Origin of the sequence: Catellatospora sp. NPDC049609, from assembly GCF_040675365.1 — a bacterium.
Classification (GTDB): Bacteria; Actinomycetota; Actinomycetes; order Mycobacteriales; family Micromonosporaceae; genus Catellatospora.
On sequence record NZ_JBFAOU010000011.1, the window covers coordinates 1 to 56863 of the forward strand.

Annotated in this window: 52 protein-coding genes and 2 tRNA genes (1 of these 54 cut by a window edge); 38 read left to right on the plus strand and 16 right to left on the minus strand. The window is 72.7% G+C overall.

Annotated features, from left to right (window positions below; genetic code table 11):
* Positions 1 to 98: 98 nt before the first annotated feature.
* Positions 99 to 1448, minus strand: coding sequence for a pectate lyase (locus tag AB0J67_RS05175; protein WP_363476426.1), 1350 nt, complete (start codon positions 1446 to 1448; stop codon positions 99 to 101).
* A gap of 265 nt (positions 1449 to 1713) precedes the next feature.
* On the opposite strand from AB0J67_RS05175, the gene AB0J67_RS05180 reads away from it, so the two are divergent.
* Entirely contained in the window at positions 1714 to 2682 is a 969-nt protein-coding gene (locus AB0J67_RS05180) for a 2-dehydropantoate 2-reductase (protein WP_363476427.1), read from the plus strand.
* A 97-nt stretch (positions 2683 to 2779) separates the two neighbouring features.
* On the opposite strand, the gene AB0J67_RS05185 is transcribed toward AB0J67_RS05180, so the two are convergent.
* Positions 2780 to 3559 (minus strand): Hsp70 family protein, encoded by a 780-nt coding sequence (locus AB0J67_RS05185; protein ID WP_363476429.1) that lies wholly within the window; start codon positions 3557 to 3559, stop codon positions 2780 to 2782.
* 118 nt (positions 3560 to 3677) lie between these two features.
* On the opposite strand from AB0J67_RS05185, the gene AB0J67_RS05190 reads away from it, so the two are divergent.
* From AB0J67_RS05190 to AB0J67_RS05230, 9 genes are all read left to right on the plus strand, one after another.
* Complete coding sequence (locus AB0J67_RS05190) at positions 3678 to 5168, plus strand: fused MFS/spermidine synthase (protein ID WP_363476571.1); 1491 nt, start codon at positions 3678 to 3680, stop codon at positions 5166 to 5168.
* Between the two features lie 22 nt (positions 5169 to 5190).
* A complete protein-coding gene (locus AB0J67_RS05195; RefSeq protein ID WP_363476431.1) occupies positions 5191 to 5793 on the plus strand; it encodes a DUF4240 domain-containing protein in 603 nt (200 codons plus the stop codon).
* Between the two features lie 43 nt (positions 5794 to 5836).
* Positions 5837 to 6955 (plus strand): hypothetical protein, encoded by a 1119-nt coding sequence (locus AB0J67_RS05200; protein ID WP_363476433.1) that lies wholly within the window; start codon positions 5837 to 5839, stop codon positions 6953 to 6955.
* Positions 6956 to 7023: 68 nt separating this feature from the next.
* Positions 7024 to 9294 carry a glycosyl hydrolase family 18 protein gene (locus AB0J67_RS05205; RefSeq protein WP_363476435.1) on the plus strand — a complete coding sequence of 757 codons (2271 nt, stop codon included), beginning with the start codon at positions 7024 to 7026 and terminating at the stop codon, positions 9292 to 9294.
* A gap of 54 nt (positions 9295 to 9348) precedes the next feature.
* Positions 9349 to 9421, plus strand: a tRNA-Ala gene (locus AB0J67_RS05210).
* A 9-nt stretch (positions 9422 to 9430) separates the two neighbouring features.
* Positions 9431 to 9503: transfer RNA gene (locus AB0J67_RS05215), tRNA-Arg, on the plus strand.
* A 129-nt stretch (positions 9504 to 9632) separates the two neighbouring features.
* Positions 9633 to 11645, plus strand: coding sequence for a PASTA domain-containing protein (locus AB0J67_RS05220; RefSeq protein WP_363476437.1), 2013 nt, complete (start codon positions 9633 to 9635; stop codon positions 11643 to 11645).
* Positions 11646 to 11788: 143 nt separating this feature from the next.
* Positions 11789 to 13309 carry an alkaline phosphatase D family protein gene (locus AB0J67_RS05225; RefSeq protein ID WP_363476439.1) on the plus strand — a complete coding sequence of 507 codons (1521 nt, stop codon included), beginning with the start codon at positions 11789 to 11791 and terminating at the stop codon, positions 13307 to 13309.
* Between the two features lie 7 nt (positions 13310 to 13316).
* Positions 13317 to 14639 (plus strand): hypothetical protein, encoded by a 1323-nt coding sequence (locus AB0J67_RS05230; protein WP_363476441.1) that lies wholly within the window; start codon positions 13317 to 13319, stop codon positions 14637 to 14639.
* Between the two features lie 69 nt (positions 14640 to 14708).
* On the opposite strand, the gene AB0J67_RS05235 is transcribed toward AB0J67_RS05230, so the two are convergent.
* On the minus strand, positions 14709 to 15512 hold the full coding sequence (locus tag AB0J67_RS05235; RefSeq protein ID WP_363476443.1) for a phosphotransferase: 804 nt from the start codon (positions 15510 to 15512) through the stop codon (positions 14709 to 14711).
* A 256-nt stretch (positions 15513 to 15768) separates the two neighbouring features.
* Here AB0J67_RS05235 and AB0J67_RS05240 point away from each other — a divergent pair, with 256 nt between their 5' ends.
* From AB0J67_RS05240 to AB0J67_RS05250, 3 genes are read left to right on the plus strand one after another with little or no spacing between them, the layout of a single operon-like run.
* Positions 15769 to 16677 carry an ABC transporter ATP-binding protein gene (locus tag AB0J67_RS05240; protein WP_363476445.1) on the plus strand — a complete coding sequence of 303 codons (909 nt, stop codon included), beginning with the start codon at positions 15769 to 15771 and terminating at the stop codon, positions 16675 to 16677.
* The gene (locus AB0J67_RS05245; protein WP_363476447.1) at positions 16674 to 18302 is read left to right on the plus strand and encodes an anibiotic ABC transporter; all 1629 of its coding nucleotides are present in this window, start codon (positions 16674 to 16676) and stop codon (positions 18300 to 18302) included. The genes AB0J67_RS05240 and AB0J67_RS05245 overlap by 4 nt, the downstream gene beginning before the upstream one ends.
* A 35-nt stretch (positions 18303 to 18337) precedes the next feature.
* Entirely contained in the window at positions 18338 to 18814 is a 477-nt protein-coding gene (locus AB0J67_RS05250; protein WP_363476449.1) for a MarR family transcriptional regulator, read from the plus strand.
* A gap of 4 nt (positions 18815 to 18818) precedes the next feature.
* Here the strand turns inward: AB0J67_RS05250 and AB0J67_RS05255 are convergent, their stop codons facing one another.
* On the minus strand, positions 18819 to 21695 hold the full coding sequence (locus AB0J67_RS05255; RefSeq protein WP_363476451.1) for a beta-L-arabinofuranosidase domain-containing protein: 2877 nt from the start codon (positions 21693 to 21695) through the stop codon (positions 18819 to 18821).
* A 168-nt stretch (positions 21696 to 21863) separates the two neighbouring features.
* On the opposite strand from AB0J67_RS05255, the gene AB0J67_RS05260 reads away from it, so the two are divergent.
* Together AB0J67_RS05260 and AB0J67_RS05265 are read left to right on the plus strand one after the other, a co-directional pair.
* Positions 21864 to 22196: a helix-turn-helix transcriptional regulator gene (locus AB0J67_RS05260; RefSeq protein ID WP_363476453.1), complete on the plus strand. Its 333-nt coding sequence runs from the start codon at positions 21864 to 21866 to the stop codon at positions 22194 to 22196.
* Complete coding sequence (locus AB0J67_RS05265; RefSeq protein ID WP_363476455.1) at positions 22193 to 23026, plus strand: hypothetical protein; 834 nt, start codon at positions 22193 to 22195, stop codon at positions 23024 to 23026. Before AB0J67_RS05260 ends, AB0J67_RS05265 begins: the two co-directional genes overlap by 4 nt.
* Before the next feature lie 29 nt (positions 23027 to 23055).
* On the opposite strand, the gene AB0J67_RS05270 is transcribed toward AB0J67_RS05265, so the two are convergent.
* Complete coding sequence (locus tag AB0J67_RS05270; protein ID WP_363476457.1) at positions 23056 to 23664, minus strand: methyltransferase domain-containing protein; 609 nt, start codon at positions 23662 to 23664, stop codon at positions 23056 to 23058.
* Between the two features lie 162 nt (positions 23665 to 23826).
* On the opposite strand from AB0J67_RS05270, the gene AB0J67_RS05275 reads away from it, so the two are divergent.
* From AB0J67_RS05275 to AB0J67_RS05305, 7 genes are all read left to right on the plus strand, one after another.
* Positions 23827 to 24567, plus strand: a complete 741-nt coding sequence (locus AB0J67_RS05275) for a hypothetical protein (protein ID WP_363476459.1) — start codon at positions 23827 to 23829, stop codon at positions 24565 to 24567.
* A 39-nt stretch (positions 24568 to 24606) separates the two neighbouring features.
* Complete coding sequence (locus AB0J67_RS05280) at positions 24607 to 25065, plus strand: hypothetical protein (RefSeq protein ID WP_363476461.1); 459 nt, start codon at positions 24607 to 24609, stop codon at positions 25063 to 25065.
* Positions 25066 to 25189: 124 nt separating this feature from the next.
* The gene (locus AB0J67_RS05285; protein WP_363476463.1) at positions 25190 to 25876 is read left to right on the plus strand and encodes a response regulator transcription factor; all 687 of its coding nucleotides are present in this window, start codon (positions 25190 to 25192) and stop codon (positions 25874 to 25876) included.
* Between the two features lie 46 nt (positions 25877 to 25922).
* Entirely contained in the window at positions 25923 to 27563 is a 1641-nt protein-coding gene (locus AB0J67_RS05290; RefSeq protein ID WP_363476465.1) for a HAMP domain-containing sensor histidine kinase, read from the plus strand.
* A gap of 66 nt (positions 27564 to 27629) precedes the next feature.
* Complete coding sequence (locus tag AB0J67_RS05295) at positions 27630 to 28481, plus strand: DUF3152 domain-containing protein (RefSeq protein ID WP_363476467.1); 852 nt, start codon at positions 27630 to 27632, stop codon at positions 28479 to 28481.
* 194 nt (positions 28482 to 28675) lie between these two features.
* Entirely contained in the window at positions 28676 to 29545 is an 870-nt protein-coding gene (locus AB0J67_RS05300) for an AraC family transcriptional regulator (RefSeq protein WP_363476469.1), read from the plus strand.
* A gap of 81 nt (positions 29546 to 29626) precedes the next feature.
* Positions 29627 to 30481: an alpha/beta hydrolase gene (locus AB0J67_RS05305; protein ID WP_363476471.1), complete on the plus strand. Its 855-nt coding sequence runs from the start codon at positions 29627 to 29629 to the stop codon at positions 30479 to 30481.
* Between the two features lie 263 nt (positions 30482 to 30744).
* Here the strand turns inward: AB0J67_RS05305 and AB0J67_RS05310 are convergent, their stop codons facing one another.
* The 3 genes from AB0J67_RS05310 to AB0J67_RS05320 all read right to left on the minus strand — a co-directional run bounded on the left by AB0J67_RS05310 (position 30745) and on the right by AB0J67_RS05320 (position 34532).
* A complete protein-coding gene (locus tag AB0J67_RS05310; protein ID WP_363476473.1) occupies positions 30745 to 31959 on the minus strand; it encodes a hypothetical protein in 1215 nt (404 codons plus the stop codon).
* Complete coding sequence (locus AB0J67_RS05315) at positions 31946 to 32464, minus strand: sigma-70 family RNA polymerase sigma factor (protein WP_363476475.1); 519 nt, start codon at positions 32462 to 32464, stop codon at positions 31946 to 31948. Before AB0J67_RS05315 ends, AB0J67_RS05310 begins: the two co-directional genes overlap by 14 nt.
* Positions 32465 to 32585: 121 nt before the next feature.
* Positions 32586 to 34532 (minus strand): hypothetical protein, encoded by a 1947-nt coding sequence (locus AB0J67_RS05320; protein ID WP_363476477.1) that lies wholly within the window; start codon positions 34530 to 34532, stop codon positions 32586 to 32588.
* A 184-nt stretch (positions 34533 to 34716) separates the two neighbouring features.
* Here AB0J67_RS05320 and AB0J67_RS05325 point away from each other — a divergent pair, with 184 nt between their 5' ends.
* On the plus strand, positions 34717 to 35661 hold the full coding sequence (locus AB0J67_RS05325) for a phosphotransferase (RefSeq protein ID WP_363476479.1): 945 nt from the start codon (positions 34717 to 34719) through the stop codon (positions 35659 to 35661).
* 70 nt (positions 35662 to 35731) lie between these two features.
* On the opposite strand, the gene AB0J67_RS05330 is transcribed toward AB0J67_RS05325, so the two are convergent.
* Positions 35732 to 36439, minus strand: a complete 708-nt coding sequence (locus AB0J67_RS05330; protein WP_363476481.1) for a hypothetical protein — start codon at positions 36437 to 36439, stop codon at positions 35732 to 35734.
* Positions 36440 to 36488: 49 nt separating this feature from the next.
* A complete protein-coding gene (locus tag AB0J67_RS05335) occupies positions 36489 to 37403 on the minus strand; it encodes a LysR family transcriptional regulator (RefSeq protein WP_363476483.1) in 915 nt (304 codons plus the stop codon).
* 223 nt (positions 37404 to 37626) lie between these two features.
* Here AB0J67_RS05335 and AB0J67_RS05340 point away from each other — a divergent pair, with 223 nt between their 5' ends.
* From AB0J67_RS05340 to AB0J67_RS05355, 4 genes are all read left to right on the plus strand, one after another.
* Positions 37627 to 37980: a DUF1801 domain-containing protein gene (locus AB0J67_RS05340; protein ID WP_363476485.1), complete on the plus strand. Its 354-nt coding sequence runs from the start codon at positions 37627 to 37629 to the stop codon at positions 37978 to 37980.
* 5 nt (positions 37981 to 37985) lie between these two features.
* The gene (locus AB0J67_RS05345) at positions 37986 to 38372 is read left to right on the plus strand and encodes a VOC family protein (protein WP_363476573.1); all 387 of its coding nucleotides are present in this window, start codon (positions 37986 to 37988) and stop codon (positions 38370 to 38372) included.
* A gap of 97 nt (positions 38373 to 38469) precedes the next feature.
* Positions 38470 to 38703, plus strand: a complete 234-nt coding sequence (locus AB0J67_RS05350) for a hypothetical protein (protein WP_363476487.1) — start codon at positions 38470 to 38472, stop codon at positions 38701 to 38703.
* 113 nt (positions 38704 to 38816) lie between these two features.
* Positions 38817 to 39371: a hypothetical protein gene (locus AB0J67_RS05355; RefSeq protein WP_363476489.1), complete on the plus strand. Its 555-nt coding sequence runs from the start codon at positions 38817 to 38819 to the stop codon at positions 39369 to 39371.
* Between the two features lie 36 nt (positions 39372 to 39407).
* Here AB0J67_RS05355 and AB0J67_RS05360 read toward each other — a convergent pair whose 3' ends face one another.
* Both AB0J67_RS05360 and AB0J67_RS05365 read right to left on the minus strand, forming a co-directional pair.
* Complete coding sequence (locus tag AB0J67_RS05360; RefSeq protein WP_363476491.1) at positions 39408 to 39938, minus strand: DUF2510 domain-containing protein; 531 nt, start codon at positions 39936 to 39938, stop codon at positions 39408 to 39410.
* Between the two features lie 251 nt (positions 39939 to 40189).
* The gene (locus AB0J67_RS05365; protein ID WP_363476493.1) at positions 40190 to 40378 is read right to left on the minus strand and encodes a hypothetical protein; all 189 of its coding nucleotides are present in this window, start codon (positions 40376 to 40378) and stop codon (positions 40190 to 40192) included.
* A gap of 154 nt (positions 40379 to 40532) precedes the next feature.
* Here AB0J67_RS05365 and AB0J67_RS05370 point away from each other — a divergent pair, with 154 nt between their 5' ends.
* The gene (locus AB0J67_RS05370; protein ID WP_363476495.1) at positions 40533 to 40988 is read left to right on the plus strand and encodes a GNAT family N-acetyltransferase; all 456 of its coding nucleotides are present in this window, start codon (positions 40533 to 40535) and stop codon (positions 40986 to 40988) included.
* A 22-nt stretch (positions 40989 to 41010) separates the two neighbouring features.
* Here the strand turns inward: AB0J67_RS05370 and AB0J67_RS05375 are convergent, their stop codons facing one another.
* Both AB0J67_RS05375 and AB0J67_RS05380 read right to left on the minus strand, forming a co-directional pair.
* The gene (locus AB0J67_RS05375) at positions 41011 to 41997 is read right to left on the minus strand and encodes an NAD(P)-dependent alcohol dehydrogenase (RefSeq protein WP_363476497.1); all 987 of its coding nucleotides are present in this window, start codon (positions 41995 to 41997) and stop codon (positions 41011 to 41013) included.
* Between the two features lie 501 nt (positions 41998 to 42498).
* On the minus strand, positions 42499 to 42795 hold the full coding sequence (locus tag AB0J67_RS05380) for a hypothetical protein (protein WP_363476499.1): 297 nt from the start codon (positions 42793 to 42795) through the stop codon (positions 42499 to 42501).
* A 357-nt stretch (positions 42796 to 43152) separates the two neighbouring features.
* On the opposite strand from AB0J67_RS05380, the gene AB0J67_RS05385 reads away from it, so the two are divergent.
* Both AB0J67_RS05385 and AB0J67_RS05390 read left to right on the plus strand, forming a co-directional pair.
* Positions 43153 to 43449, plus strand: a complete 297-nt coding sequence (locus AB0J67_RS05385; protein WP_363476501.1) for a hypothetical protein — start codon at positions 43153 to 43155, stop codon at positions 43447 to 43449.
* Between the two features lie 198 nt (positions 43450 to 43647).
* Positions 43648 to 44370, plus strand: a complete 723-nt coding sequence (locus AB0J67_RS05390; RefSeq protein ID WP_363476503.1) for a hypothetical protein — start codon at positions 43648 to 43650, stop codon at positions 44368 to 44370.
* Positions 44371 to 44423: 53 nt separating this feature from the next.
* Here AB0J67_RS05390 and AB0J67_RS05395 read toward each other — a convergent pair whose 3' ends face one another.
* Positions 44424 to 45119: a TetR/AcrR family transcriptional regulator C-terminal domain-containing protein gene (locus AB0J67_RS05395; protein WP_363476505.1), complete on the minus strand. Its 696-nt coding sequence runs from the start codon at positions 45117 to 45119 to the stop codon at positions 44424 to 44426.
* Positions 45120 to 45344: 225 nt separating this feature from the next.
* On the opposite strand from AB0J67_RS05395, the gene AB0J67_RS05400 reads away from it, so the two are divergent.
* The 3 genes from AB0J67_RS05400 (at position 45345) to AB0J67_RS05410 (ending at position 46690) form a co-directional block, all read left to right on the plus strand.
* Positions 45345 to 46010 (plus strand): hypothetical protein, encoded by a 666-nt coding sequence (locus AB0J67_RS05400; protein ID WP_363476507.1) that lies wholly within the window; start codon positions 45345 to 45347, stop codon positions 46008 to 46010.
* 35 nt (positions 46011 to 46045) lie between these two features.
* Positions 46046 to 46471 (plus strand): MmcQ/YjbR family DNA-binding protein, encoded by a 426-nt coding sequence (locus AB0J67_RS05405; RefSeq protein ID WP_363476509.1) that lies wholly within the window; start codon positions 46046 to 46048, stop codon positions 46469 to 46471.
* An 84-nt stretch (positions 46472 to 46555) separates the two neighbouring features.
* The gene (locus tag AB0J67_RS05410) at positions 46556 to 46690 is read left to right on the plus strand and encodes a hypothetical protein (protein WP_363476511.1); all 135 of its coding nucleotides are present in this window, start codon (positions 46556 to 46558) and stop codon (positions 46688 to 46690) included.
* Between the two features lie 21 nt (positions 46691 to 46711).
* On the opposite strand, the gene AB0J67_RS05415 is transcribed toward AB0J67_RS05410, so the two are convergent.
* Positions 46712 to 47923, minus strand: coding sequence for an MFS transporter (locus AB0J67_RS05415; protein WP_363476513.1), 1212 nt, complete (start codon positions 47921 to 47923; stop codon positions 46712 to 46714).
* 59 nt (positions 47924 to 47982) lie between these two features.
* Here AB0J67_RS05415 and AB0J67_RS05420 point away from each other — a divergent pair, with 59 nt between their 5' ends.
* From AB0J67_RS05420 to AB0J67_RS05440, 5 genes are all read left to right on the plus strand, one after another.
* Complete coding sequence (locus tag AB0J67_RS05420; protein WP_363476515.1) at positions 47983 to 48975, plus strand: helix-turn-helix domain-containing protein; 993 nt, start codon at positions 47983 to 47985, stop codon at positions 48973 to 48975.
* Positions 48976 to 49072: 97 nt separating this feature from the next.
* Positions 49073 to 49444 (plus strand): hypothetical protein, encoded by a 372-nt coding sequence (locus AB0J67_RS05425; protein ID WP_363476516.1) that lies wholly within the window; start codon positions 49073 to 49075, stop codon positions 49442 to 49444.
* Positions 49445 to 49580: 136 nt separating this feature from the next.
* Positions 49581 to 50042, plus strand: coding sequence for a ribosomal protein L7/L12 (locus AB0J67_RS05430; protein WP_363476518.1), 462 nt, complete (start codon positions 49581 to 49583; stop codon positions 50040 to 50042).
* Positions 50043 to 50309: 267 nt separating this feature from the next.
* Positions 50310 to 50801, plus strand: coding sequence for a hypothetical protein (locus AB0J67_RS05435; RefSeq protein ID WP_363476520.1), 492 nt, complete (start codon positions 50310 to 50312; stop codon positions 50799 to 50801).
* 222 nt (positions 50802 to 51023) lie between these two features.
* On the plus strand, positions 51024 to 56863 hold the 5' portion of the coding sequence (locus AB0J67_RS05440; RefSeq protein ID WP_363476522.1) for a LamG-like jellyroll fold domain-containing protein. Its footprint extends 6262 nt past the window's final position; only the first 5840 of its 12102 coding nucleotides appear in the window; it begins with the start codon at positions 51024 to 51026; its stop codon lies off the right edge, out of view.

Consider the following 56863-nt stretch of genomic DNA (forward strand, 5'->3'; position numbering starts at 1 on the left):
GGGCGGGATCGGAAAGACGCAGCTCGCGTTGGAAGTGGCCCACCGGGGCCCGCCGCTGGTGTGGCGGGGAACGGAGCTTCGGTCCTGCGGCCGGCGGCCTACTGGTACGTGATGTCGCTCGGGGAGTAGAAGCAGTTCACCCCGTCGGCGCCGCTGCCGACGTGCGTCGGCTCGCTGCCCTTGGGCACCCCGTGGTACTTGTCGCAGATGGTCATGCTGGAGTCGTTGACGACCGTGATCCGGGTGAACCGGGCCGTGTCACCCCAGTTGACGTTGATGCCCGCGATCGAGTCGCCGTCGGTCACCCGCACGTTGTCGACGACCACGTGCCGCTGGTACGACGAGCTGCAGTTGCCGCACGCGCGGTAGAGCTTGCCGAAGTCCTCGGCGTAGAACCCGCTGATGTGGACCGTGCCCGGACCGTTGTGCTGGAAGATCTTGTCCGAGGCGTGGCGGGCGCCGCCACCGATGACGTGGTAGTTGGTGCCGCCGAGGAACGTCGCCGCGTCCTCGCCCACGTCCTCCCACCAGACGTTCTCGATGGTGCAGTTGCCGGTGCAGTGGATGCCGTCACCGGCGGGCGCGCCCAGGATCACGTTCTTGATGGTCGCGCCGGGCGCGAGCTCGAAGACCGGGTCCTGGCTCTCGCCCTGGCCGCCGTCGCCGATGCAGCAGTAGCGCTTCATGCCGCCGTCGAAGACGCCGCTGACCGGGATGGTGCCGTTGTTGACCGGGGCGCTGCCCGACGGCGTGGGCCAGCCGGCCGGCGGGTTGGTCGAGGCCGACGGCGACGGTGTCGCCGAGCGGGAGGGCGAGGCCGACGGGCGCGGGCTGGCCGAGGTCGACGCCGACGGCGCCGGGGTGGTCGGGGTCGGCGTGCCGCCCGTCACCACCGCGATGTCGTCGAAGGACGCGCCGCTGTACGCCGTCTGCAGGCCGATGCGGCCGTTGCCGATCGCCGAGCTGGTCGCGCTCGCGATCACGGTGCCGTCGACCAGGCCGCGGATGGTGCTGCCCGAGGTCTGGATGCCGAGGGTGTACCAGGTGCCGGTGGCCACCGCGCGGGTGACCGAGCCGAGCACCGTGACGGTGCTGCCGTTTACCGCCTGCAGCTGCACGGAGTTGCCGGGGCGCAGCGCGAGCCGGTAGTAGACGGTGGCGCCGGTGGAGCGGGCCAGCAGCCCGACGTGGCCGCCGGAGCCGAGGCTCAGCGGCTTGACCCGGGCGGTGACGGTGTAGTCGGTCCAGCTGGTGGATCCGGCGAACTGCCGCGCGTTGTCGGTGGCCGTGTTGGTCTGCGTCAGCACGCGGCTGCCGTCGGTGGCGACCGACCAGGTGCCGCCGGACTTGGACCAGCCGTCGGCGGCGCCGTCCTCGAAGTTGTCGCTGAAGACGGTGGCCGCGAACGCGTTCTGGCTCAGCGCGACCGCGCCGGCCGACAGGGCCACGACCAGGCCCGCGATGAGAGGCCACGATCGTGGCCGGGGGAGGGTGCGGATGCCCACAGGGTGCCTCCGGGATGTGGGATGGACCGTGCCGTTGGGCGACGGCACGGGCTGAGCGGTCGTCCGTGTAGGGCGGGCGGACGACCTGCGGTTCTGCATTGGAAAGCGCTTCCCCGAGTGCTGACCGTAGACCCCCGCGCGAGCGCCGTCAACCGCCGGTTTCGATGCGACGGCGGTGGATGCCCGCTCCGGCGGGTACGGTGGCGCGATGCGCTTCATCGTCCACGGCGCGGGCGCGGTCGGCGGCGTGCTCGGCGCGTACCTGCACCTGTCCGGCCGCCCCGTCGTCCTGATCGCCCGCGGCGCGCACCTGGCCGCCATCCGCGAGCACGGCCTGACCCTGGAGTCCCCGGCCGGCGCGCGGACGCTGGACGTCGCCGCCGTGGCCGGCCCCGCCGACGTCGACTGGCGCGACGGCGACGTCGTGCTGCTCGCCGTCAAGAGCCAGGACACCCAGGCCGCCCTGCGCGACCTGGCCGCGTCCGCGCCGCCCGGCACGCCGGTGGTCAGCCTGCAGAACGGCGTCGACAACGAGCGCGCGGCGCTGCGCATGTTCGAGCACGTCTACGGCGTCTGCGTCATGTCGCCCACGACGCACCTGACCCCGGGTGTGGTCCGGGCCGACTGCCATCCCGTCCCCGGACTGCTCGACATCGGCCGCTACCCGTCCGGCGTGGACGACGTCGCCGAGCAGGTCGCCGCCGCGTTCGTGGACGCGGGCTACCACAGCGTGCCGCGCCCCGACATCATGCGCTGGAAGTACGGCAAGCTGCTGCGCAACGTCAGCAACGCCGTCGACGCGGTGTGCGGGCGAGCCGAGGGCACCAAGGAGATCTTCCAGCGGATACGCCTCGAGGCGGAGGCGGTGCTGGACGCTGCCGGGATCGCGTACACCCCCGGCGACGAGGACGACGAGCGGCGGGCCGACATCCTCAAGGTCGTCACCGACGGCTCGCGTGGCGGCGGATCGTCCTGGCAGAGCCTGCAGCGGGGCACCGGGCACATCGAGGCCGACCACCTCAGCGGCGAGATCGTCCTGCTGGCACGGCTGCACGACGTGCCCGCGCCGTACAACGAGAACGCCCGGCGGTGGGCCAACCGGTTCGCGCGTGAGGGCCGCCGGCCCGCGACCCTCGCTCCCGGGGAGTGGCTGGGCACCCTGCCGCGCTGGCGGTGAGCGCCGCCCGGCTGTCCGTCCATCCGGGAACCGGCACTGCGGCGGCGAACGCTCCGCGCGTGGGCGTTCAATGGCCACAGCCCGCCCGGGTGCGCCGTCACCACCCGCCCGCTGCGCCGCCCGGCAGCAGCGTCACCGGCACGTCCCGCCCGTCGGCGTCGTGGGCCAGCAGCGTGAACCGCCCGCGCTCGTCGACCCGGAACGTCACCGACACCTGCGGCACGCCGCGCGGCGCGGGCGCGAGCAGCAGCTCGTACGCGCCGATCCGCTGGTTCTCGGCGACCACGCCGCCGGTGCCCTGGAAAACGGTGACCTTGATGCTCGGCTGCCCGTCGTCGGCCGTGGTGAACACCTCCGTCCGCTCGCACGGCACCGCGGTGCCGCCCGGCAGGACCGGAACGAACAGTCCACCCCGGACCTCGATGCCCACCGCGTGCGCGGTCTGCCCGCCGCGCACCGGCACCCACGCCGCGACCTGCGCCCTCGGGGGAGGTTCGTCGCGTACGCCGATGGCCGCCCGCAGCCGCGCCGCCAGCTCGGGGTCAGGCAGCCCATCGGCGGCGACCGGCACGTACCCGTCCACGCCTGCGAAGGGCTCGCCGCGCAGCAGCACGGCCACCACCGGGCGGCCCAGCTCCCGCGCCCGGTCCAGCTCGCGTGCCACCCACGGTGACCGCTGCGCCTCGGGCGTCATCACCAGCAGCACCGCCGCGCACGAGTCGAGCCGCTGCCGGGTGAAGTACTCCCACCGGCTGTCCGACAGCGGCTGCAGGTCGTAGACGGTGTAGATCCCGGCCGCGGCCAGGTGCCCGGCGAGCCGGCTGACCTGGACGGCGTCGTGCTCGCGGCTGAAGCTGAGGTAGACCGGACCGCTCATGGCTGCATGGTATCGATCGCCGGCCCGCGCCCCGCCGCGTCTGATCGGCTGGTGGCGGGCCGAGCGCCGTATCATCGCGACGGTGACCGCAACCGAACCCCGCCCGGCGCCGGGCCGGCTGTCCGACCGGCTCGCCCTGGTGCTCACCTTCGCCGCCAGCGGCGCCGTGCTGGTGCTGGAGACGGTGTCGCTGCGCCTGGTCGCGCCGTATCTCGGGCTCAGCCTCCAGGTGACCAGCGCCGTGATCGGCATGTCGCTGGGGGCGATCGCGTACGGCGCGTGGCTGGGCGGCTGGCACGCCGACCGCCGCGATCCGCGCCGGGTGCTGGGGCCGCTGCTGGTGGCGGCCGGGGTCGCGGTGGCGGTGACCCTGCCGCTGGTGCGGTGGCTGGGGGAGGTGCTGCGCGGCACCTCGCCTTCCATGATCATGGCGTTGACCGCGGCGACGGTGTTCGTGCCGATCCTGCTGCTGTCCGCGGTGCCGCCGATGGTGGTGAAACTGCAGCTCGGCGATCTGGACCGGACCGGCCGGGTGGTCGGACGGCTGTCCGGGGTGGGCACCCTCGGTGCGGTCACCGCGACCCTGCTCACCGGGTTCCTGCTGGTGGCCGCGCTGCCGACCAGCGTGATCATGATCGGCCTGGCGGCGCTGCTGGGGCTGTCCGGGCTCGCCCTGCACGCGCGCCTGCGCCGTGACCGCGAGCAGCCGCCGGCGGCGAGCGCGCGGACCCGTTCGGTGGCGGCGCTGCTGCTGGTCGCCGGCATCGGCCTGTCGGTGGCGGCGCCCGACCCGTGCGACGTGGAGACGGCGTACCACTGCGCCCGGATCGGCGTCGACCCGCAGCGGTCCACCGGGCGGGTGCTGTACCTCAACGCGGCCGAGCACTCGTACGTTGACCTCGCCGATCCGGCCCACCTGCAGTACGGATACACCCAGTGGTTCGGCGCGGCGGCGGACGCGGTCGCCGAGCGCGGTGCGGCAGTGGACGCGGTGCACCTGGGCGGCGGCGGTTTCACCATGCCGCGCTACCTCGCCGCGACCCGGCCCGGCAGCCGCAGCACCGTGTTCGAGATCGACGGCGGGCTGGTGGAGCTCGCGCAGCGCGAGCTGGGCCTGCGGCCGGGGCCGGACCTGCGGGCGGTGGTCGGCGACGCCCGCCGGCTGCTGGCCGGGCAGGGCGACGGCTCGGCCGACCTGGTGGTCGGGGACGCGTTCGGCGACCTGGCCGTGCCGTGGCACCTGACCACTCGCGAGATGATGGCGCAGGTACGGCGGGTGACCCGCGAGGGCGGGATCTACGTGCAGAACGTGATCGACGGGCCGCCGCTGACGTTCATCCGCGCCGAGCTGGCCACCGTGGCGTCGGTGTTCCCGCACGTGGCACTGGTTGCGCCCGAGGCCGCCGTGGCCGGCCGCGAGGGCGACAACTTCGTCATCGTCGCCTCCGCCCGCCCGCTGCCCCTGCAGGCGCTGGGCGGGCACCTGCTGCGCCTGCACGACGCGCCGGTGCTGCTGTCCGGTGACCGCCTGCGCGCGTTCATCGGCGACGCCGCGGTGCTCACCGACGACTTCGCCCCGGTCGACCAGATGCTGGTGCGCGTGCGCTGAGCCCGCCGGTACCGTGACCGCCGTGGACGAGGCCGGGTTCTGGGACGTCATCGAGGACGCGTACGCCGCGCTCGAATGCGGTTACTACGACGAGGAGTCACCCGCCGACGCGGTGGCGCTGGCGTGGACGGCCGGACTGGCCGGCCTGCCGCCCGAGGAGATCGTCGACTTCGGAGTCCACCTGGAGCGGATGCTCGAGCGGGCCTGGCGGCCCGCGGTGTGGGCGGCCGCGTGGCTGCTCGCGGGCGGCACCGACGACGACCGGCACGCGTTCATCGACGACGGCGACCGGTTCACCGACTTCCGCGCCGCCCTGGTCGCTCTGGGCCGTACGTCGTTCGAGACGGTCCTGGCCGACCCTGACGCGCTGGCCGGGCTGCCCGACCTGGCGGCCGTGGACAGCGGGGACTGGTCCCTGTTCATGCGGCTGCCAACGGTGCCCGCCGACGCGTGGGCGCAGACCGGCGGCGACCGCGACGCCTTCGCCCGCGCCGTCGCCGAACGGCTGGGCGCCCGCCCGCGCCGCGGCAATCCGCCGCCGGACGGCCCGTGGCAGTCGGCCGTGGACGGTCTGCCCGAAGGCCTGCCGCGCCTGGCCGAGCGGTTCCCGGACGGGGCGGTCTGACCGGTGCCCCCCACGGGTGGCGGCGATCGCGTACACCTGTGTGATGCCAGTCGTCGAAACCCCCGCCCGCCGCCCGGGCCCGCTGCGCGACCTCGGCCTGACCGCGGCCCTGTTCGCCGTCGCGATGGCACTGGTGGCCGCCGGTGCGCTGACGTTCGTGCACCCGGACGCGTTCCTCGCCGTCGCGCTGGGCGGGTGGCTGCTCGCGGTGCTCGCGTTCGTCGCCTGGCTCAGCCATCGGCGCTCGACCGCCTGGATGTTCGTGTTCGGACTGGTCTCCTTCTTCGTCATGCTCACCCCCGCGTTCGTGGTGCAGGAGATGGTGCTCGGCGTGCGCGGCGAGCCCGTGCGGGCGACGGTCGTCGCGGTGGAGCAGCCCGCGGGCGACGGCGACGGCCTGGTCTACACCCTGGCCGGGCCGTCCGGCGAGCGGCTGCCGGGGCTGCTGGAGGCGCACGACGGGTTCACCGTCGGGTCGGTCGTCGACGTGGTCGCCGACCCGCGGGGGCTGGTGCGTCCGCAGCTGGCCGCCGAGGTCGTGGACGGCACGGTGGCCGGGGGCGTCTGCACGCTGCTGCTGTTCCACGGGGTGCTGCTGCTGTTCGCCTGGTTCGTCATCCGGGAGAAGCACCGCGCCGCACCGGAAGCGGCCCCGGCGGACGCGGCCGCGGGCACGCCGGTCCCGGCCGCGCCGTCCGAGCGCGCGGACGACGGCGAGTTGGTGCCGTCGGCGCAGTGGGCGTTCCTGACGCTGCCGATCGGGCGGGCGTTCTTCGTGCTGGTGCTGGCGGCCGGCGCGGTGTTCGTGCTGATCCCGGGCGTGGGCCACACGTACGCGAAGTTCTGGGGCGTGCCGGGGCGGGTCGCCGTCGCCTCGTGCGACGAGCATTTCAGCGCCGACGCGGCGGGGTTCACCTGTCACGGCGCGTTCAGCGCCGACGACGGCACGGTCATCGACCGGGTCACCCTGGCGCCCGACCTGCCCGCGCGGCCGACGGCGCCGGTCCCGGCGCGGGTGGCGGGCGCGTCGTCGACGGAGGCGCTGACCGACGCGTACGACGCGTGGGCGACCCAGCTGTTCGGCGGGCTGGCGATGGCCGGAATCGCCCTGTTCGCTCTGGTCACGATCCTGCGGCAGCGGCGAATTAATCGCGACATGTAAATGAATTGTTGACGCGTGGACCCGGCCCGGCTCAGTATTAGGAAAGTTTCCTAATAACGGGAGGGCACATGCGCAAGATCCGCTCACTTGCCGCGAGCCTCGCCATCGGCCTTCTCGGCGCAGTCGCGGTGCCCACCGCGGCCGCCGCCGCGCCAGGGCTCACCGCGACGTTCACGAGCACGAACAACGGCTCGTGGTTCATGGACAAGCTGATCGTCGCCAACCCCACCGGGTCGGCGGTCACCGGCTGGACCCTGGAGTTCGACCTGCCCGCCGGGGTCACCATGGGCAACTTCTACAACGGCGTCGCGACGCAGTCCGGCACGCACGTCACCGTCGTCAACGCGCACTACAACGGCACCGTCGCGGCCGGTGCGAACACCGAGCCGTACAGCCCCTGGTTCATCGCGTACGGGTCGGGCGCGGCGCCGCTGAACTGCCGGATCAACGGCAACAAGTGCGACGGCAGCGCCGACCGCGCCCCGGGCACGCCCACCGGCCTGGCCGTCACCGGCCGCACCACCCGCACCGTGTCGCTGTCGTGGACCGCCTCGGTCCCGACCGACTTCCCGATCGCCGGCTACGACGTGCTGTCCGGCGGCACCGTCGTGGCGACCGCCACCACCGCGAGCGCCGTCGTCACCGGCCTGACCCCGAACACCGGCTACACCTTCGCCGTGCGTGCCCGCGACACCCGGGGCAACCTGTCCGCCGCGAGCGCCACCGTGGCGGCCACCACGTCGAACCCCGCCGACGACACCACCGCGCCCACCGTGCCGGGCAACCTGCGCGCCACCGCCCGATCCGCGACCTCGGTGACGCTGGCCTGGAACGCGGCCACCGACGCCAACGGCATCGCCGGGTACGACGTCTACACCGGCGCCACCCTGCGCGCCAGCGTCACCGGCCTGTCCGCCGTGGTCGGCGGGCTGTCGCCGATGACCGCGTACACGTTCACGGTCAGGGCCCGCGACACCTACGACAACGTCTCCGCCGCGAGCAACGCCGTCACGGTCACCACCGACGACGTCGTCGGCGCGGGCAACCACGCCAAGGTCGGCTACTTCGTCCAGTGGGGCATCTACGGCCGGCAGTACTTCGTGCGCAACCTCGACACCAGCGGCGCGGCGGCGAAGCTGACCCATCTCAACTACGCCTTCGCCAACATCGACCCGGTCAACCTGACCTGCCTGCAGGGCGTCACCCGCGGCACCACCGCCAACCCGCAGGACCCCGACCAGGGCACCGGGGCGGGCGACGCCGACGCCGACTACGGGCGGCCGTTCGCCGCCGCGCAGTCGGTCGACGGGGTCGCCGACACCGGCTGGGAGCCGCTGCGCGGCAACTTCAACCAGCTGCGCAAGCTCAAGGCCAAGCACCCGCACCTGAAGATCCTGATCTCCATCGGCGGGTGGACCTACTCCAAGTTCTTCTCCGACGCGGCCGCCACCCCCGCCTCGCGGGAGAAGTTCGTGCGCTCCTGCATCGACATCTACATCAAGGGCAACCTGCCCGCGTACAACGGGGCCGGCGGGGCGGGCGCGGCCGCGGGCATCTTCGACGGCATCGACCTCGACTGGGAGTGGCCCGGCTCCGAAGGCCACCCCGGCAACCATGTCAGCCCGGCCGACAAGGCCAACAACACCGCGCTGACCGCCGAGTTCCGCCGCCAGCTCGACGCGCTCACCGTCACCACCGGCAAGCGCTACCTGATCACCGTGTTCACCCCGGCCGACCCGGCCAAGATCGCCGCCGGGTGGGACATCGGTCCGGGCGGGGTGTTCGCGTACCTGGACTTCGCCAACGTGCAGGGCTACGACTTCCACGGTTCGGGCTCGGACAACTCCTGGGAGCCGAACCGCACCGGCCACCAGGCCAACCTGTACCGCGACGCGCAGGACCCGTACCCGTTCGAGTTCAGCGTGAACAAGGCGGTCCAGACGTACCTCGACGCCGGGGTGCACCCGCGCCGGCTCACCATCGGGGTCGCCTTCTACGGACGCGGCTGGCAGGGCGTGGCCGCGGGCGGGGTCAACGGCGAGTGGCAGACCGCCGCCGGCGCGGCGCCCGGCCAGTTCGCCGAGGAGGCGGGCACCCGCGGCTACGCCAACCTGCTGTCCAGCGTGCCCGGCTGCACCGTGCAGCACGACGTCCAGTCGGTGTCCAGCTACTGCTACACCGGACCCGGCGGGCAGTGGTGGAGCTTCGACGACACCTGGTCCATCGGCCAGAAGACCGCCTGGCTCAAGCAGAAAGGCCTGCTCGGCGGCATGATCTGGGAGATGTCGGGCGACACCGCCACCGGCACCCTGATGTCGGCTCTGCACGCCGGGCTCTGACCGGTCCCCGCAGCCGCGTGGCACGGTCCCGCTCGCCTACACTGCCGGGCGAGCGGGGCCGTAGCGCAGAAGTCGACGCGCCCATTCTGCAAATGGGATGACGCCGGTGCGAATCCGGCCGGTCCCGCTCACCCGCGGGACCGTAGCGCAGCAGTCGTCGCGCCCCATTGCGCATGGGGAGGACGCCGGTGCGAATCCGGCCGGTCCCACCGCCGGCCGCGTCCGGCGATGCCACCTGCGCAGACCGGACGCGGTGGGGCGGAACGCCCCCGAGAGGTGAGATCATCTCGCCACCGGCGTGGTCTGCCGGGCCGTCCGCTGCCCTAGACTGCGCTGCCATGGACACTCAGGTCGGCGATCCGCTCCTCGGCTCCCTCGTCGATGGGCGTTACCACGTACGCGAGCGCGTGGCCCGGGACGGCATGGCGACGACCTACGTCGCGGTCGACGAGCGCCTGCGCCGCACCGTCACGCTGAAGGTGCTGCAGCCCGAGCACCCGGGCCAGCCGTTCCACCTGGGCCGTTTCGCCGACGAGGTGACCGGGCTGGCCCGGCTCACCCACCCGAACGCCACCGTCTGGTACGGCCAGGGCATGCACGACGGCCTGCCCTACCTGGTCCTGGAGCACGTACGCGGCCGCACGCTGCGCGAGGTGCTGGCCCAGCGCGGCCGCCTCGCCCCGCTGGAGGCGCTGGCGGTGGCCGAGCAGCTGCTGTCGGCGCTGGCCGCCGCGCACCGCACCGGCCTGGTGCACCGCGACGTCCGCCCGGAGAACATCCTGGTCGCCGAGCCGCCGGGCGGCGGCCACGACCTGCTCGACGCCGTGATCAAGGTCGCCGACCTGGGCCTGGTCCGGGCGATCGAGGCCGGTGGCGGGCAGCCCGCGGTGACCGCCGCGTACGTCAGCCCGGAGCAGGTGGCCGAGGGCCGCAGCGACCAGCGCGGCGACGTGTACAGCGCCGGGATCGTCCTGTTCGAGATGCTCACCGGCCGCGTGCCGTACGAGGGCCCGCGCCCGGCCGAGGTCGCCTGGCAGCACGTCCAGCAGGACGTGCCCCCGCCGTCGCGGCTCGTGCCCGGCCTGCCGCCGGTGCTCGACGACCTGGTGGCGTCGGCGACCCGCCGCAACCCCGGCGCCCGCTTCATGGACGCCGGCGCGCTGCTGCAGGCGGTGCAGGCCGCCCGGGAGACGATCACCGTCAGTGCCGCCCGGATGGGCCCGCCCCCGCAGCACACGCAGGCGTTCGCGGCGCAGCCGCTGGCGCAGGAGACGATGATCGTCGACCAGGTCGTCCCGGCCGCGCGCCCGTCCTGGGCCCGGCTGCCGGGAGCCGAGCAGGAGCGCGCCGACACCCGCACCCGGCGCCAGGCCGCTGCCACCGGCGGCGTCGGCGCGCTGCTCGACCAGGCACGCGGGCACTACGAGCGGCTCATGGCCGACCCGCGCGGGCGCCGGGCGCTGATCGCCGGCGCCGCCGTGCTCACGCTGCTCGTGCTGGTCAGCGGCTGGTGGTTGTTCTCCGGCCGGTACGAGTCCACCCCGCAGGTGATGAACCTGCCCAAGGACCAGGCCGTGACCGCGCTGCGCGCCGCCGGGCTGGAGGTCGCCTTCGCCGAGCCGCAGTACCGCGCCGAGGTGCCCAAGGACGTGGTGCTGCTGCAGGACCCGCTGCCCGGCGAGGACATCGCGGGCGGCGGCACCGTCACGCTGACGCTGTCGCTCGGCCCGGAGAGCCGCCAGGTGCCCGACGTCACCGGCAAGACCTGGGACCTCGCCGTCGCCGACCTGGCGGCCGAGCCGCTGCGGCTCAAGGCGGTCAAGGCCGGCTCGCGCTACGACGACCTGATCCCGAAGGACACCGTGCTGGAGACCGACCCGAAGGCCGGCACGGAGGTCGAGCCGGGCACCCAGGTCAAGGTCATCCTCAGCAAGGGCCGGGCGCCGCTGACCGTGCCGTTCGTCGAGGGCAAGCCGCTGCACGAGGCCCGCTCGGAGCTGGAGCGCATGGGCCTGCGGGTGTCGGTGGAGTACGTCGACTCCGACAAGCCGTACGAGATCGTGGTCAAGCAGGACCCCGCCAACGGCACCGGCGTCGAGCGCAACGCCACGGTCAAACTCCAGGTCAGCAAGAACCAGAGCCTGCCCAGCGGCACGGCCATGCCCGAGCTGCGCGGCTGGAACTGCGGCGACGCGGAGAACCACCTCACCGCGATGGGCCTGCGCGTCGAGCTGCGGGGCATCAGGGGCGGCGACAAGAACGCCTACCGGGTGGAGCGACAGTACCCGGCCCCGAACACCCCCCTCCAGCCGAACCAGAGGGTCATCCTCCGCTGCGAACAACGTCGCTGACCACGCGAGGAAGGGCACCTTCTTATCGTTCTACGTTGTAGAAGGTGCCCTTCCTAACCGCTTGACGGGCTGTCGCCGCATCGACGGTCGGCATTCACATGGACACCGGACGGCGTTCATCGTGATCTATGAGTCTGCCCGGCATGAGATCTCTCGGCCGGCGCACCTTCATCGTCGGCGGACTTGCCGCAGCAACCACCGTGGCCTGGGGGCAGAGCGCCCGGGCCGCCTCGTTTCCGTTCCGGCTCGGCGTCGCCTCGGGCGACCCCGACGCCGGCAGCGTCGTGCTCTGGACCCGCCTGGCCCCCTCGCCGCTGAACGCGGACGGGCAGGGCGGCATGTCCAACACCGACGTCACCGTCGAATGGCAGGTCGCCAAGACCAGCACGTTCGCCACGCTCGCCGCGTCCGGGTCGGTCACCGCCCGCTACGCCGACGCGCACACCGTCCACGTGGTGGCCGGCGGCCTGGCCGCCGACACCGACTACTTCTACCGCTTCCGCGCGCAGGGCCACATCTCGCCGGTGGGGCGTACGCGCACCGCCCCGGCGCCGGGCACGGCCGGGCGCGACCTGGTGATGGCGTTCGCGTCGTGCGCCCACTACGAGTCCGGCTACTACACGGCCTACCGGCGCATGGCAGAGGAGAACCCGGGCCTCATCCTGCACCTGGGCGACTACCTCTACGAGGACGCGGCCACCACCGGGTCGGTCCGGCTGCACGTCGGCTCCGAGATCGTGTCGCTGGCCGACTACCGCGTGCGCCACGCGCTCTACAAGACCGACCCCGACCTGCAGGCCGCGCACGCGGCGGCACCGTGGCTGGTGGTGCCCGACGACCACGAGGTCGAGAACAACTACGCCAACATGGTGCGCAACGACAGCAGCCCGGTGCTGACCGCCGCGCAGTGGACCGCACGGCGCACCGCGGCATACCGGGCGTACTACGAGAACATGCCGCTGCGGCCGAGCTCAGCGCCCAGCGGCAACAGCATCCCGCTGTACCGGCGGGTGCAGTGGGGGAGCCTGGCCACCTTCCACCTGCTCGACACTCGGCAGTTCCGCGACGACCAGGCCTGCGGCGACGGCTGGAAGGTGTGCGCCGACGCCGACCTGGCAAGCCGGAGCCTCACCGGCGCGGCGCAGGAGTCGTGGCTGCTCAACGGGCTGGCCCAGCGCGGCGCGACCTGGGATCTGCTGGGCCAGCAGGTGTTCTGGGCCCGGCAGCTCGACGGCGCCGGGGCGGCGAACATGGACGCCTGGGACGGCTACCGCGCCTCGCGGGCCCGGATCCAGCAGGGCTGGCTCGACCGCGGGGTGCGCAACCCGGTGGTGCTGACCGGCGACGTGCACCGGGCCTGGGCCAACGAGATCAAGGCCGACTACGCGAACCCGTCCTCGGCGACGATCGGCACCGAGCTGGTCTGCACCTCGATCTCGTCCGACGGCAACGGCAGCGGGTCCACCAGCATCCCGTACGCGGCCAACAACCCGCACCTGAAGTTCTACTCCGACCGGCGCGGATACGTGCGCACCACCATCACACCGACCCAGCTACGCGCCGACTTCCGGACCGTGTCCAGCGTGACCGAGCACGGCGCCGCCGCCACCACCGTCCGCTCGTTCGTCATCGCCGACGGGCAGCCCGGACTCATCCAGGTTTAGGAGAACCATGAAGCAGCGTTTCTGGCCGGCCGCCGTCGTGCTGGCCGGGTCGGTGGCGGCGACCCTGGTGACGCCGGGTGCGGCCGCCGCCGCTCCGGCGGGCATGACGTTCGCCGCTGCCAACAGCGTCGCCACCGGCGACCAGGACGGGGCGGCGATCGCCGTGAACCGCAACGGCTACGTCGCCGTGGTCTGGGAGGACGACCGGGACAGCACCGCACCGGGTGACGACGTCCACTCGGAGGTGTTCATCCGCCTCTGGAAGGACGGCGTGGCGCTCTACGAGAAGAAGCTGTCCGCGGCCGGCACCAGCGGCACGAGCTGGAAGCACGTCACTCCTGACGTCGGGCTCGACGACAGGGGCGACGCGGTCGTGGTGTGGGCCGACGACCCGGACGGCAACGGCTACTACAACGTGCCCTACCGGGTGCTCGGCCCGACGGGCACGGTGCTGGCGTCCGGGCAGGCCAACGCGGACGCGGCCGGGCAGCAGATCCTGCCCCGCGTCGCGGTCGACCCCGACGGCGCACCGAACAACCCGAGCGCGGTGGCGTTCAGCGTGGTCTGGGAGGACATCCAGGGCACGGGCCCGGCCACCGTCAAGGCGGCCGGGTTCACCAACGTCACCACCAAGGCGTACGAGGTCACGGCCGGCCAGAGCACCGGGGCGCACCACCGCCCGGACGTGGCCGTGCCCGCCTCGGGCGACGCGGTCGTGGTCTGGGACGAGGACGCCGACGCCAACGGCTTCTCCAACGTCGGCCTGGTGCGCCTGGCCAAGGCCAACGGCGCGGTGAACCTGTCGCGCCGCACGGCGAACTCGCTGGGCGACGGGCAGCAGGTGCGCGCCGCCGTCGCCGCCAACTACAACGGCGACTTCGTCGCGGCGTGGGAGTCCGACCACACCGGGACGGCGGGGGTGTGGTCGCGGTCGTACGCGGCCGACGGCACGCCCCGCCACGTCGAGGTGCAGGCGTCGGCCGAGGCGGGGGCGGCGGGTGCGAGCGTCGGCCTCGACGACCAGGCCAACGCCGTGGTCGGGTGGACCACCCCGGCCAACGGCCTGGACGTGTGGGCGCGCGGCGTCAACCCGGACGGCAGCACCGCCGGGCGCATCGCGGCGCAGCAGTTCGGGCAGGTGACTGCGGGTCGCCAGGAGCAGGCGGGGGTGGCCGTGTCGCCGTGGGGCGAGGTCGCGGTCGCGTACACCGACGACAACGACGGCAACCTGTTCGACCAGGTGCTGCTCGGCACGGGCGTGGTCAACTCGACGTTCCTGCGCAAGGGCAGCTACCGGGCGCAGGCCAAGCTCATCGCCCCGCCGCGCTGACCCTGCGCACCCCACGGCGCGCTCCGCGGACCCCCGCGGAGCGCGCCGCGCGGCCCGGCCGTGGTCCGCTCAGGCGGCACCGTTTCGCGCCCGCTCGAGCCGCGCCAGCAGCACGGCCCGTTCGGCGGGGATGTCTTCGCCCAGCCTCGCCGCCATGTGCACCACCAGCCACGATCGGATGTGTCGCAACGGCGGCGAGCCGTGCCGGTAGGCGCGCGCGTACGTCGCGGTGAGCAGCCGGCGGCCGGCGGCGATCACCGCCCGCGACACCGCCGGGGTATCGGGCAGCGGGTCGGCCCACCGCAGCAGCATAAGCGTGCGGGCGTGGTCAGCCTCGGGCACCCCGCGCGCCGCCGAGCTCCAGTCGATGACGGCCGTCCTGCCCTCGGCTCGGAGCACGTTGCCCGGATGGAAGTCGCCGTGGCACAGGCGATCCCCGTCGGGCAGGCCGTCGAGGACGCCCAGGACGTAGCCGAGCAGGGGCTGCGGCAGCGCGGCGTCGCGGATCCGGGCGGAAAGCGCCTGGCGGAGGTCGGCGATGTCGCCGGCCGCTGTCACCCGGTGAACGGCAAGGTGCGCCTGCGCCAACGAGCGGGCGGCGGCGAGCACCTGCCATGGCCGGCGCTGCAGTTGCGCCAGCATGTCGAATCCTGGCACCCGCTCGACCACCAGCCCGGTCCGGCCGTCGCGGTCGACGATGCCGACCAGCTTCGGCGCGATGCCGTGACCCTCCAGCGATCTCAAAGCCGCCGCCTCGGCGCGGTGGCCGCCGAATCCGGGACGGTAGAGCTTGAGCACCCCGGCAGCGCCATGGGCGTACACATCGGCCTCCCGGCCGGACCCGAGCACCGGTCCCAGCGCCGCGCTGCTCACGCGTCGACCCGCGCGGCAGGCGTGCGCGCCCGCTCATCGCGGCAAGTCGCGGATTCGCCCCGCACCCGCTTCCCCTCTGCCGTGTGGTGTGAGCGCCCGCTCCGGCGACGCCCCGCCAGGACGATGCTAGTGGGGCTACCGGATTCGCGGTGTCCCGTTGGCACGCACTGGAACGGGTGTGACGCGCGCTGCAAATACGAAATCTTGACGCTCCAGAATCTTCACGATGTTGTGAAATCCGCGTACGTTCAGGTTCATGACTCACGCGATCTCCGCGACCGGTCTGCGCAAGGCCTTCGGACGCACCCGCGCCCTCGACGGCCTGGACCTGACGGTCGCCACCGGCGAGGTGCACGGCCTGCTCGGGCCGAACGGCGCCGGCAAGTCCACCGCCATCCGGATCCTGCTCGGCCTGCTGCGCGCCGACGCCGGCGACGTCCGGGTGCTCGGCGGCGACCCCTGGCGGGACGCCGTCACGCTGCACCGCCGCCTGGCCTACGTGCCCGGCGACGTCAACCTGTGGCCGAACCTCACCGGCGGCGAGGCGATCGACCTGTTCGGCAGCCTGCGCGGCAGCCTGGACAAGGCCCGCCGCGGCGAGCTGATGGAGCGTTTCCAGCTCGACCCGACCAAGCGCTGCCGCACCTACTCCAAGGGCAACCGGCAGAAGGTCGCGCTGGTCGCCGCGTTCTCCTCCGACGTGGAGCTGTTCATCCTCGACGAGCCCACCTCGGGCCTCGACCCGCTGATGGAGGCCGCGTTCCAGCAGACCGTGCGCGAGGTCACCGCCAAGGGCGCCACCGTGCTGCTGTCGAGCCACATCTTCTCCGAGGTCGAGGCGCTGTGCTCGCGGGTGAGCATCATCCGCGAAGGCGTCACGGTCGAGTCGGGCACCCTGGCCGAGCTGCGTCACCTCACCCGCACCTCGGTCACCGTGGAGGCCGGGGAGCCGCTCACCGGCCTGGACCGCCTGCCCGGTGTGCACGACGTCGAGGCCGACACCACCCGCGCCCGCTTCGACGTCGACTCCACCGCCCTGCCCGCGGTGCTGGCCCACCTCGCGACCTTCGACGTGCGCAGCCTCACCAGCCAGCCCCCGAGCCTGGAGGAGCTGTTCATGCGCCACTACGGCGCCCAGCCCGCGCCGACGGAGGCCGCACGGTGAACGCGTACGCGGGCACCGGCCGCCTGCTCCGCCTCGCCGCCCGCCGCGACCGCGTCCAGCTGCCGATCTGGATCCTCGCCTCGGCGGGGCTCATGGCGGCCGGCACCAACGCCGTGGCAAGCGAGTTCCCGACCGAGGAGTCCCGGATCACCGCGCTCAAGGGCGCGGGCAGCAGCGCGGCCGTGCTGCTGATGCGCGGCGTGCCGGTCGGCACCGACCTTGGCTCCCTGGTCAACTTCCGTAACCTCGCCACGATCCTGGTGGTCGTCGCGCTGATGAGCACCTTCGCGGTGGTCCGGCACACCCGGCAGAACGAGGAGACCGGCCGCGCCGAGCTGATCGGCGCGGGCGCGGTGGGCCGGCACGCCCCGCTCACCGCGGCGCTGCTGCTGGTCGCCCTCGCCGACGTGGTCTTCGGGCTGGTGATGACCGGCACGATCCTGTCCGCGGGGCTGGCCGCCGAGGGCGCGCTGGCCTTCGGTGCCGCCTGCACCGCGACCGGCCTCGCGTTCGCGGGCATCGCCGCGGTCGCCGCGCAGCTGTTCCAGGGCGCCCGCGCCGCCAACGGTTTCGCCGCCACCGCGGTCGGCATCGCGTACCTGGTGCGCGGTGTCGGCGACGCGCTCGGCGAGCGGGCCGCCGACGGCATCGAGGTCGTCAGCTCCTGGCCCACCTGGGTGTCCCCGCTGGGCTGGGGCGGTCTGGTCCGCCCGTACGGGCAGGAGCGCTGGTGGGTGCTGGCCCTGCCGCTGGCCCTGTTCGCCGCGTGCCTGGTCGCGTCGTTCGTGCTCGTCGACCGCCGGGACGTGGGCGCCGGGCTGATCCCCGACCGGCCCGGCCCGGCGCACGCCGCCCGCGGCCTGCTCGGCCCGGTCGGCCTGGCCTGGCGGCTGCACCGGGGCGCGACCATCGGCTGGGTCCTCGGCGGCTTCGTGTTCGGCCTGGCCATCGGCTCGCTCGGCAAGGCGGTCAAGGACGCGCTCGGCACCAACGCGGGTGTCATCGAGATGATGCAGGGCCTGGCCGGCGGCGCCGGCGGACCCGACGTGGTCGAGATGTTCTTCGCCGCCATGATGAACACGTTCGGCGCGCTGGCCGCGGGCTACGTCATCCAGGCGCTGCTGCGGCTGCGCTCGGAGGAGGTCGCCGGCACCGCCGAGGGGCTGCTGGCCACCGCGGTGAGCCGCGTTCGCTGGGTCGCCTCGCACCTGGTGGTCACCGTCGCCGGCGCGGCCGTGATGCTGCTGCTCGCCGGTGCGGGCGCGGGCATCACCGACGCCGCCGCGGGCGGTGACGTCGGCGTGGGCACCCTCGCCCTGGCCGGGCTCGCCCAGCTGCCCGGTGCCCTGGTCGTCGCCGGGTTCGTGGTGCTGGCCTTCGGCGCGCTGCCCCGGCTCACGGTCGGCTTGGCCTGGGCGGCGCTGGTGGTCAGCATCGCCTGCGGCCTGCTCGGCGACCTGTTCGGGCTGCCGCAGCTGGTGCGCGACGTGTCCCCGTTCACCCACGTGCCGGCGATCCCGGCGGTGGACCCGTCCGCGACGCCCCTGGTGGCGCTGACGGCGGTGGCGGCGGCGCTGACCGCGGCGGGCATGGCGCTGTTCCGGCGGCGCGACCTGTCGACCTGACGGGCCCGTACGGGCCGGTAGTGGAGGATGTGCTGATGGCAGTACGTGATGAGGAGTCCGTGCGGCGCTTCGTCGAGCACCTGGCGATGACGCTGTCGGACCTCGGCTTCCCCCGCATGCCGGCCCGGGTGCTCGGCGCGCTGACCGTCGACGAGCAGGGCGTCATGACCGCCGCCCAGCTCGGCGACTGGCTCGGGGTGAGTCCCGCGGCCGCCTCCGACGCCGTGCGCTACCTGGTCCAGGTGGGGCTGGTGCTGCGGGAGCCGGTGCCCGGTTCCCGCAGCATCCGCTACCGCTGCGTCAGCAACTCGTGGTACATGGCCGGCGTCGCCAAGGGCGGGGTGTACAAGCAGGTCGCCGACGTGATGAGCGAGGGCGTGGGCGCGGTGGGCGCCGGCACGGAGGCCGGCGCCCGCATCGCCGAGATGGTGGACTTCTTCCTGTTCCTCCAGGACGAGATCGCGGCGCTCGTCGAGAAGTGGCAGGTCAGTCGCGGCATCCGCGCGGGCTGAGCGGTCAGCCCAGCAGCCGCCACCGGTGGTCGGCGGTCCCGTTGTCCTCGTACTGCACCACCTGCGCGTTGTCGGCCGTGGACATGCCCGACACGCCGAGCACCAGCCCGCTGTTGAGGTTGCGGATGCGCAGGTATCCGCCGCCGTCGCCGGCCGGCTGCCAGTAGTGGTCGGCCGAGCCGACGCCCGCGTACTGCTGCACCAGGGCGCTGTTCGCCTTCGACATGCCGCTGACCGCGAGCACCTTGCCGCTGTGCTGGTTGACGATCATGTACCAGTTGTTGCCGACGTGGTCGAAGCGCCAGTTGTGGTCGGCGGTGCCGTTGTCGGCGAACTGCACCACGTTCGCGCTGTCCGCCGTGGACATGCCGGACACGGCCAGCACCTTGCCGCTGTGGGCGTTCTGCACCCGGTACCAGACGCCGGGGCGCACGATCGCCGGTGTGGTGGTGACCTTCCACTGCAGGACCCCACCGGAGAAGCCCGGCCGCAGCTGCGCGACGACCCGCAGCGCCGTCGTGGTGACGGCCGTGAAGGTCGTGTTGTTGTACGCGTCAAGCGCCAGCCCGTACCCCGACGCGCCCGACACGGCCTGCCACGCGCCGGCGGCGGTCAGGTACTCGACCCGCCACGACGCGGGCACCCGGCACTGCCCGTGCCCGGTGTCGTCGTACCAGTACAGCGACACGCCGGTCGCGGTGACCGGGGCAGAGTACGTGTACTGCACCCACTCGCTGGTGCCGACGTGGTCCCACCACGTCATCCGCCGCCGCGCCTGGTCGTACGAGCTGGTCGGGTCGTAGTAGCTGTTCAGCGCGGCCACGGTGTCGCCGCTGAAGCACCACGACGCCGACGGGGTCGCCGGCAGCTGCCAGGTGTTGCTCCCGCCGACCGTCGGGAACGCGCTGATGCGCAGGCTGGCCGCGCCCATCGGGATCAGCCGCACGTTCCTGATCGGCTCGCTGGACGCGACGGGGCTGTTCTGCAGCGGGGTGACCACGTTCTCGCTGTCGGCCTGCCAGTTCGGGATGGCCCTGGCCTGGGCGTTCAGTGCGACCGGGGTGCCGGTGGCGGTGAACGGGTTGCCGGTCGCGCCGGTGGTCGCCGCGCTGAACGTGCCCGGGATCAGGCCGTAGTTCCAGGCGGAGGTCGGCATGACCTGCCACTCCGGCCAGGCGCCGGCCGGGTCGTTGTAGCGCAGGAAGTTCTGCCCGATGTCCAGGGCGTAGGTGAGCGGGCCGCGGCTGACCGACAGCGCGTGGTGGTTGGCGGTCCAGGTGGTGGTGCGTACCGCCATGGGCAGGGTGAGCACGATCGTGTCGCCGTTGCTCCAGGTGCGGTTGACCGCGACGTACGCCGGACCCGCCACGACCGGCTGCGCGGCGCCGTTGACGGCCAGCGCCGGGTTCGGGCACCAGGACGGGATGCGCACGTACAGCGGGAACGCCGCCGCGCCCGGCGTGGACAGGCGCAGCGTGACCGTGTCGCCGAACGGGTACGCCGTGTCCTGGGTGAGGGTGACGGTGGCCGCCGCCGCGCCGACCTTCGCCGTGGTGGTGCTCGGTGCGTACATGGTGACGGCCAGCCCCCGGTCGGCGGTGGCCTGCACGAGGTTGTCGGTGAAGTAGCTCCAGCCCTGGCCGTAGTTGTGCGGGCAGCAGCGGTACTGGTCCACGCCGAGCAGGAACGCCTGCATCGCGAAGCCGTTCTGGTACTGCCCCTGCGTCTTGGGCCGGTTGTCCAGCTGCACGCTGTTGGCGCTGACGATGTAGTGCAGCGAGCGGTGCGTCGGCTCGACGGCGGCGGGCAGGGAGTTGAAGGCGAGGTTCTCGCAGCCGTCGGCCCAGCTCGGGTCGCCGGTGAGCCGGGTCAGCGACTCGAAGCTCTGCATGAACTCGATGATCCCGCAGGTCTCGAAGCCCTGCCGGGGGTCGCGGTGCTCGCTGCGGATGTTCTCGTCACCGGCGAAGCCGCCGCCGGGGAACTGCCCCCAGTTGCCCATGATCTGCGCGTAGTTGTGGTATGACGCCTGGGTCAGCGCGGTGTTGCCGCGCAGCGCCATGAACGCGGGCTCGGTGAAGCCCTGCGCCAGGTCCACGTTGTGCATGCTGGGCAGGTTGTTTACGTAGTTCTTGCTGTACTGGTGGATCTTGTCGGCGAGGCTGAGCAGGAAGCTCTGCCCGGTGCGGGCGTACAGCCAGAACACCGTGTCCAGGTTGGTCGCCCAGCGCACCGAGCCCCAGCTCTGGTTGAACACCGACGCCCCGAACGTGTGCTGGTACTGCAGGAACTTCGTCAGCAGCGGGATGATCCGGGTGTCGCCGGAGTACTCCTGGTAGGTGCGCAGCGCCTGCAGCAGCGGCATGAACGGCCAGAAGTCCGGCCCGCCGCCCAGCGAGGTGCGCAGCGCGTTCGGGCCGAAGAAGCCGTCGGGCTGGGCGGTGGCCACGATGCCGTTGACCCAGGTGGCGACCTTGTTGCGCAGCGTGGTGTCGCCGGTGACGGCGGCGATCGCGGCCAGGCCGCGCAGCCAGTACGGCAGCTCCTCCCAGCCGCCCTTGGTGCGGTCGGTCCAGCCGGTGTTGGCGTACACCAGGAAGTGGGAGACCTGGTCGTAGTTGCCGCCGATGCCGGAGGCGTCCAGCGACAGCTGCTGCGAGAGCCACCCGTTGGGCCGGGTCGACCCGGCGGGCAGCTTGAGGAACGGGGTGCGGGTCAGGCCGGGGGAGTACGGGAAGTAGATCCCGCCCGACGAGGTGTCGCCGACCAGGGTCACCGGCGTGCCGGTGCCACCGGCCCACGACTCGGTGACGGCCTGCCCGGCCAGGGCGAGCCCACCCGCGACGGCCAGGCCGCCACGCAGGACGGAGCGACGGTGCATGACGCCTCCCGGAAGCTCTATAACGTTATAGAGGGAACGTATGGCTGAGCCTAAGTTCGATGAACGCAAATGTAAACACGATGTTTCGTGCCGGTCGCGCCACGCGGGCCCCGAATGCGTCCGATATGGAGGTGGTGCGATCGGGCACTCCTATGTAGAGTTCCTACCATGATTGCCGAGATCCGCCTGACCGTGCCGGTCGTCAGGGTCCTCGCGGCCCTCGTCGCCGACCCGGCGGGCGACCACTACGGAATGACGCTGATGCAGGCGGCGGGCCTGCCCAGCGGCACGCTCTACCCGATCCTGGCCCGGCTGACCGAGGCGGGCTGGCTGGAAAAGCGCTGGGAGGAGATCGATCCGGCCGCGGCCGGCCGGCCCGCCCGCGCGTACTACCGCCTCACCCCGGCGGCGCTGCCGACCGCCCGGCAGCGGCTCGCCGAGCTGCACGAGCAGACGCGGACCGCGCCGCCGCACGCCGTCGCGACGGAGGTCACCGCATGATCAAACGGCTGTGCGGCCTGCTGCTGTCGGTCGCGGCCCGGCGCTGGCCGGCGCGGCTGCGCGACGAGATGCTCACCGAGTGGCGGGCCGAGCTGCACGCCACCCCCGGCACCCTGCGGCGCTGGCGGTACGCCGCCAGCCTCGCCACCTCCCGGCCGCACCGCCAGCCGGCGCTCGTGGCGGCGCCCGGGCGCAACCCGGCGCACGCGGTGCTGTCGTTCCTCCTGATCGCCGGGCTGCCGGCCGCCTATCTGCCGTTCGCCGTCAGCTGGACCTCCGCGTACTCCGTCGACACCATCGCCTGGCAGACGTGGGCCGCCGCCGCGAGCATCGTGGCCGCTGTCGTGCTGGGACTCGGCTGCGCACGGCTCACCACGGGGGTGACGCAGCTGATCCGGCCGACGTTCGTGCCGCTCTGGACCATCGGCATCGCGCTGGCGGTGTTGCTGGTCTGGCCGCTGGCGGAGGGGCGGCTACCCGACCGGGCCACGGTGATCGACCTGTCGTGCTGGGCGCTGAGTGCCGTGGTGCTGTGCACGCTGGCCGCCCGGGTCGCGCTGAGCGGCCGGGCGGTGCTGTCGTGGGCGGTCGTCGTGGTCGCCGGAGCGGTCGCGTTCTGGTTCGCGAACATGCACAACCACCTCAGCCATTTCAGCGCGCTGGGGATGGAGTACTTCTTCGACGGCCGGTTCCTGACCGCCTATGTCTTCGTGGTCGCCGTCCAGCCACTGCTCCACGTCAACGTCTTCCTGCTCGTGTACACCCACCATCTGGTGCGCCGCCACCGGCCCGCCGAGAAGGCGGTGCCGTCCCAGCCGGCAACCGCATAGCCGCGGGATCGCCGCCCCGCCGGCCCGGGTCAATCGCCGGCGGGGCGGCGCAGGACCGTCACGGCGAAGTCCGCGTCGGCACGCCACGGGCGCAGATCCCACGTCGCGAAGCGCTGCTCCACGATCAGCCCGGCCGCGATCGCGTGCGCGTCGAAGTCGGCCACGGCGTAGCCGCGGGTGGTGCCGAAGCCGACCAGGATCGGGCCGTCCGGCCGCACGTGCGCACCGACCCGGCGCAGCACCTGCACCTCGGTGTCCGGCGCGAGGTACGGCATGACGTTGCCGGCCAGGATCGCCGCGTCGAAGATCCGCCGCTGCCCGCCCGCGGTGAGGTCCAGCTCGCTCAGGTCGCCGACCAGCCACTCCACGTGGGGGAAGTCCTCCCGCGCGGCCTCGATCAGGAACTCGTCGGCGTCCACCCCGCACACGGTGTGCCCGCGCTCGGCCAGCGCCGCGCCCACGCGGCCGCTGCCGCAACCGGCGTCGAGCACCGACGAGCCCGGCGGGATCATCGCGTCCAGCAGCCGCGCCTCGCCGGCCAGGTCGCGGCCCTCGGCCGCCATCCGGCGGAACGTCGCGACCAGCCGCTGCGAATGACCGGTGCCGGTCTCGGTCACCCATCGGGTATGCCGTGCCATGCCCACCTCTCCACCGGAACGTCCCCTGTCCTGTCTACCGTGTCGGGCGGTGGGGCAGTCGGCCGCCCCGGCGCGCGGTGACGGGCACCCGACGGCGCGATAACCGGGGCAGGTGTGTACTCGTTGCGATCACACGTGGCCCCTGTGAGATCGGAAAGGCGCATGAGCGATCGGTACGCCGTCCCGGACGTCCCCGCGTTCGTGGACGCCTGCGACACCGTCGAGCTCAAGGCCGTGCTGCCCGAGGGGGAGGGGCGGCGGGCGGCGGCGTCGCTCGGGTTCGACCTGGCCGAGGCGGTGACCAGGGAGGTCTACTACCTGGACACGCCCGGGCTGGGGCTGGAGCGGGCCGGGCTGATCGTGCGGGTGCGCCGCACCGGCGACGCGGGCGCCGACGCGACCGTGCGGCTGCGGCCCGCCGATCCGGCCGCGATCGACCCCGACCTGCGCCGGCGCAAGGGCTTCACCGTCGAGCTGGACATGGCCTCGGGTGGGTTCGTCTGTTCGGCGTCGCTGAAGACCCGGCTGCCGGCGGCGACGGTGGCCGCCGCGGTGGGGCGGCGCACGCCGCCGAGCGCGCTGTTCACGCCGCGGCAGCGGCGGCTGTTCCTGGCGTACGCGCCGCACGGGCTGACCCTCGACGGGCTGTCGCTGTTCGGCCCGGTGCCGGTGCGGCGGCTGGCCGGGATGGCGCACGGCTGGGCGCACCCGCTGTCGGTGCAGCTGTGGGAGTTCCCGGCCGAGCCGGTGCTGGAGCTGTCCAGCAGGGTCGCCGTCGCCGACGCGGCGCAGGCGGTGACCCGCTGGCCGACCTTCCTGGACCGCCACCGGGTCCGGCCGTGGATCTTCCGGCACACGAAGGCGCAGACGGCGCTGCGCGCCCTGGCGCCCCGGTCCGCGTGAGCGGCGATCCTGTCGCACCCTCATGATCGGATACCGGTCATGAGGGTGCTGTTCGACTACTTCCGCGCCGTCGACGACGCGGCCGCGGTCCGGCTGATGGACGGCCTGGAGGGAGGCCCGATCGCGATCCCGGACGGCTCCGTCGACGTGGCCGACCTCCGGGGCATCGACCCCTGGGTGTCCCTCGGCCAGCTGGTGAGCATCGCGCGCGGCGTCGAGTGGGACACCGACACGGTCCGCACGGACCTGCTGTGGCCCGACGGCGAGGACACCGGGCCGTGGCTGATCTCCCTCGACGACGCCGCCCGCGACACCCTCGCCGCCCTCACCGCCGAGCGCATGGCGCAGCTGTCGGCCCAGTGGGCGCGCATCGAGGAGCGCGGCCTGGACGACGCCGACCCCGACGACCTCATGCTGCCGATCATCGAGGAGATCGCCGGCCTGGCCCGCCGGGCCCGCGACGCGGGGGACCACCTCTACTGCTGGTGCGGCCGGTGAACCGGACCCGGATGTGAAGAACCGTTGAAGAACCGGTCCGGCGGTGATGAAGGCCGCCGCCGGGCCGGTGGCGGCGCGCCCACCAGCGGCTAAGGTCGGTACCTCGCGGATCGGGAGGGCCGGAGTGAGCGCGCGCGTGTTGATCGCCGAGGACGACCCCAAGCAGGCGAACCTGCTGCGGGTGTACCTCGAACGGGAGGGACACAGCGTGCAGGTCGTCGCCGACGGGCTCGCCGCGCTGGAACGCTGCCGGGCGTACCGGCCGGACCTGGTCGTGCTCGACGTGATGATGCCGACCCTGAACGGCCTGGACGTGTGCCGGATCCTGCGGGCCGAGTCCGAGGTCGGGATCCTGCTGGTCACCGCCCGCAGCACCGAGGACGACATCCTGGTCGGGCTCGACCTCGGCGCCGACGACTACATCACCAAGCCGTTCAGCCCGCGCCAGCTCGCCGCGCGGGTGCGGGCGCTGCTGCGCCGCACCCGGCCGGGCACGGCGAAGGACGAGGTCGTGCGGGTGGGCGACCTGGAGATCGACGAGGGCCGGTTCGAGGTGCGCGTGGGCGGGCGGCCGGTCACGCTCACCGCCAAGGAGTTCGGCATCCTGGCCACGCTCGCCTCCGCGCCGGGCCGGGTGTTCACCCGGGCGCAGCTCATCGACCGGGCGTTCGGGTTCGACAACCACGTCGAGGAGCGCACCGTCGACGCGCACGTGATGAACCTGCGCCGCAAGATCGAGGACGACCCGGCGGGACCCGCCTTCGTGCAGACCGTCTACGGCCGCGGCTACCGGTTGGCGGAGCAGCCGTGAGCCGGCCGTCCGCGGCGATCGGCGGCGTGGCCCGCGAGGCGGCGCGGTGAGCTTCCGGCTGCGGGTCATCGCGCTGGTCATGTTCATCGCGGTGACCGCCGTCGGCGCGACCGCCTGGCTCACGCTGCGCCAGGCGTCGCGCGAGTTCGACCGCACCGTGACCGCCAACGCCGAGCAGCTGTCGCTGATCACCGCCGAGCTGGGCGACTTCGCCCGGACCCGCGGCGGCTGGGACGGCGTCGACGACGTGGTCCGGCGACTGTCCCTGCACACCGGCCAGCGGCTGCGGCTCACCACCACGACCGGCACCGTGGTCGCCGACTCGGACCTGCTCGCCGGCGGCCCGGCGCGGGGCGTCACCGGACCGCCGCTGCTGGTCGATCCGCGCCCGATCTGGCAGCCGACCCCCGAGAGCATCACCCAGTCCGGCTTCAAGATCGTGCTGTCCGCGATCGCCGAGTACCGGGTGGGCCTGGTCAACGCCGCGTGCCTGGCCAAGGCCGGGGTCGCGGTGCGGATGGCCGACCTGCGGATGCTGGGCGTCCAGGTGCCCCAGCCGGTCGCCTACAGTGCGGCCACCAAGACGTGCGAGGTGCAGGCCAGGGCCGAGGGCTACGGGCAGATCGACCGCGCCCACGAGGCCGACCTGCAGCGGTGCGCCAGGCTGGCCACCGGGTCGGTGTCCTGCCTGCAGGACACGTTCGCCGCCGCCGTCGCCGACTTCGCCCCCGCCCAGCTGCAGGTGTACGTCGGCGCGGCCGAGCAGGCCCCGCGCAGCCTGCCGGTCGACAGCACCCTGGCCACCGCCGGCATCGTCGCGGTCGCCGCCGCGGCGGTGTCGTGGCTGCTCAGCCGCCGCGTGCTGCGCCCGATCGGCGCGCTGACCGCGGCCTCGCGGCGCGTCGGCGACGGCGACCTGGCCGAGCGGGTCCCCGTACGCGGGCACGACGAGCTCGCCGGGCTGGCCCGCTCGTTCAACCGCATGGCCGACTCGCTGCAGCGCAGCGAGGAGCTCCAGCGGCGCATGATCTCCGACGTGGCGCACGAGCTGCGCACGCCGCTGGCGAACCTGCGCGGCTACCTGGAGGCGCTCAAGGACGGGGTGCTGCCGGCCTCGCCGGAGCTGTTCGAGTCCCTGCACGACGAGGCCGTGCTCCAGCAGCGCATCGTCGACGACCTGCAGGACCTCGCGCTGGCCGAGGCGGGCGTGCTGACCTACCGCCGGACCGGCGTCGACCTCGACGAGCTCGTCGCGACCTGCCGCACCGCGCACGCCGCGCCGGCCGCCGCGGCCGGGGTGGACCTGCGCGCCGCCGGCGGCGGCCCGCACCGGGTGCACGGCGACCCGGACCGGCTGCGCCAGGTCGTGGGCAACCTGATCCGCAACGCGCTCGCCGCGACCCCGCCCGGCGGCACGATCACCCTGTCCACCGGCACCGACGGCGGCGCGCACCTGCTGCGGGTCGCCGACACCGGCCACGGCGTCACCGAGGCCGACCTGCCGCACCTGTTCGACCGGTTCTGGCGGGCCGACCAGGCGCGCGGGCGCGCAAAGCCGTACACCACCGGCTCCGGCCTGGGCCTGGCCATCGCCCGCCAGATCCTCGCCGACCACCACGGCAGCATCGACGTGACCAGCCAGGTCGGCGTGGGCACCGTGTTCACGGTCCGGCTCCCGGCCGGCTGAGCGCGGCCATCGGCGCCGGACAGGATCTTCAAAAGTTCTTGATCACCTGCTGCCTACCGTGCGGCCGTGACGAAGAGCCCGACGAAGAACGCCTCCCGGCCGGCTCCCGGCGACGCGCGGCGTGCCCGCGCCCGCCGCACGGGGCGGTGGGCCGCCGTGGGCTGCCTGCTCGCCGGAGCCACACTGGTCGGCCTGGCCATGCTGCGCGACGCCCCCGAACCGGCCGCGACACCCGAGCCCGCCGCGCCGACCGCCGCACCGTCCAGCCCGGCGGCGCGCCCGACGGCGTCGGCCTCGCCCGCTCCGCTGTACCGGCTCGACGGGGACATCGCGGCGTCCGGTCCCGGCACGTGGAAGTACGCCACCGGCCGCGGCCAGGTGCTCGGCGGCGCGGGCGGACTGCGACGGTACCGGGTCGCCGCCGAGACCAACATCGCGGGCGCGGAGCTCGCCGGCTTCACCCGCCTGGTCGACGAGACGCTCGGCGACCCCCGCAGCTGGATCGGCAGCGGCCGGCACCGCCTGCAACGGGTGCCGAACGGGTCGGCGTACGACTTCACGGTCCTGCTCGCCACGGGCGAGACCACCCGGCGGCTGTGCGCGACCGGCGGCATGGACACCCGCGTGGACGGCGTCTCCTACACGTCGTGCCGCCTGCCCGGCCGGGTCGTGATCAACTTCAACCGGTGGCGGCTGTCCGTGCCCGACTACGTCGAAGGCCGGGTCGAGCTGTCGGTCTACCGCGCCTACGTCATCAACCACGAGGTCGGCCATGAACTGGGCCACAACCACGAGAAGTGCCCCGGCCGGGGCAGGCCCGCGCCGACCATGCAGCAGCAGACGTTCGGCCTCAAGGGCTGCACCGCCAACCCCTGGCCCTACCTGAACGGCAAGCGGTACGCGGGCCCGCCGCTGTGACAGCCGGGCGGCCGAGTCCAGTCCGCAGGGCTGCGCGTTCGGCCCGCTACCGTCGTCGGCGGTCGGAAGCCGCGGCTCGCGGCGTGCGCGGTGCGTCGCCGCCGCGACGGTCCGGGCAGATGATCGGATCGGGCCACAGCGGTCGGGCGCGAGCAGGGTGCGGTCGGCCAGGCTTGTCGTCGAAGGGAGGCCTCATGATCTCGGCACTCAACCGGCTCGTCGATCTCGTCGAGCAGCACCTCACCGAGGAGCTCGACGTCAGCGGGCTGGCCAGGACGCTCGGCACCACCGAGTACCACCTGCGCCGGATGTTCTCGTCGCTGGCGGGCATGCCGCTGTCGGAGTACATGCGGCGGCGCCGCATGACCGTCGCCGCGGCCGACGTCGTCCGCGGCGAGGACGACCTGCTGAGCATCGCGGTCCGGCACGGGTACGGCTCCACGGAGGCGTTCGGCCGCGCCTTCCGGGCCGTGCACGGCGCCGGCCCCGGTGAGGTACGCCGCGACGGAGGCCCCCTTCGGTCACAACCGCAGCTCAGGTTCCGCCTGACCGTCGAAGGGAGCAACCCCATGGACACCCGCATCGTCGAGCGCCCCGCGTTCCGGCTCATCGGACACGCGGCCCGGGTGCCGCTGATCCACCACGGCGTCAACCCGCACATCCAGCAGCACATCGCCTCTCTGCCGATGGAGGAGCACGTGCGGCTGAAGGCCCTCAGCGGCACCGAGCCGGCCGGCCTGCTGCAGGTCACCGACGGCGTCGACCCCGACGCCGTCGAGGGCACCGAGCTGACCTACCTGCACGGGGTCGCCGTCACCGCGGACACGCCGGCTCCCGGCGACCTCGACGCCATCGAGGTCCCGGCGGGGCGGTGGGCGGTCTTCCGCACCTCCGGGCCGCATCCGCAGGCGCTGCAGACGGCCTGGGCGGCGACCGCCACCGAGTGGTTCCCGTCCAACCCGTGGCGGCTGCGGCCGGGTCCGTCGATCGTCGCGATCCTCGACCGTGCCGCGGACTTCAGCACCGCGACCTGCGAGCTGTGGCTGCCGGTCGAAGCGGCGTGACGCACGCCGCGGCATGAGACGACGGCCCGGTGGGCGCCCCGTGCGGGCCGCCCACCGGGCCGTGGCACTATCCTCGGCCGGATGCGGATGGTCGGCATGGACGACGGCGTACGCCTGCGCACCTGGACCACCGGCACCGCCGGGGAGCTGCCACCGGTGGTGCTGCTGCACGGCGGCCCCGGGCTGTGGGACTACCTGGAGCCGGTGGCCCGCCTGCTCGCGCCGCTCACCGTCGTGCACCGCTTCGACCAGCGCGGCTGCGGCGGCTCCGACCCCTCCGACGAGCAGACCCTCGCCCGGTACGTCGCCGACGTCGAGGCACTGCGGCGGCACTGGGGGCACCGGACGTGGGTCGTGCTCGGCCACTCGTTCGGCGCGACCCTGGCCTTCGACTACGCGGTCGCGCATCCGGGCCACACGGCCGCGCTCGGCTACCTGAGCGGGGTGGGCGTGGGCGACTGGCGCACCCCGTACCGGCGGGAACGGCAGCGCCGGATGACCGCCGCGCAGTTCGAGCGGCTCGCGGACCTGGACGGGCAGGCCGGCCGCACCCGTGACGAGGAGATCGAGTACCGGGCGCTGTGCTGGTTCACCGACTACGCCGACCCGGTGGCCGGCTGGGCACAGGCCGTCGCGGACGCCCGTCCCGACGTCCCGATCAACATGGCGGCCAACCGGCGTCTCGTCGCCGAGACCGACGCGGGGGAGGCCGCGCGGCTCGCGGACGCTCGCCGGATCGCACATCCCTGCTGGTTCCTGCACGGCGCGGCCGACCCGCGGCCCGCCGACGCCGTCGCGAAGCTGGCCGCCGCCGTGCCAGGAGCCCGGATGCGTGTCATCGACGGTGCCGGGCACCAGCCGTGGTTCGAGCGTCCTGACGAGCTTGGCGCCGTGTTGCGGGAGCTGCTCGCCGAAGCGGGGCGCACCTGCGGGTGAACCGCTGACCGGCGGAGATCCGCGCCAGCGCCGACAGCGCACTCGCCGACGTACGCACCGGCGGACCATCCAGCCGGTCACCATGCGGGTCAAGGACGGACGGCGGTCACCATGGGTCGTCGTGTGTCTCGGACATCCGAGCACCTCATGGTGACCGCCCGGCGTCGGCGCGGTCGTGCCCTCCGGCATGTGCACGCGATCGGGGCGGGGTTGAGGCCGCCCCAGCCACATGCCGTCGCCGGCACCCCGGCCGCCGGTGCCCGTCAATCGGGCAGCCGGAATCGGCTCCAGGTCTGCCCGTCGGTGGTGAACTCGATGCGGTCGGTGCCGAGCAGCGACTGCCCGTTGCTCTCGTAGTACCAGACCAGCCCCGGACCGGCATGCAGCACGCTGTCGTGGCCGTACCGTCGCGCCGTGCCGAAGTGGCGGCCGCCGTCCCGGCTGATCAGGAGCTCCGCGATGCTGTCGCGGAAGTCGACGACCATCAGGGACCCGTCGGAGCCGACGACGATCGGGCGGATCACGTTGTTGGAACGCAGGTCGGTCGGAACGTCCACCCAGGACTTTCCGCCGTCGGTGGTGTGCCGCAGTCCGGCGGTGCCCTCGGCCGGCGGGCTGTCGGCGCCCGCCCGCAGTGGTTCCGTCAGCAGGTACGCCTCCTTGCCGTCGACCGCCGCGACGCCGATCGTGACGGTCGCCTCCGGCGCGTGCGACGTCTGCCAGGTAGCGCCCCGGTCGATGCTGCGAGCGATCAGGTCGGGCCGGGTGAAGCCACCCCCGGGGTAGACGACCCACAGGGCGCCGTCCGGGGTGGGATGGATGCTGGTCGGAGCGAAGGGCGACGGCGCTTCGCCGCTGAGCCGGTACACGCGCCCGGACGCGGGATCGACGGCCATGGGCCGCTGCATCGGGCGGCAGTCTGTCTGGCAGGACACCGGGCGGGTGCGCGGGGGGAAGGCGGTGACCGCGGTGACGGCCGAGGCGGCGTCCTGCCAGGTCTGCCCGGCGTCGGTGGACAGCAACGACTCGTCGCCGAACCGCACCAGGTAGCTGCGGTGGCTGAGTACGGTGTACCCGGTGTCCGCCGTGGTGGTGCAGCCGGTGCCGGGCCGGACGGACCGCCACGGTGACCACTGGCGCCCGCCGTCGCCGGTCGCCGCGAAGCTGATCTTGCAGCCGTGTTCCGCGACTTCGACGACGACCGCGGCCACGTCGGACAGCACGACCAGGTCGCTGGCGGTGCGCCCGAACGGGGCATCGGTCGGGCGGGGGGCGGCGAACTCGAACCGGCCCGGGCCGCCGCCGAGCGGGATGGCGGCGGAGGCGACGACGACGATGACGGCCATCGCGGCCAGCACGGTTGCCCGCCGGCGCCGCCGCCGGTCGCGGGCGGTCGCCCACAGGTCGTCGAGGGGCGGCTGGCGTACGGCGTCGGCGACGGTGTCGACGGCGAAGCCGGGGAACTCACGATCGGACATCGGCCCTCCCAAAGGTCGAGGCGTCGGCGGTGTCGGCGGAGAGCAGCAGGGCGAGCACACGGCGGGCCCGGGACAGCCGGGACTTGACCGTGCCGACGGAGATGTGCAAGGTCTGCGCCACCTCGTCGATCGGCAGATCCACGAAGTAGTGCAGGGCCAGCACGTACCGCTGATGCTCGGGCAGCTGCCGCAGCGCGGCGAGCAGCGCCAGGTGTTCCGGCGAGTGGTCGGCGACGACCGGCGGCGGCCCGACCCGGCGCAGCAGCCCGTCTAGCATGCGCCGGCGCCGGTGGCGGGTGCGGGCGATGTTGACCGCCACCCGCCGCAGCCAGGACTCCGGGTTGTCCAGCTTCGCGAACCGCCGAGGCGCGGCGAGCGCCCTGGTGAACGCCTCCTGCACCGCCTCCTGCGCCTCGCCCAGATCCCCGGTCACCGCGTATAGCTGGACGACCAGCCGCCGGAAACATCCGGCGTAGATGTCGCTGATCACATCGTCGTCGGACACCGTCACCCCCTTCTGTCGCTACTGCCACTAGTGGCAGAGCGGAAAGGTTCCCTCCGCGGGCGGATTCGACATAGGAATCCGGCTTGGGAGGGTCGAGGCGAGGTCCGCCGAGGGCGCGACGCTACAGCCGGTACTTCTCGGCGACGGCCGCGAACTTCGGCCCGTGCTGCGGCTGCATGCGGTTGCCGTACCGCAGCAGCGCGGCCGCCTCGTCGCGTCTGCCCCAGCGGGCGGCCACCTCCAGCTTCTCCCACAGCGGGTAGGGCGGCTGGGAGCCCGGATCACGAACCCACCCGGCGACGATGACGTCGCGCGAGTCGACCGTGTCGAACCAGGGCAGGCACTCCTCGACGAGCACCCGCGCCAGCGCGTCGGCCTCGGGTGGCACCGCGTGCCTGTCCCGCGACGCCACCAGCGTGCCCCCTCGCGGGAAGTCGCGGTCGCCCACCAGCGCCACCGACTCGGCCGGGTCGGCGGCCGAGAAGTCCATCAGCGTCAGGTGCACTTCGACCGTCCCCTCCAGCCGGGTGCCGTCGCCGAGGCCGCCGAATCCTGCCGACACGCGCAACACCTGGACCAGCCGCTCCTCGCACGGCCGGTAGAACGCGTCGACGCCCCAGGTCTTCCCGTCCGCCGTGAGCATGCGCAGCCGGCCCGCGAATCCGTGCTCGGCCAGCAGCGACGCGGCCCCGTTCGCCAACCGGCTGACCGTCTCCTCGCTCACCCGGCCGTCGTCGGGCAGCTCTCGCGGCCGGCGGTTGATCTCCAGCAGGGCCCTGATGCCCGCGGCCTGCGCGTCAGGCAGCGACAGCGCGGTGCGTACCAGCACGACCTCCCGGTCCATGTGGTCGACCTCGGCGATGCCGGGCTGGTCCGCCAGAGCCAGGGCGAGGCCGTCGCGGCCCACGTCGGCGTACCTGGCGCAGTCGTCGTCGAACCAGAGCTGCGTGTTGCGCCCGTCCCACTTGGCGGGGTCGATGGCGTGGGCCCGGACGATGTGCCTGAGGTCGTCCAGCACGATGTCGTCGCCCGGGTCGCGCGGCACCACGTCCCCGGCGGCGGCCAGCGCGTCGCCCACCGGATCGGCGGACGTGGGCGCCAGCCGGGGCGGATCGCCGTCCGGCCCTTCGCCCGCGGCAAGCGACGGCCGGCCCAGGACCGCGACCTTACGCTCCTCCTCAGGGCGGTGCCGGAGCAGCTCGGCAAGCTCCGTCGACTCGTCACCGGACAGCTCGGCCGCGCACAGGTGCGCGATCAGCTTGCGCCGGTAGTAGTCCTCGTCGACCGTTCCCGGCGCGGCGGGCAGCCGGCCGGCCCACACGTCCAGACCGCGCAGCACGAAACGCAGCCCGCGCGGCTTCGGGGACTGGGGGATGGCGAACCAGTCGTCGGGGTTCGGGGCCGCGGTCAGCCGCCACACCATCTCGTCGAACTGCGCGCGCAGCGCGACCAGGAAGTCCGCCCCGGCCCGCGCGCCGCGCTCCGCGTTCTCTCCGAACAGGACATCGCTGAGACGCTCGCCGTCCGACGGCGCGTTCTCGGCGGTGAACGCGTCCTCCACGGTGTCCAGATCGAGCGCGTCCGCCTCGTACAACGCTTCCAGCACCCGAGCGACCGTCCGGCGCAGCGGCCGGCTCTGCCGCGAGCGGACGAGCAGCCGCAGCAGCCGGGTCCGCGACGCCGACGGCGGCGCCGCCACGGCCTCCTCGGCCAGCCCGTCGACGCCCGCCCCGGCCACCAGGCAGGCCAGGAGGTCGGCCCGGCGCGGCGTCGGCCACGGGACATCGAGGACGTCCGCGACCTGCCGGAACCGATCCTCGGGGGCGGCCGGTCCGAAGGAGGCCGGGGGCGGGAACGCCGCGTCGTACAGGGCGTCCACCTCGACGAGGACGTCGTACGTGTCGAGAGTCAGGGCCAGCAGCGGGTCGTGGACCCGGCGCCAGATCACCGTCGCGAGCCTCGTCAGCTCCGCGTGCTCCCCGGTCGCGGCGAAGGCGCGTGCCTGTCCGACAAGGTGCCGGAGCTGTGCCAGTTCCGGATCGTCGCCGTCGGCCAGGTCGTGCGACATGCCGTTGGTCCTCTCGCCGTGATCGCGGACGAGGCATGTTAACGCGAGCTCCTCAGCGCGGCCGGAGCCGTGCATCGATCGCGGTGACATGGGGGCGCGCGACACCGAGCTGCCGCGATCTCGGGTTCGGTGGTCGTTCGCGAGGGCAGTGCGGACCAGTCGACCGGGATTACACTCCGGCGTGATGTTCACTCCTCGGTCCTCGTGGGCCGATGCGCCGGCGCCGCTGCGGGCGGCCGTCGCCGACGCGCTCGGTGCGGCCGTCGACGGCCACACGGATCTGCACGGTGGCATGTCGCCCGGCCCGGCCGCCGCACTGCGGCTGGCCGACGGCCGGACGGTGTTCGTCAAAGCGGTCTCGGCCGAGGTCCGGGCGCACAACCACCTGTTGATCCGCCGGGAGTCGGGCGTCCTGGACGTCCTGCCGCAGACCGTGGCGGTGCCGCGCCGCCTGGCCACGGTCGAGCGGGGACCGTGGATCGCGCTGGTCACCACGTGGGCCGCCGGAGCCGCCGGGGCGCGGTGGACCGACGCGTCGATCGCAGCCGTCGTGGACGCCTGCCGCACCGCGAGCGGGCACCGGGCGCCTGCCGCCTTGCCGCCGGTCGCCGAGCGGATCTACGACTTCGACGGCTGGGAGCGGGTCGTCGCGGCCGGACCGGCGGACGAGTGGGAGGTCGCCTACGCGGGTCGGGCCGCCGAGCTGGCCGCGGACTGGGCGCGGTGGACGGCCGGTGACGCACTGGTCCACCGGGACCTGCGCGCCGACAACGTGGCGGTGGACCTGGCGGCCGGCTCGGCGACGCTGCTGGACTGGGCGTATGCCGCCGCAGGCGTCCCCTGGCTGGACCTCGCCCAGCTGGCCGCGGACATCGTCGGCACCGGCCACCGCCTCGGCGGGCGGGTGGCGACGGATCGCGCGTACCGGCTGATCCAGACGCTGCCCGCCGATGCCGCGCGTTACGTGGTGGCCCTGGTCGGCATGTGGCGGATCCGTGCGGCGACGGCCCAGGACAGCGTCCTGCCGACGATCTCGACGTGGCGCCGCGAGCGGGTACTGGCACTGCGGCCGCTGGTGACCCGCCTGATCACCGACCTCACCGGCCCGGCCGGACCCGCCCTTCGCTGACGGTGCCCGGTGCGGCCGTGCGACTGCGTGGTCGCGGGTCCGGTGAGGCCGACCATCCGAACACGACGGCTCACGGTGCGGAAGCGATCCAGCCTTCGTTGACGGCCCATGCGAGCATCTCGGCGTGAGCCGCCGCGTGCTCGGCATCGGTGGCGCCGCGCCAGACGTCGCCGTCCTGGATCAGCCAGGGCTGGTTCAGGGTGCCGTCCAGCCAGCGTTCGAACCACTGGGCCAGCGTCAGGTCCTCGGGGAAGAAGGCGTCCATGCCACGGCCCGTGGTCGGGTCGAACCCCCACATGCGGTAGCCCGGGTCGGCGCAGTCCACGTAGGAGGCGATGGCGCAGCCCCACGAACACACCGCCCACAGGCCGGGCGGGTCGTCTCTGTCCCGGCGGATGTCGACGGCGGTGCGCTCCAGGTCGTCCTCGTGACCACCCGCGACGCCCAGGACGTCCGGCCCGAAGCCGCCGTTGGCCACCTCCAGGTAGATCCGGCGCAGCAGCGGCGGCAACGCGTGTCCCAGCACCCGCTCGGCCTCCTCGACCGCCTCGACGCGGGCCGGCGCCAGCTCGGGAAGCGGATCCACGGCACCTGCGGCGAGAGCCGCGAGGTGGGCCCGCGACCCGCGCGGCTCGACCTGGCGGGTGCCGTCGTCGGCGGCGTCGACCAGCCACACCCCCGTCTCGGTCAACGTGCCGCGGCGGACGAAGACCTCGTCGCGGTAGTCACGATCGGCCACCCGGGCGGCGATGGCAGCCAGGATCTCGTCATCGCGCATGGGTTCAGTATGAGGTCGGCGGATCCCGTCTCGGGCAGCCGGGAAGCTCCTACCGCGCTGATGGGGACCCGTCCCGGTCGACGGCGGGGTTGGCGTCGGTGGCGGCGCGGACGAACTCGCGTACCCGGGCGGTGGTGTTGGTCTCCAGCCAGACGAGTCCGCGCCGGATCGGCGGGGCGTCGCTGATCGGGACGTAGGTGACGTCGGGGCGGGGGTAGTAGCGGCGGGTGTGCTCGCCGACCGGGAGCACACCCCTGCCCATCGCGACGAGGGTCAGCATCTCGGAGAACGTGTTCCCGGCCGGGCCCTTGGCGATGGGCCGCCCGGCGGGCGTCTGCTCGGGCGTGCGGTCGCGTTTGAACTCGGCGGAGGTGACCGCCGGGTACTGCACGACCGGGTGGTCGCCGAGCAATTCGAGCGACACCGACGGCTGCCCGGCCAGCGCATGGCCGGTGGGCACCGCCAGCGCCCGCTGCTCGTGCAGCAGCGCCGGACCGCAGGCCATGCCGTCGAACGGGTACGACGCGAGCAGGATGTCGATGCTGCCGTCGGCGAGGCTGGCGCGGGAGTTGTAGAGCTGCACCTCGTGGACGGTGACCTCGCAGTCGGGATGGCGGCGCCCGAACAGGTCGACGGCCTTGAGCAGCGTCGGGGCGGTCCATTCGCCGAGGAACGCGACGCGCAGGCTGCCGGTGACGCCGCGTCCGGCGTCGACGGCCCGGCGCAGCGCCTGCTCGATCTGGGCGACGGCGGGGGAGAGGTCGTCGGCCAGCCGCTGCCCGATCGGGGTGAGCCGCACGACGCGGCTGGTGCGTTCGAACAGCGGGGCACCGATACGCCGTTCCAGCTTCTTGACGACGTGGCTGATCCGTCCGGTGGTCACGCCGAGTTGTTCGGCGGTGCGGCCGAAGTGCAGCTCACGGGCGAGCGTCAGGAGGGTCTCGATCTCGTGGCGCTCCAGCATTAACCGTCCCATCGTTGAATCCGGCTCAACGATCCTAGACCGATCTTGTCTTGGTACGCCCTGCCGGTTGCCGGAGAGTAAAGGTCGTCAGCCGGTCAGGGGCGCGGAAACCGCCCCCGGAGCCGGACGAACCCGAAGCGAGAAGGGGCATACCGTGACGCTATCCATCGACACATGTGAGATCACTTCGGGTGCCCGCGACCTCTGGAAGGAAAGCCCGCACATGAACATCGACGAGTACCTGGCCGGACTCGACCAGCCGCTGGCCGCCGTGGCCGCCCGGATGCGCGACGTGATCGAGGCCGCGCTGCCGACCACGACCGGCGTCGTCTACCACGGCCACCCCGTCTGGGGGCTGGGCGAGCAACCCGGCCGCAACCCGATCTGCCTGGTCAAGGCCTACCGCAGCTACGTCACCTTCGGGCTGTGGCGCGGCCAGGACGTCCCCGACCCGTCCGGGCGGCTGATCGCCGGAGCCCGCCGGATGGCCTCGGTCAAGCTCGCCGGCCTCGCCGACGTCGACGCCGCACTGTTCACCACCTGGCTGCACGCCGCCCTCGACCTGGAGGCACGGTGACCGCCATGCACGTGACCGCCTTCGACCACCTCGTCCTCAACGTCGCCGACGTCGAGCGCGCCCTGGACTTCTACTGCGGCAGGCTCGGGCTGCGACCCGTACGCGTCGAGCAGTGGCGGGCCGGGCAGGTGAAGTTCCCCTCGGTGCGGGTCAGCGCCGACAGCATCATCGATCTGGTCAGCGGGCCGCGCGGCGAGTCGAACGTCGACCACTTCTGCCTGGTCGTGCAGCCGCTGGACTGGCAGGAGGTCATCGACTCGGGCGTGTTCGACGTGCTGGAGGGCCCGGTCGGCAGGTTCGGCGCACGCGGCAACGCCACCTCGATCTACGTACGCGACCCTGACGGCAACGTCGTCGAGCTGCGCCACTACCCGCAGGACGCACCGGACTGAGCGGACTCCGCTGGACCTCCGCGACGCGGTCGCCTGTCGCGCGGGTGCCCGGCCTTACCCGGTTGCGGCCGACCGGGAGGTCCGGCATCGTCGCAGCATGGAGTTCGCCGGTGATCGCCTGACGACGTCGCGGATGTTGATGATCGAGGAAGTGATCGTCGACATCGATGCCCGTGGTGCGCAGATCGTCACCTTCGAGTCGACGATCTTTCTTCGCCCAGGCGAGACGCTGCACTTCGAGGGCAACCAGCCCGTGATCGACCGGCTGGACGCCACGCAACGCCGGCCCAGGTGGAAGTCCTCCCCATACTGCGGGCATTACCTGCGCTGACCAGCGGCCAAGGCTCTGCACGGGCTGCGGAGCGGGGCGACCGCGACCTGAGACAGGTGGCGGGCACCGAGTGACGGTCCGCCGGGAAAGAAATCTTCGTTACGGTGAGGCCCGTGAAGTTCGTACTGCGCAACGGTCATGAGTCCCCGCTGGAGCTCGTCGCCGAGCAGCCGGGTGTGCGCCGGTCGATGGCGCCGGGCGAGGAACTCGTCATCGAGTGGACCTGGACCGGCTTCGCCGACCTGACCTGCCGGCCGGGCCGGCTTGCGCTGGCGGTGCCACCGGGCGGCGGCCTGGCGGTCGCCGACCCGGGCCCCGACGTGCATGACCTGTGGAACGGCGTGCCGGCTCCCGGTGCCGAGGTGCGTGAGTTCTGGATCCACAACGCGACCGGGGAACTGCTCGACACGTTCTGGGAGCCCTGGTGCGGCGACGGCGGCATCCCCGCCGGTGGCGGGCCGATGCGGGTGGAGTGGACCGAGAGCGCCCGGGGCGCGGGCCTGATCTATGACCCGGGCCTGCTCGTGGTCTGGGACTGCAACGGCAGTTGCCGCGCCTGGCTGCCGTGCGGCGAGGAGGTCTTCACCGGCGGCCTGTACCTCCACGACCACGAGGGCGAGCACATCCCGCCTCCCGCGCCGGGCCGGCCGACGCCGACCGCCCAGTGAGTCCGAGCCGCGCGCGGTTCGGCAGCCGAGCGCCGCTCAGCTGCGGCGTACGTAGAGGAGAGCGCCGGGTCTGGTGGGGTGCGGCACCTGGACCCAGTGCGGGGCGTGCTCCGGGCGGGGCGTCCAGTCCGCGAACGGCAGGTACGCCGCCCGCCAGACCAGCTCGTACAGGAAGTAGACGTTGTACACCGGGATCAGCAGGAGCAGCATGCGCACGGGGCGGTAGCCGACGCGCGCCACCAGCGGGGCACCGACCAGCGCGGCCGGGATGAGACCCAGCCAGTCGCCGGTCATCTCCCGCGAGGACTCGGCGATGGGCAGGAGCCCGGCTATCAGGTCGGCCAGCCGGTTGCCGAGGACGAGGACCAGCAGGACCGATACGGCGGTCAGCGTGCCGCGCGCGACCGTGCCGCGCGGGCTGCCACCGGCGATCCGGGTTCCCGGCACGGGCGGCGGCAGCGTCGCGCCCGGCGGGACCGTCTGGTCCGACCAGTGCTCGCCGGTCCAGTAGCGCACGAACGGGTCGTCGGAGGAGGTGGGGTACCACCCCGGCGGCGGCGCGGACATCTGCTGATCTCCGAGTGGTGAAGGGTGCCGCAGCGTAACAGGTCGGGTCTCGGCGCCGCGGCCCCTCGCCGCAGCGGTCGGTCGCGCACCTGCGGCTGTTCGACTCGAACGGCCCACCGGTGCCGGGGCCCGTCCCGCCCCCTGCCGCGTAAACCCTGTGGCGAGGCACGGTCGGCGGCCATGCCTCGCTCGCTTGCCGTGATGGTTGCCGCGAAGAGCCTGGCCACCGGCTGGTGACGAGGGCGACCGCTTCACCTGCGGTCGGGTGCTCCGGTGGCATCGCTGCCCGGCTCGGTCGGTGCGCCGGACGGAGGGTCGACGAACATGCCGGGGGTCTGTCCGAGTTGCTGGCGGCGGCGCAGCTCGTCCGCGGACACGCGTTCCTCGACCTGCTCCGTCGTTGCTTCCTGATCCGCCGGAGTCTTGCTCTGCTCGCTCATGGTGGTTGGCTCCCTGGCGCGTCGTTGCCGGTCGGTGCCGGTCTTCACCACGTTCCCGCCGCATATCGGGGCGAAACCCGGCGCCCCGGCCCGCCGTCGCCGGGCGGGCGGGGAGCGCGGAGTGGCACCTGACCGGCGCGTTAGCCTGGCGATCATGGCGGACTGGGAGATGCGCCCGGCTGCGGCGGCCGACGTCGAGGCGGTGGCCGAGCTGCGGGCCGTGGTGCTGCGGGCGGACCTGGAGCGGCTCGGCCGGTACGACGAGCACCGGGTGCGCCAGCGGCTGCGGGACGCGTTCGCGCCGGCGCACACCTGGGTGATCGAGGTGGGCGGCGCGTTCGCCGGCTGCGTGGCGCTGCGGCCCGCCGCGGACACCCGCTGGCTGGAGCACTTCTACCTCGCCCCGCACGCGCAGGGCGGCGGCATCGGCGCTGCCGTGCTGCGCGAGCTGCTGGAACGGTGCGACCGCGACGGCACGCCGGTCCGGCTGATCGTGCTGCAGGGCAGCCCGGCCCGGCGGCTTTACGAGCGGTGCGGGTTCACCGTCGAGACCGAGGACCCCGTGGACGTGGTCATGGTCCGCCGTCCGGCACCGGCCGGCCACAGCTGATCCGTCGGAGGGGGACGCCGGTTCACTCGACGGCGACGACCACCTTGCCCGGCGCGTGCCCCTCCTCGACGAACCGCATCGCCTCGGGCAGCTCCGCGAACGCGTACCGGCGGGCGACGACCGGCGTGACCTGCCCGCCGTCGAACAGGGGCACGAGGTCCGTGAGGCGCCGGGCGCTGTCCGGGCCGATCGGGACGTCGGTGATGGCCACGGACCGGCGGGCCAGCTTGCCCATCAGCGCGGCGGCGATCACGTGGTCGACGGGCCGGAACCACCGTCCCGCCCGGCCGCCGACGACGACGTAGGTGCCGCCGGGTCGCAGCACGTGCCGGGCGGACCACACGGGCGGGCTGCCCGCGATGTCCACCAGCGCGTCGAAGCCACGCGCGAGCCGGGTGAAGTCGTGCCCGGTGTAGTCGATGACCTCCGCCGCCCCGATCGACCGCACCAGTTCGGCGTTGCGGCCGCTGCACACGGCGGTCACCTGCGCGCCCGCGGCCCGGGCGAGCTGCACCGCGAACGTGCCCACCCCACCGGACGCGCCGTTGACGAGGACCCGCTGACCGGGCCCGACGGCGGCGTCGTCGCGCACGGCGACCAGTGCGGTCACCGCGGCCATCGGCACGGCCGCGGCCTGCTCGAACGAGAGGCTGCTCGGCTTGGCGACCAGGTTCTGCTCGGGGGCGCAGGCGTACTCGGCGAAGGCGCCGTGCTTGACGAGCGCGTAGACCTCGTCGCCGGGGCGGAAGCGGGTGACGCCGGGGCCGACCGCCTCGACCTCGCCCGCCAGGTCGCAGCCGAGGACCGGGTGCGCCGGCCGGTGCCCTAGCCCGCCGCCCATGAACCGGGCGACGACCGGCTCGCCGCGCATGTGGTGCCAGTCGTACGGGTTGATCGACGTGGCCCGGACCCGGACCAGCACCTCACCGGCGCCCGGCACGGGTTTGTCGACCTCGCTGAGCTGCAGGCTCTCCGGGGCACCGAAGGAGGGCAGCACGAATGCCTTCATCGAACACTCCTGACCTTACGTTGTAAGTCTTACGCTGTAAGGTAGCCTTACGCCGTAAGGCGGTCAAGGGTGAGGCTGGATGGCGTCAGTTTCCGAGATGGAAGCCGTCCGATCAGCAGTTCAGTCCGAACTCGAATGTGCCTGGTCCGTCGCGTCGACAGGAACAGGTGCGCTTGCAGTCGCGCTGGCGGACGTGTCTGGATCGGACTCGGGCTCGGCAGGGCCCACACCGGCTGGTCGATCGACCAGGTGTCGGGGTCGGCAGCCGCTCACGTGAAGCGCAAGGCCGGCGGAGAACGCGAGCGGTGGACGGGGAAGTGGCAGGGACCTCGGCGCAGGGGGCGCAGGTCGCGGCGGAGTCACGCGGTGGCGGCCCGACCCGTCGGGTGGGGCCGCCACCGCCGCGTGCGAGGAATCGGCTCCACGGCCGGGTCGGCCGCGACGGCCGTGCCGGGCCGCGGTGCGCGCAGTGGCGCCGTTCCGGTCGGTGGTTGCGGCGGATCAGCAGGTGGTGTGGCTGTGGAGCACCCAGCCCGTCCGGTTGGGGTGCTCCGCACCGTGGCCCCGGAGCCAGTTGCGGCCGTACACGTCGTTGTATCCCGCACCGTCGGCGCGGAAGCCGCGGCCGGGGCTGAGCGTGAACAGGTAGTTGGTCCCGCCGTAGCCGTCGATCGAGGCGTAGAAGGGGGCGTTCTCCTTCGTCATGCAGAGGGCGTCGGCGTGCGCCGGCGTGGCTGCGGTGGTCCCGGCCGCGACGGCTGCCAGCATGGCTGCGGCGGTTGCCAGTGTGCGCTTCAAATCTGCCTCCAAGGTTCGGTCGGCATGATCATAGAAGCGCGCCGGCCGTCACTCCATAGCCGAACGATCATCTGCGCCTCCGGCAACCGTGCCGCGCTGAGACCGGCGGCGATGGCCCCACTGCGGCACCGATACGGCCTGGTTTCAGGTCCGGGCAGGTCGGCTATGGCGATACCGGAGCGATGCCGGGTCGCTCGGTGCATGCCGGGCCAGAGCGGGAATCGGGGCGACGAGTCCGTCGGCGGGAGCCGGCTTGCCGTCGCGCATCGATCCTCGCTCGGGTTGTCGGATCCACGCGGCGTCCCGATACTCGTCAAGACCAAGATCGGAACCTTTGGGTCTCCCGGAAGGACAAGTGTGAAGCGCAGACTCCTCGGCACCATGACGGCCGCGGTCGTCATCCTCGCCGGCGCCACCGTGGCCGGCACACCGGCCACGGCCAGTGACGCGCCCGGCTTCGTGTGCAACCTGAACCAGAACACCTGGCTGCGTACCGATCCCCACGGGTTCGTGCTGCGCACCCTGTCGGCGGGACGCGGATTCCGCTGGCACGGCCAGGCCATCGACGACGGCTACAGCGTGTGGATCTACGGCCACGGCGCCGAGGCGCCCGGGCAGGACGGCTGGATCCCGGCCGTCAACGCCAACTGCTGACACGCTCCTCGTGGTGCCCGACCGGGCGAATGCCGGGTGAGGCACCTGCGTCGGCGTCCCGGCCTCGGCTTGTCCGTCAGTAGTCGGGCAAGCCCGGCGTTTGGTCGGGTGTGCCGGTCCGCGAGCACCGCGGACCGGCACACCCGACCGGACGGGGTGTTCCACCTGTGTCGGTGTCGAATCCCCGGGAGGCCGCTCGTGTCCTCGCATGGCCGGACGGGACGCAGTCTGCTCGTCAGCGCCGTCGTCGTCGTCATGGCGCTGATCGGACTCGTCGCCGATGTGCTGGGTATCCGTTCAGCGCTGTTCCCGCCGGGCCAGCCGGCCGCGCAGCAATCGTCGTATCCCGTTCACGAGCGGACCGAAGCCGCAGCCCGCCCCGATCCGACGGAGCACGATCCCGTCGAGGCGAGTCCGTCCGGGCGCCCGACCCCGCCGCCCGTGGTGGTCTCCGATGACGCACCGTCGTCGCAGCCCATCGTGGAACGGCAGCCGTCACCGAAGCCGCCGTCGTGCGTGGTCGGGACCTGGATCCTGGTCGGCCGCGTCTTCGACGATCCCGTGCCGGGCGAGGGCGTCGTGCGGATGAGCCTGGTCCAGGGAGGTGAGAGACGTCAGTTCCGGTCCGACGGCACCACCAGCGTCGAGGGCAACTTCGTCCTCGAGGGCCGGGCGCCGAACCATGACCTGCTCGCCCGCAACCCGGTCGGCACCGGCGGCGGACGTTATCGCGTCACCTCGTCGACGATCACCGAGACCGACTTCACCTCGACCGGCACGACCTACTTCTACCGCAACCACCAGCTGATGAGCCAGCAGCCCGGACCCGTCTTCGGTGACGGCTCCGCCGAGTACACCTGTACGCCGACCACCCTCACCGTCCGGGAGCGCAGCGGGGTGTCCGAGTACTCCCGACAATGAGCTCGACGCCTGCCGGTGGACCAACCGGCGTCGGCCGGGCCGCCGCGAACCGGTCAGCGGCGCCGGTCGAGGCCGTCGAGGAGCAGGTCGAGCCCGAACTCGAACTCGGCCTGGTCGTCGCACCAGCCGAGCGTGGCATCCGGGTCGTCGTGGACGACCTCGGCCAGCATGCCGACCAGGTGCGGGAGCCGGGCGGCCATCGCGACCATCACCGGATCGGGCTCGCCGGTGCTCGGGCCGCCACTCGGGGTGAACAGCTCCTGGCTGAACCCGAGCGCCCGGCTGCCGAACGCGTGCATGGCGTGGTGGCACAGGTCGTTGGAGAAGCCGCCGTCACGCATGATGCCGAGCAGGCCGTCGTAGTAGAGCAGCACCTCGGTGCTGGTCGTGGTCCGTGACGCGAACACCGCGGGCGCCCACGGGTGGCGCAGCATCACCTGCCGGGCGGTGAGGATGCGCTGCCGCGCGGCCTCCTTCCAGGCGGCGCCCCGCGTGGGCAGGGCGAGCCGGCCGACGGCCTGGTTGATCTCGGCGGTGATCGCGTCCACGACGCCGTCGAGCACCTGGTCCTTGTTGGCGACGTGGTGGTAGAGCGACATCGCCTCGGCGCCGAGCTCCTCGGCGAGCCGGCGCATCGTCACGGCCGCGATGCCGCCCTCGTCGGCGATCTTCACCGCCGCCCGCAGCACCCGGTCCCGACTCAGCGGTGTCCGCGACTCGGCACTCTTGCCTCGGGTAGCCAACGACATCAGACCCTTCACTCGCAGGTCATCGTACAAGGCCGGCTTCGTGTTCCGGGACGGCCGCCTTCGGCACCACGCTCGGCGGGCCTGCCCGCGCCGGCTGTCGCGGCACCGTCGCCCCGGCGGGCGCTGAGGCCCGCGACCTCGGAGGTGTCGCCTCAGGAGAGGGAAGTCGGTTGCCGCTGCGGTGGGTCCGGACGAGGATCGTCGGGTGCGAGTGCGGGTGGTGACGTGGTAGTTCCGCTGGACGAGCGGGAGTGGCCGGTGCGGATCAGCGTGGTCCGGCTCGGCGGGCACTCCTACCGGGTCGTGCGCGCGGCCAGGCCGCCGCGGTTCGCGGGCCTCTACGAAGGGCGGCTCGGCGCGCAGTTCTGCCTGGACAAGGACAGCGCCGTAACGTTCGCGATGGCGTGGGGCCTGGCGGCGCGCTCGCCGTACACCATCGTCTTCCTGCCGGTGCGGGCCGCGGCGGCGGCCGACGCCTGCGACTGGGGGCGGCCGCTCGACCTGGTGCTGCTGCACCACCGGCTGGCGTTCCCGCCCTCGCGGTGGAAGCAGGTGCGCGCCCGGCTGGGCGCCGGCACCCCGCACACCGTGCGCCTGCCGCGCGGGGCGTGGCCGCGGCGGCCGGTCGCGGACCACTGGCGGACCAGGCATCGGGAGTTCCGCGACCACCTGTGGTGGGAGATCGCCGCCGACACGCTGGTCGTCACGGGCAGCCGCGAGGCGTTCGAGCTGGCGGCCGAGCAGGTCCGCGAGCTGGCCGAGGACTGCCCCGCGCACCGCGTGCAGGCCCCGGACTCCCACTGCTGCGCCGAGATCGAGATGGGCGCGGCCCGCTCGTTCACCGGCCTGCGCCGCCCGTACGCGCAGCTGCACGTGCAGTACTGCCGCTGACCCCGGTGCACCCGGACCCGGCTTATGCTGGGCTGATGTCGGAGGATGCGAGGCCCGCCCGGGTCGAGGACGTGCACGAGCTGGCGGAGGCCATGCCGCACGTCACCGTGGAGTACGGCACCGGCGAGAACCCGGTCTACCAGGTGGGCGGCAAGTCGTTCGTCTTCTTCCGCAACCCGCGACCGGACGCCTTCGACCCGCAGACCGGCGAGCGGTACGACGACGTGATCGTCTTCTGGGTCGCGTCCGACGCCGACAAGCAGGCGATGGTGCAGGACGAGTCGTCGCCGTTCTTCACCACCCCGCACTTCAACGGCCATCCGTCGGTGCTGCTGCGCGGCAGCCGGATCGGTGAGTTGTCGCGGCAGGAGCTCGCCGAGGTGGTCCAGGACGCGTGGCTGTCGCGCGCGTCGGCTCGGCGCGCGACGACCTGGCTCAAGGAGCACGGCCGGCAGGGGTGAGGATTCCGGCTCGGGACCCAGGTGTGTCTTCCGGACAGGCCGTCGGGGATGGACGGCAGCGAGGCGGTGTGGCGATACTTTGCCATGTCGCGGATACGAGCCGAGTACGTCCCGCCGTGGAACCCCGACGGTGGATCCGCCTTCGACATCGTGTGCCTGGGCCTGATGCTGCTGGCGATCCTGGGCTGGGTCGCCTGGATGGTGATGCGCCGCAACTGAGCGACGCCGCGGCGGAGCGGGTCACGCACCGGCGGGCGCCGCCTGCGCGGCCGCGACCACGGGCGGCGGCGCCGGTCGGGCATGCCGCAGACTCCGCGTCAGCAGCAGCGTCACGACCAGCGACAGGAAGGCCAGCAGCGCCACCGCCCGGTGCGTCGGCAGCACGTCGGCGACCGCGCCGGCGAGCGCCGCGAAGACCGCCTGCCCCGTCATCATGCCGTTCTGCTGCAGGCCCAGCGCCTGACCGCGGGCCTCCACCGGTGCGCGGTCGATCAGCCACTCCTGCAGGGGCAGCGAGGCCGCGAAACCGACCGAGGCGACCAGGGCGAGCAGCATCGCCGGCGGGAGGTCCGGGTGCAGCAGGAAGGCCAGGTACGGCAGCGGCAGCAGCAGCCGCAGTGGGAGGACGGCCCGCCGGCGGGCGGCCGGCGACAGGAACCGCCCCACCACCACGTCACCGGCGAGCATGCCGAGCGCGCCGGCGGCGAACAGGAAACCGGCCCGGTCCCCGGCGTAGGGCAGGAACAGCGCCTCGCAGCCCACGACCAGCCCGCTGGGCAGCCACAGGTTGAGATAGAGCGCCCGGCACCCGCGGTCTGCCCACAGCTGCCGGTTGACCCGCATGGTCCGCGCCGTCGAGGCCCGCGCGTCCGCCCGGGCCGGTCGCTCCCGCAGCCCGAACCAGGTCATCGCCACCGCCACCGCCCGCAGCCCGGTCGCGATCAGGAACACCTGGTGCGGGGCGAGCCAGACCAGCAGCAGCCCGCCCGTCCCGAAACCGGCGATCTGCATGACGCCGACGCTGGCGTTCATCGTCGACCGGGCCAGCACGTACCCGCCGGGCGGCAGGATGTCGTTGAGCAGCGACCAGCGGGCGCCGCCGGTGATCGACCCGACGTACGCGACGAGCAGGATGACGGCGAACCGGGCGCCGATCGGCAGCCCCGGAACGGTCTGCACGGCCGTGCCGGCGAGCGCGACCAGGGCGGCGAGGGTCAGCGCCCGGCGCGGCGGCAGGCTGTCGGCGGCCGACAGCAGGGTCAGGCTGCCCAGCACGCCGGCCAGCGGCGCCCCGAACATGCTCAGCGCGGTCAGCGTCGCCGAACCGGTCACGGCGTAGGTCAGCGAGCCCAGGGCCAGCGCCGAGCTGGTGTGTGCGGCGATGCCGGCGCAGTTGGCCAGGAAGAGGTTGCGGAACTCGTGGACGGCGAACAGCTCCGAGTACGTTCTCACGTCCATGATCCTCGGGTCCGGCGGATTGGGCCCGTTAGAGTTACGGCTGGAGGCGAAACGTGGCTGTCTGGCAAGTGCCGGTGGATCTGCTCGCGCGCAGCCGGTTCGTCGTCTCGCCGCTGACGGACACGTTCGCCGCGCTGCGGGCCCTGCGCCGCCCGCACGGCCTGTGGCAGCACACCTGGCGGCGGCCGCACCTCGCCGCGTACCAGGACATGCTGGCCCGGCGACCGGTGGCACGGGCCCTGCTCGCGGCGGCCTTCGGTCCGCATTGGATCGCGGACTTCCTCACCCTGGCTCCCGCCACGGCAGCCCCCACGTTCGCCGAGGAGCTCGCGGCGATCAGCGCGTACACCGACGAGCAGATCCGCGCCGACCTGCGGGCGACCAAGCCCGAGCCGCTCGACGAGGTGCTGTCCGCCGGCGGGCTGGCGCAGGAGGCGGCGTACCTGCTGGACTGGGTCTGGACGCACGCGGTCGCGCCGGAGTGGCCGGCGCGGGAGCAGCGGCTGCGGGCCGACGTCGTGGCACGCACCGCCCGGCTCAGCGCCGAGGGCTGGGCGGGCGTCTTCCCGGACCTGGAAGGCAGCATGCAGTGGCTGGGCGAGGGCCTGCTCCAGATCAACGACCTCGCCGAGCCGGCGCTCGCGCTCGACCGGGCCGAGCAGCTGATCTTCGTCCCGGCGCACTGCGTCCGCGGCTGGGTGGTGTGGGACCGGCCCACCCGCTTCGGCATGGTCTACCCGGCCCGCGGCGTGCTGGCCGAAGCGACCGTGCCGGCACCGGGTGGGCTGGACCGGTTGATCGGGCCGAACCGGGCCGCGATCCTGCGCCGGCTGGGCACGCCGATGAGCACGTCGCACCTGGCCGCGCTCACCGGCCTGTCCCTGGGGTCGGTCAGCGATCATCTGCGGGTGCTGCTCGATGCGGGCGCGGTGGCCAAGCGGCGGTCCGGCCGCGAGGTGCTCTACTGGCGCACCTCACTGGGCGTCGCCCTGGCCGACGGGCCGGGCGATCCGCCGGCCACGGCTACGCCCGGCCGTTCGGGTTGACCCGGCCCGGTCAGGCGGTTCACCCCGCCGACGCGCACCGCGCGGTCACACGGTTCGGGGACAGCGCGCCGCCCACGTTGATCGCTACGGTGACGGGATGACGAACCCGTACCAGCACCCGCACGGCGCCTCGCACCTGCCCGTGCCTGCGCAGCACCTGATCGAGGTCGATCCGCTGACCGGCGCACCCCTGTCGGACAAGAGCAAGCTGGTCGCGGGTCTGCTGCAGCTGCTGCCCGGTTTCCTGCTGGGCCTGGGCGGCATCGGGCGTCTGTACGCGGGTCACACCGCGCTCGGGGTGGTCCAGCTGGCCGCCACTGTGGTCGGCTGGGCGTGTTTCTGGTGCGGGTTCCTCCTGTTCTTCCCGTTCCTGATCTACGGTGCCGTCTGGATGTGGTTCGTCATCGACGGGATCGTGCTCATGGCGGGGCGTCCGGTCGACGCCCAGGGCAGGCTCCTGCGCGGCTGAGCGACGGCCACCGCCTCGTCGGCTTGTGTTCGACGTGGCCCACCGCTGGGACTCCTGTCGTCACGCGTTGCGCCCGGCCGGACGGCAGCGGTGTCACGTCGGGCCGGGGCGGGCGGCCGCTCGCTAGCGTGGGCTCATGACCGGGTTTCTGATCACCGTCATCGTGCTGCTGCTGGTCGTCGTGGGCGTGCTGCTCGCCCGGCGGCGCCGACCCGACCCGACGGACCTGCTCGGGTCGGCGCTGGCCGAGCGGGCGGCCGAACACGCCCGCGCCGCCGCCGGGCCGCCGGACGCCGCGGCGCTGCGGCAGCAGGTGCTGCAGCACCTGGCCCAGCAGCAGAAGATCCTCGCGGTCAAGGCGTACCGCGACGCCACGGGCGCGCCGCTGGCCGAGGCCGTGCGGGCCGTCGAGCAGATCGCCGCCGGTGCCGCCGCCCCCGCGCCCCGGCAGCCCCTGTCGGTGCCGCTGCCACCGGATCTGTTGGCGACCGCCCGGCAGCTCACCCAGCAGGGCCGCAAGATCGAGGCGGTGAAGGTCGTCCGTCAGCGCACCGGCCTGACGCTGCGCGAGGCCAAGGACGTCGTCGATAGTCTCTGAACCCGGCCCCACCCGGACGCCCGCGCCGAGGCAGGCCACCGGCCGAGCATCGGCGGGTCGGGCGCGATGCCGCTATTGCCGCTCGCCCTGCTGGGTGCGGCGGTGCCGGCTACCTGCTGCGCCGGATGCGCTGGAGCGCCGACACGCCCGCATCATGGGGCTTCTCGCCGACTCAGGCTGTTGCCGATCGGCCGGGTTGAACTGTGCACCCGTCGCGACAGCCCTTGCGCTAGCCTGTCGCCGTTCTGATCGCGGACGGAAGGCGTCATGGCGTTGCGAAACCTGATGGACAGATGGTGGGTGGGCTGGGCGGCTGCCGTCGCGATGGTCGTCGGTTCCTATGCCTGGCTCTGGCTGCAGCCGGACCCTGTGGAGCCGCCGCGTTACCGGCAGTATCGACCTGAGGCCGTTTGCCTGCTGACCGGTGAAGCCGGAGTGCTGGACTCGCAGGTGGCACCGATCTGGGCCGGTATGCAGGAGGCGTCGCTTCGTCTGCGCGTGCGGGTCAGCCACGTCGCGATCAGCGGTCCGCAGACCGTCGACAACGGTGCGACGTTCGTGGCGGGCATGGCGCAGGGCCGCTGCGACCTGCTGCTCGCAGCGGGTGAGGTAGCGACACGTTCGGTCGCCCTCATGGCACCGAGGTTTCCCGAGCAGCGGTTCGCGGTGGTGGGCGGCTCGAAGTCAGACAATGTCACGGTGGTGGAGGGGACCGCCTCGGCGGCACGTGATCTCATGCTTGAAGGCTTCTCGTCCTAACACGCGACGCCCGTTCTGTCGCTGTGATCTTTGACATGCCGTACCGGCGCTGAAGTCCAATTTGCGACCTTGCTCGGTGATCACTCGCTCGCTCAGACTGCTGCGCAGCCTGTTGCCAGATGACGAGGAGACCGGGCGATGTCGGGTATCAGCGTGCGCGAAATCCGTCCGGTTCGGAAGCGCCGCGCCATTCGCCGTCTCGTCCCGGTGCTGGTGGCGGTGATGCTGCTCAACCTGGCGATGCCGGCCGGTGCGGTGCCTCCGGGCGGGGACTTCCCGCTGTCCTGGCTGTGGTCATGGATCCCCCGGGTGGCATGGGCCGACAGTTCGGTGCCTCGCGTTCCGGCCGACCATGGATCGGCGGGTCATGGCGCCCGTGTCGTCCCGACCGACGAGACCGACGCCAACGGTCTGTCGGACGGTCCGGCGCGGAAGAAGGTGCCGTTCAAACCGGTGCGGGTGGTGGGTCGACAGGGCGTCTTCGACGAGCGGACCAGCAAGCGGCTCGCCGCGGGTTCGGATCAGAAATCCCACCTGTACGAGAACGTCGACGGCAGCTTCACCCGCAAGCTCTTCTCCGACCCGGTCAACTACCGTGACGCCGACGGCGTGTGGAAGCCCATCGACCGCAGCCTCGTCCAGGGCGCGGGCGGCCGCTTCCGGCAGAAGGCCACCGACACCGATGTCACCCTGGCCGCCACCGCCGACGACCGCCAGCTGGTCACTGTTCGCGCCGACCGCAAGCACGCTCTGTCGTATGCGCTGGCAGGTGCCGCGAAGAGCGCCGGCGTGGCCGCGCAGAACGCGGTCACCTACCCGGAGGTGCTGCCCGGCGTCGACTTCAAGGTCGAGGTGACCGCCTCCGGCGCCAAGGACTCGCTGATCCTCAAGTCTGCCGCGCAGGCCCCCGAGTCGTTCCTGTTCCACCTGGACATGCAGGGTCTGTCCGCGTCGATCGATCCCAACGGTTCGGTCGTGCTGCGCGACGCCGGCGGAAAGTCGCGGATCACCATCCCCGCGGGCTTCATGCAGGACGCGAACTTCGACCGGGAGACCGGCGACTTCACCCGATCTGACGCGGTCACCTACGAGCTGGTCACGGTGGACGGCAAGCAGGCGCTGCGGGTGACGCCGGACGCGGCGTGGCTGCGCGACCCGTCCCGGGTCTACCCCGTGGTGCTCGACCCGTCGTCGTTCAACACCACCGGCGACACGTATGTGTACAACACCGATGACTCCGACCACTCGCCTGAGAACAACCTGCCCGTCGGCACCTTCGACAGCGGGACGCACGTGGCCCGCTCGCTGCTGCACTTCAGCGGCTTCTCCAGCTCGTACAGCGGCGCGACGCTGTCCCAGGCGTCACTGGCGCTGTTCCTGACCTGGACCTACGACTGCACGCCGCGAAAGTTCCACGTCAAGATGATCAACGGGACGTGGGACGCCGAGACGGTGCAGTGGCCCGGGCCGTCGCTCGGATCGAGCATCGGATCGCTGACCCCGGATCCTAAGATGGCCTGCTACAACGACACCGGCAACCGCTCGAACGGTGTGTGGGTCAACGTCCCGCTCTCCCACACGTCCCTGCAGGCCTGGCTGACGGGCACGGCCAACAACGGCCTGGCGCTCACCGCCGACTCGGAGACCACGAGCAACCAGTGGAAGCGGTTCACGTCCCGCAACTACGACAACTACAAGAAGGCGCCGTTCCTGCTGCTGACCTACACCGGTCCCGGCACGCCGCAGGTCGACGGCGCCTACCCGCCGTCCGGCTACGTCACGCCGACGCTGACGCCGGTGCTCATCGCCGAGGCGCACGACCCCGACCGCTCGGGCGGCCTGACCTACAACTTCGCCGTCTACGAGGGGTCGACCCTGGTCGCCCAGTCGGGTTACACCGCCGCGACCTCCTGGACGGTGCCGGCGGCCAAGCTGGTCCGGGGCAAGGACTACTCCTGGACGGTGACCGTCAACGACGGCACCTCGGTGAGCCCGCCGAAGTGGTACGCGCTGAGCACCCAGCCGCGCCAGCCGCTGATGACCTCGGTGCTGTCGCAGAACGGCGGGCGCGGGTTCGAGGCCTCGGCGGGCAACTACACCGCGTCGGCGACCGACGTGAAGGTGCCCACGGTCGGCCCGCCGCTGACCATCACCCGCTCCTACAACAGCCAGGACCCCCGCGGCAGCCACGCATTCGGGACGGGCTGGTCCAGCATGCTCGACGCCAAGGTCGTCGAACTGGACCGGGACGGCACCGGCCTGCCGCAGGCGATGTCGGTGACCTACCCGACCGGCCAGGAGTCGGTGTTCGCCAGGAACCCGGACGGCACCTTCGTCCCGCCGCAGGGCCGCTCCGGCGTGCTCAAGTGCGTCGACGGCGCGCAGGTGGTGATGGCCTGCCCGACGACCGCCGCCGGGATGGCCACTATGGCCGGCTATCGGCTGCTGGAGAAGGACGGCAACAGCTACACCTTCCTCTGGCCCACCGTCACGGGCACGTACCTCATCACCGAGATGGCGGACCTGGCCCAGCGCAAGTTGCTGTTCTGGTACAGCCCCGAGCACGAGCTCTACCAGATCCACGCGACCGGGTCGGACCGGAAGCTGCACCTGGAATGGACCGGCGGACGCGTCACGAAGATCTCCACCGACCCCGCCGACGATTGGGACTCGGCGTCCGAGTGGAACTACGAATATTCCGAGGACGGCGATCTGGAGAAGGTCTGCCTACCGCAGACGCAGTCGACACCGGAGTGCATCTCCTACGACTACACCACCAGCACCCTGTACCCGGCGGTGACGCGCAACCTCGCGCCGACGTCGAACTGGCGGCTGACGGAGACCACCGGCACCACGGCGGCCAACTCGGTGTTGGACCACGGCGGTGTCGCCGACGGCGCCTACGTCGACGTGGCTCTGGGCCAGGCGGGTCCGCTCGCCGGGTCGACGGCGACCGCCGCCGGGTTCAACGGCACCAGCTCGACGGTCACCCTGCCGGCGACGCTGGCCAACGAGTCCGGTTACCGGTCGGTCAGCGTGTGGTTCAAGACCACTGAGCGTGGCAAGGTGGTGCTGAGTCAGTCGGCCAAGCCGCTGGCCGACGGCCCGACCAACTGGGGCTACACCCCGCTGCTGTACGTCAACTCCAGCGGCAAGCTGTCCGGCCAGTTCCCGACCGCGCCCACCACGGGGCTGGTCGGCACCCTGCTCGGCGGGGGGTCGGGACTCTGCGTCGGCCCGGCGGGCGGCAGCATGGCTGACGGCGCCCTGGTCCAGCTGGTCGCCTGCACGGGTGCGGACAGTCAGAAATGGTCGTTGGACTCGTCCAGCCGGCTTACCGTGACCAGCGGCAGCACCACCAAGTGCCTGACGGTCGTCGGCGCCGGCACCGCGAACGGTGTCGACGTCCAGCTCAACGCGTGCAGCACCGGCACCAACCAGAAGTGGACGATGATGCCCGACGGGCGCGTCATCGGCACGGGCTCGTCGCGGTGCCTGGAGGCCACCGGCGCGGCGGTCGGCGCCGGCACCCAGCTGCAGATCTACAACTGCGCCAGCCCGATCGGCGGGCACCAGGCCTGGTTCGGCAGCGTGCACACTCCGATCGCGTCCAACGCCTCGGCGCCGGTGGTCGACGACGGCGCCTGGCACCACGCCGTGCTGGCCGCTGCCGGCAACACCCAGACCCTCTACGTCGACGGCGTCAACGCCGGCACGAAGTCCGGCCTGGTGGTCGGTGGTCGGCAGATGCACCAGAACATAGGGGCGGGCTTCCTCGGCATCGGCTGGCCCGGCCAGTCGGTCGGCACCACCGGCACCAACAAGGGCACGCCGGTGTTCTTCAACGGTTCGATCGCCGAGGTCGCGTACTTCGACAAGCCGCTGCGGATCGAGGACGTCAACGCCCTGCGCACCGCGCGAGCTGCCGCGTCCCGGCCGCTGGACGAGATCCGCCTGCCCTCTGGCAAGGTCGTGGCGCACGTCGACTACAACACCGCCGACGGTGTGGTATCGCAGGTGACCGACGAGAACGGCGGCACGTGGGGCATCAGCGCGCCGACGGTCGAGGGCTCCTACGAGGTGTACTCCAGCGCCGTGATGGGCGCGGGGCCGACCGACTACTGGCGCCTGGCAGATCTCGGTGACGTCGATGCGTTGAACGAGGTCAACGGCGGTATCGCCAGCTACGGCACCGGCGTCGTCCTCGCCGAGGCGCCCGGTCCGTTCGGCGAGTCGACCCGTGCCGCGAGGTTCGACGGCACCAGCGCCCACGTGGTCCTGCCGGCGGCACCCCAGGCGGGGCCGTACTCGATCAGCATGTGGTTCCGCGTGCCCGCCGGCTCAGCCGGCGGCACCCTGTTCGGCTACCAGGACCAGCCGCTGGGCACGGCCCCGGCACAGCGGACCCCGGCGCTGTACATCGGAACGGACGGCCGCCTGCGCGGCAGGCTCGGAGCCAGCGGCACTCCCATCGCGACCGCGCTCGCGGTCGAGAAGGACAAGTGGCACCACGTCGCCCTGGCCGGTGGCACCAACGCCCAGGCGATGTACCTCGACGGTCAGCTCGTCGGCACGCTGTCCGGCGCCATCGCCCCGAACGGCACCTACGCGTACCTCGGCGCGGGCAGCGCGCAGGGCTGGCCGTTCGGCCGCAACGACATCACGGGCTACTTCGCCGGCGACATCGCCGAGGTCGCGCTCTACCGGCGCCAGCTGGCTCCGGAACAGGTAGACGCGCAGTTCAAGGCGATGAACAAGGCGCAGGGCCGCGGGCTGGTCAAGAAGTACACCATCACCGATCCCTCGACGGAGCAGCCGCGTGAGCCGGAGCGGATGACCGTCTCCTACGGTCTGCCGTCGGGGATGAAGGTCGCCGAGACCAACGCGCTGGGCCAGGAGACCATCTACGGCGCCGACGCGTCCGGCCGGCTGCAGATCGTGGTCGACGCCAACGGCAACTACACCGAGGCCGTCCGCGACTCCCGCGGCAACGTGGTGGAGCAGATCTCCTGCACCGACCGCTCGGCGGTGCCGGCGAAGTGCTCGTCGGTGCACTACGCGTACCAGGTCAACGCGGCCAACGACATGGACCCGTGCAACGACAAGGTCATCCAGACCCGCGACGGCCGCTCGACCAGCCGGACCGACAACACCTACCGCACCGTCTACACGTACGACAGCCGGTGCAACCAGGTCAGCACCACCGACCCGCTCGGCCGCAAGACCACGACCGAGTTCAGCGACGGCAACAGCCTCGGCCCGGACGGGGGCATCACGCCTCCCGACCTGCCGATCAAGGTCGTGACGCCGTCGGGCGCCACCCAGCACATCGCGTACTACCACACGGGCGACGTGGCCAGTGTTACCGACCCGGCCGGCATGACCACCCGCTACGAGTACGACAACCTCGGGCGGGTCGTCAAGAAGACCACCGAGCTCGACAGCGGGCTCTCGCAGGTCGTCACCATGGAGTACGACAAGCAGTCCCGGCTGCGATACCAGACCTACTCGCCGATCACCAACCAGGTCACCGGCGCGGTCCACCAGGCCCGCTCGGTCACGGAGTACGACCTCGACGGCAACATCGTCCGGCAGGCCGTGGAAGACCTGCTCGGCGGCGACGCGACCCGCGCAACGGTCAACGAGTACGACGCCCATAACCGCAAGTGGCGGGTCACCGATCCGGCCGGCAACGTCGCCGAGATCAGCTACGACACGTTCGGCAACGTGGTGCGGGAGAAGCAGGCCGACGGCGTCATCGTCGAGTCGACCTACCACCTGTCCGGTCTGCTGTACCAGACGAAGATCAAGAACTGGGTCGGCGACCCGAACAACCCAAACCCGACGCCGGCCGACTTCATCGTCGCGTCGCGCAACTACGACGAGGGCGGCCGGCTGGCGACGGTCACCGACGCCAAGCAGTGGCAGACCCGCTACGAGTACTACGACAACAACCAGATCAGCCGCATCGTCCGCAGCGACGGCGCCGCGCAGAACCCGCGCGTCTACGTCGTCGAGGAGAACAAGTACGACGGCGCGGGCAACCTCATCGAACGCATCAG

Coding starts and splice junctions, on each gene's coding strand:
- AB0J67_RS05180 (WP_363476427.1), top strand. CDS start 1,714: ATGCGCTTCATCGTCCACGGCGCGGGCGCGGTCGGCGGCGTGCTCGGC.
- AB0J67_RS05185 (WP_363476429.1), bottom strand. CDS start 3,559: ATGAGCGGTCCGGTCTACCTCAGCTTCAGCCGCGAGCACGACGCCGTC.
- AB0J67_RS05200 (WP_363476433.1), top strand. CDS start 5,837: ATGCCAGTCGTCGAAACCCCCGCCCGCCGCCCGGGCCCGCTGCGCGAC.
- AB0J67_RS05205 (WP_363476435.1), top strand. CDS start 7,024: ATGCGCAAGATCCGCTCACTTGCCGCGAGCCTCGCCATCGGCCTTCTC.
- AB0J67_RS05220 (WP_363476437.1), top strand. CDS start 9,633: ATGGACACTCAGGTCGGCGATCCGCTCCTCGGCTCCCTCGTCGATGGG.
- AB0J67_RS05225 (WP_363476439.1), top strand. CDS start 11,789: ATGAGATCTCTCGGCCGGCGCACCTTCATCGTCGGCGGACTTGCCGCA.
- AB0J67_RS05230 (WP_363476441.1), top strand. CDS start 13,317: ATGAAGCAGCGTTTCTGGCCGGCCGCCGTCGTGCTGGCCGGGTCGGTG.
- AB0J67_RS05240 (WP_363476445.1), top strand. CDS start 15,769: ATGACTCACGCGATCTCCGCGACCGGTCTGCGCAAGGCCTTCGGACGC.
- AB0J67_RS05250 (WP_363476449.1), top strand. CDS start 18,338: ATGGCAGTACGTGATGAGGAGTCCGTGCGGCGCTTCGTCGAGCACCTG.
- AB0J67_RS05255 (WP_363476451.1), bottom strand. CDS start 21,695: ATGCACCGTCGCTCCGTCCTGCGTGGCGGCCTGGCCGTCGCGGGTGGG.
- AB0J67_RS05260 (WP_363476453.1), top strand. CDS start 21,864: ATGATTGCCGAGATCCGCCTGACCGTGCCGGTCGTCAGGGTCCTCGCG.
- AB0J67_RS05265 (WP_363476455.1), top strand. CDS start 22,193: ATGATCAAACGGCTGTGCGGCCTGCTGCTGTCGGTCGCGGCCCGGCGC.
- AB0J67_RS05270 (WP_363476457.1), bottom strand. CDS start 23,664: ATGGCACGGCATACCCGATGGGTGACCGAGACCGGCACCGGTCATTCG.
- AB0J67_RS05275 (WP_363476459.1), top strand. CDS start 23,827: ATGAGCGATCGGTACGCCGTCCCGGACGTCCCCGCGTTCGTGGACGCC.
- AB0J67_RS05280 (WP_363476461.1), top strand. CDS start 24,607: ATGAGGGTGCTGTTCGACTACTTCCGCGCCGTCGACGACGCGGCCGCG.
- AB0J67_RS05300 (WP_363476469.1), top strand. CDS start 28,676: ATGATCTCGGCACTCAACCGGCTCGTCGATCTCGTCGAGCAGCACCTC.
- AB0J67_RS05305 (WP_363476471.1), top strand. CDS start 29,627: ATGCGGATGGTCGGCATGGACGACGGCGTACGCCTGCGCACCTGGACC.
- AB0J67_RS05310 (WP_363476473.1), bottom strand. CDS start 31,959: ATGTCCGATCGTGAGTTCCCCGGCTTCGCCGTCGACACCGTCGCCGAC.
- AB0J67_RS05320 (WP_363476477.1), bottom strand. CDS start 34,532: ATGTCGCACGACCTGGCCGACGGCGACGATCCGGAACTGGCACAGCTC.
- AB0J67_RS05325 (WP_363476479.1), top strand. CDS start 34,717: ATGTTCACTCCTCGGTCCTCGTGGGCCGATGCGCCGGCGCCGCTGCGG.
- AB0J67_RS05330 (WP_363476481.1), bottom strand. CDS start 36,439: ATGCGCGATGACGAGATCCTGGCTGCCATCGCCGCCCGGGTGGCCGAT.
- AB0J67_RS05335 (WP_363476483.1), bottom strand. CDS start 37,403: ATGCTGGAGCGCCACGAGATCGAGACCCTCCTGACGCTCGCCCGTGAG.
- AB0J67_RS05340 (WP_363476485.1), top strand. CDS start 37,627: ATGAACATCGACGAGTACCTGGCCGGACTCGACCAGCCGCTGGCCGCC.
- AB0J67_RS05345 (WP_363476573.1), top strand. CDS start 37,986: ATGCACGTGACCGCCTTCGACCACCTCGTCCTCAACGTCGCCGACGTC.
- AB0J67_RS05350 (WP_363476487.1), top strand. CDS start 38,470: ATGGAGTTCGCCGGTGATCGCCTGACGACGTCGCGGATGTTGATGATC.
- AB0J67_RS05360 (WP_363476491.1), bottom strand. CDS start 39,938: ATGTCCGCGCCGCCGCCGGGGTGGTACCCCACCTCCTCCGACGACCCG.
- AB0J67_RS05365 (WP_363476493.1), bottom strand. CDS start 40,378: ATGAGCGAGCAGAGCAAGACTCCGGCGGATCAGGAAGCAACGACGGAG.
- AB0J67_RS05370 (WP_363476495.1), top strand. CDS start 40,533: ATGGCGGACTGGGAGATGCGCCCGGCTGCGGCGGCCGACGTCGAGGCG.
- AB0J67_RS05375 (WP_363476497.1), bottom strand. CDS start 41,997: ATGAAGGCATTCGTGCTGCCCTCCTTCGGTGCCCCGGAGAGCCTGCAG.
- AB0J67_RS05395 (WP_363476505.1), bottom strand. CDS start 45,119: ATGTCGTTGGCTACCCGAGGCAAGAGTGCCGAGTCGCGGACACCGCTG.
- AB0J67_RS05405 (WP_363476509.1), top strand. CDS start 46,046: ATGTCGGAGGATGCGAGGCCCGCCCGGGTCGAGGACGTGCACGAGCTG.
- AB0J67_RS05410 (WP_363476511.1), top strand. CDS start 46,556: ATGTCGCGGATACGAGCCGAGTACGTCCCGCCGTGGAACCCCGACGGT.
- AB0J67_RS05425 (WP_363476516.1), top strand. CDS start 49,073: ATGACGAACCCGTACCAGCACCCGCACGGCGCCTCGCACCTGCCCGTG.
- AB0J67_RS05430 (WP_363476518.1), top strand. CDS start 49,581: ATGACCGGGTTTCTGATCACCGTCATCGTGCTGCTGCTGGTCGTCGTG.
- AB0J67_RS05435 (WP_363476520.1), top strand. CDS start 50,310: ATGGCGTTGCGAAACCTGATGGACAGATGGTGGGTGGGCTGGGCGGCT.